Here is a 48,735-nt window from a genome sequence, read left to right as displayed (position 1 = left end):
CTGGCCGCGCCCGTGGCCCGCCTGCTCAAAAAAATGCAGGCGGCAGGTACCACAGGTCTGGCCGAATACGCCCGGCCCTCCCTGCGCGATGGTTTTGACGGCTGCTTCGCGTTCTCCCCGGCGCACCGGCTTTTGGCCACCGTTGCCTGCGCGGCGCGTGAGCGCCGGCGCAAGCGTGACACCAGCATCGGGGTGTCAGGACCGCGCGACTTGACCGTGCGTGCATCGCCGTTCGTCCGCGCGAATGATCACGCTGCAACGACACACGCCCATCGCATTCCGCTACCGACGTCCATGACGACCGCGATACGTCCCCTCCGACGCAACGGAACGGTCGGGACTCTAATGCTGATTTTGCGAAATCGGCAAGTGGATTATTTTTCAGCGGAGGGCTGGACAGGATTTTCACGCGCGATCTGATTTGCCCGTCGGGCAGCCATAGCGCCGTCGCACTCCGCGGCGCCGACCGGCCGGGTGCCGCGCCGTTTTCGGAGCTTAACCCTCATGGTGAGGAGGCGCGAAGCGCCGTCTCGAACCATGAGGCCCACGATGAGGCCGCATACTCACCGCCTTGATCGCGCCTGCGATGCGTCACAGCGAAGGCCGTCATTGATCCAGATCAAACGCCCTCGAAAACACACCCCAGATCCGGATCAAATCCTTGATGTTCCTCGATTTGATCCAGATCAAACGGCCGCACGCCTACCGCAGCATGGCCCAGACACGTCCATATTGGCCGTCAAAAAGCGCCACATCTCGCCGTCAGATTCTGCGGCACAGCATGCGCTGATGACGCGAACTAACAGGCACGGCGGACCAACACGTCCGGCCCGAAATCGTCACACCAGCGCGCCCGTACAGAGAAACCAGCGTCCTGGAAAGCAATGCGAAACAACAGCGCTCAACGTTCGGCTCAACACGATTATGCTTCCCACCAACGACAGACCCGGCCACTCGCCCACGTGGCCGTGAACGTGGCACCGGCCCGGTATCAGCCGGCCGCACAGCCCGGCAGCCGCAGCACCGGACGCGGCGAGCGGCGGTTCTGGCTGACGATGCAGACAGTGATGCTGGCCGTCGGCGTGCTGCTGGTGAACCTGCTGCTGTTCTTTCCTGCGCTCGGCATCGCGCTGATGTGGAATCTTCTGATTCCCGTCGCGCCCGCCTTGGTGACGATCTCACCGGGCCTGTGGCGCAACATCTGTCCGATGGCGACATTCCATCTGCTGCCGAACAAGATGGGCATCTCGCAGAACATCAGGATGCCGGAATGGGGCGCGGCGACGCTGGCGGTGATCAGCGTGACGCTTCTCTTCATCGTGGTACCGATGCGGCGCATCGGGCTCAATGTCGATGGCCCGCTGACGGCGGTCATGCTGCTGTCGGCCGCGGTCATGGCGTTCGCGATGGGCTCGGTGTTCGAGATGCGCTCGGGCTGGTGCACCTCGCTGTGCCCGATCCATCCGGTCGAGCGGCTCTACGGCACCAACCCGGCGCTGACCTTCAAGAATGCCCGCTGCAACATCTGCGAGGCCTGCAGCAATCCGTGCCCCGACTCCACGCCGGAGCTGACGCCGACCGCCGGCGTGCCCACAAAAGTCCAGCAGTTCCTCGGCAACTTCCTGATCGGCAGCTTCCCCGGCTTCGTCTGGGGCTGGTATCAAGTGCCGGATTATCCGCCGCAGCAGGTCGACCAGGCCGCGATCATCACCGCCTATGTGTGGCCGCTGGGCGCCGCGCTCGTCAGCTACGTCGTGTTCAGGGTCGGCGAGCGCATCCTGCGCTACAGGCCCGCCGCCCGCACCCGGATGCATCGCATCTTCGCGGCGGCCGCGATCAGCACCTACTATTGGTATCGCCTGCCCGGCCCGGCGTCATTACTCCCGGACTGGTTTCCGCTGGTCTCGCATCTCATCACGACGCCGTTCTTCTTCTGGTTCCTGGTGCTGCGCTCGCCGAAGGTGAGCTGGCTGAAGCGGCCGGTGATGGCGTCGAACTACTGGTCGAGCCGATTCGAGAGCACGGCCAACAAGAATCTCATCCGCGTGTCGCCCGGCAAGGCGTGAAGCCCCGCGGTCTCGTCCCACCATCGTCACAGCGTATCCGATCGAGGAGTAAACCATGTCGAACTTCAGGACCGTCACCGTCAAAGGCCGCCAGTTCCGCGTCCGCGCGGGTGACGTGCTGCTCGATGGCGCGCTCGCCAACGGCGTCGAGATTCCGTTCGACTGCCGCGCCGGCACCTGCGGCACCTGCATGGTTCACGTCTCGAAGGGGCAGACGGTGTGCGGCGAGACGCATACGCAGGGCATGATCTATGCGTGCCAGGCGCGCGTCGTCTCCGACCTCGACGTCGACGTGGAGGACGTGCCGGAGATCGATATCAGCAAGGCACGGCTGGTCGGCCTGCGCGAGGTCGCGCCAGATATCATGGAGCTGATGATCGCGCCCGAGAAGAGCATCAGCTATCTGCCGGGCCAGTACTTCAAGTTCACCTTCGCCGGCTATCCGGCGCGCGCCTACAGCCCGACCGCCTCGTTCGACGGCCGCATCGGCGGCCGCGTCATCCATCTCAACATCAAGAAGGTCCGTGGCGGCCGCGTCACGCAAGCGCTCGGCAGCGGCATCCGGCCCGGCCATCGGCTGCGCATCCAGGGGCCGTATGGTCACGCGTTCCTGCGTCCGGGCGGCACCGGCCGTCTCGTCCTCGCCGGCAGCGGCACCGGCTTCGCGCCGATCTGGGCGATTGCGGCGATGGCGCTGCGCGAGAACCGCAGCCGGCCGATGGTGATCATCGCCGGCGCCAAGAAGCTGCCGCAGCTCTACATGACGCCGATCCTGGCGCAGCTCGCGCGGCTGCCGAATGTCACGATCATTCCGACCGTGGAGGAAGGCCCGATCAACCATCCGTCGATCCGCACCGGGCGGATCGAGCCGCACATGCCGACGCTGACGTCCTCCGACGTGGTCTATGCCTGCGGCTCGCCGCGCATGGTCACCGCACTTGCCGGCATGGTCGAGAAGGCCGGCGCGACGTTCTATGCCGACCCGTTCGATTCAGCGCCGCCGGAAGCGCCATCCGGCCTGATCGGGCGCATCAAGACGCTCGTGGCGCGACGTCCGCCCGAGCCTGAGCCGGGCCGTGACGGCGGCAGGGGGCGTGACGCGTCGCTCGATCCGTTCGAGCGGGCGTTGTCGCTGGTGCCGAAGGATCCGATCGACGACGATCTCGGCCTGCGCCGGTCGGAGCCACGGCGCAGCCCGGTCGCCGAACGCGACCACGCGCTCTCGCTGGTCCGCGAGCGCGCCGCGCGCGGCGATCCCGCCCAGCTGCAGGAACGCCCGCGCCGCGTCGCCGGCGAAATGGCGTCGGGGCATGTGTGAGGCGAGTGAGGCGGCCGCTCCAATTCCCAACATCGCGCTCGCAAGCATGAAGGGGCGTAGAGCCGGCAGAGCCGTGCAGCCGTCCTTCGAGACGCCCGCCTCCGGCGGGCTCCTCAGGACGAGGGCTGAGTGTGCGGCGCGATCCTCAAGAGCTTCAAACCCTCTCCATGAACACGCTAACAGCGTGTTCATGGTCCCGTATGCAGCGGCTGCTCCGCCACTTGCCCCTCATGGTGAGGAGCGCCGCATCGCGGCGCGTCTCAAACCACGAGGCCCCAAATGCCTCGATGCACACCGGTCGTCACTCCGGGGCGCTCGCGCAAGCGAGCGAGCCCGGAGTCCATAGCCACGAATAGACGTGGTGGAGCACGATCACTGAGAGCCGTCTGACTCACGACGGCTGCGGCGTATGGATTCCGGGCTCGCGCTGCGCGCGCCCCGGAATGACGGCGAGGATGGAGAGGCAGCCCGTCGTCAAATCAGCTTCCGCCGCGCGAGGCTGCGCATCAGGGCGCCGACGCCGAACGTCCACGGCTCGCATTCGTCGCTGTTGCGCATGCGGTTGACGAGGCGGCCGAGCTGCGGAGCTGAAATCGTGACGATGTCGTCGCGCTTGTGGGTGAACCCCTGGCCCGGCGCATCGCGGTCCTTGACCGGTGCGAACATCGTGCCGAGGAACAGCGCGAAGCCGTCGGGGTATTGATGCACGGCGCCGATGGTCTGGGCGACGAGATCGGTCGGATCGCGACTGATCTTGCTAATGGAGGAATGGCCGTCGAGCACGAAGCCGTCGCTGCCGGTCACGTTCAGCGCGACGTCCATCTTCCTGACGTCGTCGAGCGAAAAGCTCTTGTCGAACAGGCGCAGCAGCGGTCCGATCGCGCAGGAGGCGTTGTTGTCCTTGGCCTTGGACAGCAGCAGCGCCGAGCGGCCCTCGAAGTCGCGCAGGTTGACGTCGTTGCCGAGCATCGCGCCGACGATCTGGCCGCGGCTCGACACCGCCAGCACCACCTCCGGCTCCGGGTTGTTCCAGGTCGATTTCGGATGCAGCCCGGCATCCATGCCGGTGCCGACCGACGACATGGTCGGCGCCTTGGTGAAGACCTCGGCGTCGGGGCCGATGCCGACCTCGAGATACTGGCTCCAGGCGTTCTGCTCGATCAGCACCTGCTTGAGGTGCATGGCCTGGTCGGAGCCGGGCTTCAGCTTGGAGAAATCGTCGCCGACGAGACGCACCACCTCTGTCCGGATCGCTTCGGCGGAGGCCGGATTGCCGCGCGCGCGCTCCTCGATGACGCGCTCCAGCATCGAGATCGCGAAGGTGACGCCGGCCGCTTTGAGCACCTGGAGATCAACCGGCGCCAGCAGCCACGGCTTGGCGGGATCACGGCGATCGGGGGGCGTGTTGGCGAGGATGGCGGCGAGGTCGCCGATGCGCTGCCCGCCCATGCCGCGCAGTGCAGCCGCGGGATCGTCGTGCTCGCACAGCGCGCTGACGGTCGGGAAGGCCGAGGTGACATCGTAGACGCCGTCATCGCGCACCGCCACAACGGCCGGACCATCGACGTCGGGCCGCCAGACCCGGCCGACCAGCGTTCCCTGGGTGCCGTCGTCGGGCAGCATGGTCTCGGGCGTCAGATTGATCATGGCGTTCTCCCTGGTGTCTCGTTGAGGCAGCCGTAGCATTGCTGCGAGAACGATCCAAGATGGGAGCGCGCGATCACCAGCTGTAGCGCACCGCGCCCTTGCCCGCGTAGGAGCGGCTGATGGTCGAGAACTCGCCTTCGAAGGTCGCGGCCGCCGACCAGCCGTTGCGCCAGGCGATTTCGGCCGAGGCCGTGGTGAGCGCGAGGTCGCGCGACTGCGCGGCGCCGTTGACGATGAAACTCGTGCCTGGCAGCGCCTGGAAGCTGGCGGTCATGGTGCGATCCGGGTTGAAATTGTGCGCCCAGGCGGCGCGGCCACGCAGCGACAGCACGCCGTCGGCGAGCGCAAACGACCGGTCGACGCGCGCGCCAAGCTCGGCGCGCGCATCCGTCACGGTCTTGCCGGCATAGCTCAGCGCGAAGGTGCCCGCGCCGGAGAGCACCTGCTCGGCATAGGACGGCAGCACGTAAGCCGTCGCCTGCCCGCCGAGATAGGGCGTGATCCCGCCCCATGGCGTGGCGTAGCGGCGGCCAGCCTCGAGGCGAGCGGAATAGGCCGACGCATTGAAGCGGGCGCGGAGCTGGTCGACGCCCGCGACGGCCACGGTGCGGTCGGTGGTCACGTCGTGCCAACCATAGGCGAGCGCGGCGGAGAGATAATCCGGACCGTTGCGATAGCGCGCGAAGGCGCCGGCCTGGAACAGGTCGGAGCGGCCGCTGCCGCCGCCATTGACGCTGAAGCTGGTGCCGCCGCCCGACAGCGCGAAGCCGGCCAGCCAGTTCGGCGACACGATGTAGTCGGCGCCGGCGGCGAAGCCGACCTCGCGGATGGTGGTGTCGTTCGAGCCGAGCGCGGCATTGCCATCGGTGAACGAACCACCCCCAAACGGCGCCGCCCAGGTGCTCCAGCGCTCGTCGAAGCGCCGGGCCAAAGCGGCCTTGACCGGCATGCGCGCGAAGGCATCGCGCGGTGCGGCGCCCTGCCCTGCGTCGGCGAACGTCGCCGCCGGAGCCGATGGGTTCGCACTGCGCCCGGCGACGAAGGGATCGGTCATCAGGCCAAGGAAGATCTTCATCGAGTCGAACATCGCCTGCTGCGAGGCGGTGGCGATCTCGCCGGACGCCTGCGTCAGGCCGGCCGGGGTCAGCGCGCCGAAGGCGAGCGGGATGCCGCCGGTGCGGTTGAAATAGCCGGTCGTGGTGTCCGTGACGTTCTGCTGGTTGGTATTGGTCCCGGACGTGCCGAGCGTCAGGTTCAGATAGACGGTGTTGGCGTCGTAGCTCAGGCTCGAGGAGAAGTTGGCCGGCAGGTTGGTGTTGACCAGCGTGTTGAAGGTGCCGCTGATGCCGCCGGCGGCGTTGACGATCGTGTACTGCTTGTTGACGTAGCTGCCGGGGGCGAACGCCGCCTGCACCGTGGCGCCACCCAGCGTCGCGGTGCCCGTCACGTTGACCCGGTCGGCATTGGCCGGCGACACCTCGACCATGTAGCTCGCGGCAGCCGTGAACACGAGATTGCCCTGCACCGTCAGCAGCCCGATCGAATTGCCGGGCGCCAGCGCGCCGCCATTGACCAGCGTGCTGCCGACGATGCCGTTGCCGCCGAGCGTGCCGCCGGCATTCACGGTCACGCTGCTGCCGGCGATCGAACCGTTGACGGCGAGGATGCCGCCATCGACCGTGGTCGCACCGGTGTAGGTGTTGATGCCGGACAGCATCAGCTTGCCGCTGCCGACCTTGGTCAGCGCGCCCGGTCCGACCGTGCCGCACTCGCACGGGTCGTAGTCGCTGATCACGCCGGAGACCTCGGTCGAGAGATTGTTGCCGCCAACCACCAGCGTGTTGAAGGCGCCGATGTAATAGTTGCCGGATCCCGCCAGGGAGCCGGCGGTGATGCGGCCGTCGCCATTGGCCCCCGTGCTGCCGGAGAAGTCGACCACGCCGGTGCCGTTGGTCACGAACTGCGCGGCGCCGCCGGTCGTATTGTCGAGGAAACGGGTGCGACCACCGGCATTGGTGATGATCGTGGCGGAGCCTGCGGTCGCATGGTCGAAGAACAGGGTGGAAGCGCCGTCGTTGGTGGTGATGGTCGCATTCGCCGCGGTGGAATGGGCGTTGAACTGGATATGCCCGTCCATGTTGTTGGTGATCTCTGCGTTGCCCGCGGACGGCGTGTCGCTGCCGAAGCCCATCCCGAACATCAGGTAGGAATTGCCGCCATTGGTGATGACCGCGTTGGCGGCCGTCGCGGCATTGACGAACGCGACCAGGCTGAACGTATCATTCGTGATCGTCGCATTGCCGGCGCTGGTGTTGGCGTTGAACAGCGTGCGGCCCTGATGGTTGGTGATCACGGCGTTCCCCGCCGTCGCCGTATCGGTGCCTCCGGCGACGCCGAACGCCGTCGTGGCGATCGACTGGTTCACGATCGTCATCGTGCCGGCGGAGCTCGCGCCGAGGAAGTTGGTGGTGCCGCCATCATTGGTGAGCGAGACGATCCCGGACGTATCGGCCCTGACGACGTTGAAGATGCCGAAATTCGACACGTCGCCGATGATGCGGGCGGTGTGGGTGGCGTCGCCGAGCTGCAAGGTCGCGCCGTTGCCGATGAAGGTGCCGCCCGAATAGGAGTTGTTGCCGAGCAGGATGGTGGTGCTGTTGCCGAGCAGCTCGGCGCGCACGCCGGCAACGGTCTCGCCGAGATTGTTGTTGATCGTGATCGTCTGGCCGGAATTGGCGTTGTTGATGAAGCCCCAGCCGGAGCCGGCGACGCCGAAATTCACGTCGGCGCCGCCAATCGAATAGGACTGGGCGTTGCTGAGGAAGATCCAGGAATCCGGATTGATCGGCGCAGTGACCGTGATGGTCGATGCGCCGGTGGCGCCGAACAGCGCCTCCTGGCCGCTCGATGCCGGCGGCGCGCCGGCCGGCGGGCTCTCCCAGTTGGTCGAGAGGTTGTAGTCGGAGGTCGCAGTCGAAGAGCCGGTGCCGCCCCAGGTGTAGTCGGTCTGGGCCTGCGCCGACGTCGTCGGCCCGAGCCCGAAGAGCCCGAGCATGAGCGCCAGCGCGCCCCACACGCCTCGCGCCGTCGGACGCCCCGCCGTTTCGACCCGCCTCTGCACGCAATCCCCCGATCTTGCTCTGCACCCCGTGATGCAATCCAAGACCTAGCAGGCGCGCGGCGCCCGCCGAGATCGACGGCGTCCCTGTTTCTTGTTTGAAATCAGCGCGTTACGCGTTTGATCGCGGTTGTAGCGGGCGCGCAACGCATCCACCCAAAAAGTCGCCCCCCCGCAATGGCCTGGGGGACGTGCGACCGATGGCTCACGGATTCGGCGAGCTCTCGCCGGCGACCTGCAGCAGTTGCGAGCGACGGACGCGCTCGCGATGGGCAGTGTAGAGGCCGCTGGAAACGATGAAGGCGGCGCCGACGATGGTCCAGACGTCCGGCACCTCGCCGAACACCAGGAAGCCGAGGATGCTGACCCACAGCAACTGGGTGTAGGAGAACGGCGCCAGCACCGAGGCGTCGGCATAGCGGAATGCCAGCACGACGATCCACTGCCCCATGGTCGAAGCGACGCCGACTAGCACGCCGAAGGCGATGTCCTGCCAGGACGGCGTGGTCCAGAAGAACGGCACGATCGCGGTGAGCACGCAGACGCCGGCGATCGACGAATAGGTCATGATCGTGATCGCGTGCTCGCGCCCGCTCATCATCCGCGTCATGATCAGGGTGCAGGCCCAGGCGAAGGCCGAGACGATCGGAAACAGCGCGGCAAGATGGAACGCGCCGGTGCCGGGGCGAAGAATCACCAGCACGCCAAACAGGCCAACCGCGGTTGCGACCCAGCGCCGCAGGCCGACCTTCTCGCTGAGGAAGATGATCGACAGCGCGGTGACGAACAGCGGCGCGACGAAGCCGGTGGCGGAGGCCTCGGCGATCGGCAGGTAGCGTAAACCGGTGATGAACATCAGCGACGAGCCGAGCAGCGCGACGCCGCGCAGCAACTGAAACTTGAGCTGCGCGGTGCGCATCGCGAACAGCGGCGAGCCCGGGATCATCGCCGGCACCATGATGAGCGCGAATACGACGAAGCGGATCCAGGTGATCTCGATCGAGGGCAGCGTCTTCGACAGATATTTCGCCGTCACGTCCGAGGTGCCGAGGAACACGGTCGACAGCAGGATCAGCGCAATGCCGCGGAACGGCCGGTCGGCGCGGGCGGGCGCGCGCTTGCGCCGGGCCTGCGGCTTGTCCTGCACGGACGTCGGCACGTCGTCGAGGCGCGCGGCGGCGGCCGCACTCGGGGGCGGGGTCACGGTCGAACTCAAAGGTTGGCAGAAGCGACGATTCGGTGAGTGGCGACAAAACGCCAATCGCGGCCGCGGGACAACCCATGGAAAGCGGGCAGCCGATATGCGCTGGCTACGCGCCGAAGTAGCAAACATCCGTAATTTTCCGTGATGCTGCGCTACAGCATGGGCAGCCCACGCGGCTTCGGCCCGCGCGGAAAGGCGCGATCGATCGCGGCGATCTCGGCCGCGGTGAGCTCGATGTCGCCAGCCGCCGCATTCTGCTCGGCATGCTCGGGCCGTGACGCCTTGGGGATCGCGAACAGCGATGACGCCCGCGTCAGGAAGGCGAGCGCGACCTGGCGCGGCGTCGCGCCGTGCTGCTCCGCGATCCGCTGCAGCACCTCGCCGCCGGCGCTGCGGCGTTCCGGAAAATCGTCATGGCCGAACGGCGAATAGGCGACCACCGCGACGCCGTGCTGGCCGCACCATGGGATGACGGCGTGCTCGATGGCGCGCTCCTGCAGGTGATAGAGCACCTGGTTGCAGGCGATCCTGCCCTCGCCTGCGACCTCCAGCAGCTCATCGAGATCGTCGACGTCGAAATTGCTGACGCCCCAGGCCGCGATCTTGCCGGCCGCCTTGAGCTCCTCGAACGCTGCCACCGTCTCCGCGAGCGGATAGGAGCCGGGCCAGTGCAACAGATAGCAGTCGAGCCGGTCGGTCTTGAGCCGCTTCAGCGAGCGCTCGCAGGCGGTGATGGTGCCACGGCGGGAGGCGTTGCTCGGCAGCACCTTCGACACCAGGAACACGTCGTCGCGCCGGCCGGCGATGGCTTCGGCAATGACGAGCTCGGCATCGCCATACATCTCCGCGGTGTCGATGTGGCTCATGCCGAGATCCAGGCCGCGCCGCAACGTGGCGATGGCGCGGCTGCGGTCGGCGTGGTCGAGATACCAGGTGCCCTGCCCGATCACGGACACACCGGCGCCGCCGGTTCCGAATGTCTTGTGCTTCATGGCGGCGAGCATAGAGGATGGAGCGCGCGACGTCGATTGGCGCTCCCCAGGAACGTCATTCCGGGGCGACGCGTCAGCGTTGAACCCGGAATCTCGAACTTGGTTTGCACCGGCTCGTTTCCGCCATGTCGAGATTCCGGGTTCGGGGCCTTGCGGCCTCGCCCCGGAATGACGGCGGGCTTTGCTAGCTCGCCACCTTCACCGACGCCTCGGCCTGCGCCGGCGTCTGCGCGATCAGCCGCTTCATCTCCGGAATGCACGAGCCGCAATTCGTTCCCGCCTTGAGCTGCGCGCCGATCGCGGCGGGCGTGCGCGCGCCGGCGGCGATCGCATCGCAGATGGTGTCGCGGCCGACGCCGAAGCAGGCGCAGACGATCGGGCCGCCGCCGACGCCGTCGGGCGCGCGGCCGGACAGCAGCATGCGGCGCTGGTCGTCGTCGAGACGATCGGCTGAAAACATCGTCTTCACGACGTTCCAGTCGCCGGCATCATGGCCCGGTCCGACGAAGACGCAGGTCTCGATGCGGTCGCCGCCGAAGGACGCGGCGCGATAGACGCCGCCGCCGACATCCATGTAGTCCGTGACATCGTCGGTGGCGCGCGCCTTGAACCACGCCGGCCAGCGCATGAGGTCGCCGTTGTCGGCGAACAGATAGCCGAAGCCGCCCTGCACCGTCGCCCGCGCCCACCACAGATGGGACGGCAGCGCGAGCTCGGTGCGCGACAGGATGAAGCCGCGGAAGACGTACTCATAGGGACTGATCGCGGCCGGCGTCGCCTTGGCCTCGGGCTGGCCGGAGAACGGATCGGTGTGCGAGGCGACGAGCGCGCCGACGCGGCCATGCGAGGAGTTCGTCGCGTTCCAATGGATCGGCGCGAACAGCATGCCGCGCTGCTGGCGCTCGCTGACCACGACCTTGAGGATGCACCGGCCGTGCTCGGTCGTCACCTTGGCGAAGCCGTCATGCATCAGGCCGTAGCGCAGCGCGTCGTCCGGATGCACCTCGACGAACGGCTCCGGCAGATGCGCTCCGAGACGCGGGCTCAACCCGGTGCGCGTCATGGTGTGCCACTGGTCGCGGATGCGCCCGGTGTTCAGCCGCAGGGGCCGCGCGGCATTGGTCTCGCTGCGCAGCGCCGGCACCTCCGGCGCGACGAAGCGGGCCTTGCGGTCGCCGGTGAAGAAGGCGCCGTCGGCGAAGAAGCGCGGCGCGGGCGGCTTGCCCGCGCGCACCGGCCATTGCACCGGGGCCATTGTGTCGTATTCGTCGTCGCTGAGGCTCGCCAGCGCGCCGATGTCGAAGTCGCGGCTGCCGTCGTTCTCGAACCCCGACAGCGCGGCGTGCTCGCGGAAGATGTCCGCGGCGGAGCCGTAGTCGAAGGCGGAAGCGAAGCCGAGCCGCTTGCCGACCTCGCTGAGGATCCACCAGTCCGGCATGGCCTCGCCGGCCGGCGCCATGAAGGCGCGCTGGCGCGAGATGCGCCGCTCGGAGTTGGTGACCGTGCCCGACTTCTCGCCCCAGGCCTGCGCCGGCAGCAGCACGTGCACGCCAGCATCCACGGTGTCGTTGGAGCGCACGTTCTCGGAGACGACGAGCAGCTCGAGCTTCTTCAGGGCCGACAGCACGAGATCGGCGTCCGGCAGCGACACCGCCGGATTGGTGCCGATCACCCACAGCGCCTTGATCTCGCCGCGCGCGATCGCCTCGAACATCGCGACCGCCTTCAATCCCTCATGGGTGGCGATATCGGGCGCCTTCCAGAAGCGCCTGATACGATCGATGTCCGGCGGCGTGAAGCCCATATGCGCGGCGAGCTGGTTGGCGAGCCCGCCGACCTCGCGGCCGCCCATCGCGTTGGGCTGGCCGGTCAGCGAAAACGGCCCCATACCCGGCTTGCCGATGCGCGCGGTGGCAAGATGGCAGTTGAGGATCGCATTGACCTTGTCGGTGCCCTGAGCCGACTGGTTGACACCCTGCGAGTACAAGGTGACGACCTCTGGCGTGTCGCGGAACAGCTTGAAGAAGGCGGCGACATCGGGCTCGGACAGACCGGTGGCGAGCGCGGTCGCCGCGGTGCTGCCGGCAAGGCTGCGCGCGCGCGCCAGGGTCTCGTCGAAGCCAGACGTATGGCGCGCGATGTAGTCGCCGTCGAGCGCGCCGCTGTCGGCGAGATGCACCAGCAGGCCGGAGAACAGCGCCGCATCCGTGCCGGGCCTCAATCCCAGGAACAGGTCGGCTTCTTCAGCCGTGTCGGTACGGCGCGGATCGATGACCACGAACCTGGCGCCGCGCGTTTGCTTGTTGGCCAGCATGCGCTGGTAGAGCACCGGGTGGCACCAGGCGGCGTTGCTGCCCACGAAGACCAGCAGATCGGCCCGATCGAGATCCTCATAGGTGCCGGGGACGGTGTCGGCGCCGAAGGCGCGGCGGTGGCCGGCGACCGACGACGCCATGCACAGCCGCGAATTGGTGTCGACATTGGCCGAGCCGAGAAAACCCTTCATCAGCTTGTTGGCGACGTAGTAGTCCTCGGTCAGCATCTGGCCCGAGAGATAGAACGCCACGGCGTCCTCGCCGTCGCGGGCGACGATGTGCTTGAGGCGGGTCGCGACGTGATCGAGCGCATCGCTCCACGCCACCCGCTCCATGCCGCCCTTGCAGCGGATCATCGGATAGAGCAGCCGGCTCTCGAGCCCGAGCGTCTCGCCGAGCGCCGAGCCTTTGGAGCAGAGCCGGCCGAGATTGGCCGGATGCGACGGATCGCCGGAGATCGCCGCGCCGCCGCTGCCGTCGGGCGTGGCGAGCACGCCGCAGCCGACGCCGCAATACGGACAGGCGGTGCGCACCGTGCGCAACTTGGGATCAACAGTCGTCATCGTGCGAGGCCCCCTCTCTCACGCTGCCCGTGGCCGCGCCGCGGCGCGGCCGAACATCATCTCGGTCCGGATCGCCGCGACCGGCTCGCGGCTGCGGATCAGGTCGCGATACCACAGAGCATCCCTGGTCTCCCCGATCAGCACGGCGCCGGTGAGGCGCCCGTCGGCGATGACGAGCTTCTTGTAGATGCCGCGCCTGGCATCGTTGAGCACGATCGTCTCGCTGCCCTCGACACCAACGAAATCGCCGGCCGAGAACACCGACACCCCCGACACTTTCAGATTGGTCGAGACGACGCTGCCGCCATAGGCCGCCTTGCGTCCGGCCAGATGCTGCGCCAGCACCCGCGCCTGCTCGTAGGCCGGTTCGACCAGCCCGTAACAGGTGCCGCGGTGCTCGGCGCATTCGCCGAGCGCGAAGATGCCAGGCGCCGAGGTCTGCATCGCATCGTCGACGACGATGCCGCGGTTGACGGCGAGCCCCGCTTCCTTTGCCAAGGTCACATTCGGCCGGATGCCGGCGGCGAAGATCACCGCGTCCGCGGCGAGGCGGCGCCCGTCGGCCAGCTCGACCTCTTCGACCCGGCCGTTGCCGTGGATGGAAGCGGTGCTGGCATTGAGCAGAACCTCGATGCCCTTGCGCGCCACCAGCGACTTGAGCAGCGCGGCGGCCGGCGCATCGAGCTGCCGCTCCATCAGCCGGTCCATCAGATGCAGCAGCGTCACCTTGGCGCCGGCGCGCGCCAGGCCATAGGCCGCTTCCAGCCCGAGCAGCCCGCCGCCGACGACCACGACGCGGCCCTTCTTGGCCGCCAGCGCCAGAAGCACGTCGGTGTCGCGGCTGTCGCGGAACGTGTGCACGCCCGGCAGATCGGCGCCCGGCACCGGCAGCCGCAGCGGCAGCGAGCCGGTAGCGAGGACCAGGCGCGAGAACGCCACGTTCTCATCGTTCTCGATCTGCAGCTCGCGGCGGCCGACATCGATGCCGGTCACGCGCGCACCGTATTTCAACGTCACGCCGCGCTCGCGCCACCAGGATGCCGGCTTGAGCTCGATCTCGTGGGACGCGGCCTCGCCGGCCAGCACCGACGACAGCAGCACGCGGTTGTAGGCCAGCCGCGGCTCCTCGCCGATGACGGCGATCGCGTAGCGGCCGAGCACGGTCTGCGACAATTCCTCCGCCAGCTTTGCAGCGGCCATGCCGTTGCCGACGATGACGAGCGGTTCACTCAAAGCGCCTACTCCGCCGCCTGCGCCTTGCCATAGGCTTCCGCGATCATGTAGCCGGACAGCGTGCCATAGGCCGCGGTCCAGGCGGCGGCGACCTCGGGCGTCCAGCCGTCGCCGAGTCCCTTCTCCAGCGTCCACAGCAGCGCGGCGCCGACCACCGGATAGTGCTCCGGCCTGGCGCCGTAATCGACGTGGCGCTTGGCGAGCGCGCTTGCCGCCGGCAGGATCGCAGGCAGGTTGGTCAATCCATTCACCACGACCGCCAAGGTCGCCATCAGCTTCTTGCGCTGCTCGGTGAGGTCGTCCGGAAACATCGCACGCACCTGCGGCGCGACCTCGAACAGGCGATCGTAGAAGATGGTCGCGGCCTGATCGGAGATCGGCGCGACCTTGGCAAAACTGTCCTGAACCAATGCGATCTGAGACGGCGTCATGGGAAATCCTTCGATGCAGCTATCGGGCCTCGTTGGTCGTCTGAAGGCGGACGGCGGTTCGATCCGGCGTCCGGCAGTCATGCAGCCTGGGTGCCTGAATGCGACGGGACCGCGGGGCCCGGCTCAGGTTTCGAACCGTGTTCATAGGCCTCGAGGAAATCGAGCACCTCGCGCCGGTAGCGGTAATAGTCCGGATGCTCCAGCAAGGCCTTGCGCGTGCGCGGTCGCGGAATGTCGACCTGGAGAATGTGACCTATGCGGGCGTTGGGACCGTTGGTCATCATCACCACGCGATCGGCCAGCAGAATTGCTTCATCGACGTCGTGGGTCACGCACAGAGCCGTCACCTGCGTGCGCTGCCAGACTTCCATCAGGACCTCTTGGAGGTCCCAACGGGTGAGACTGTCGAGCATTCCGAACGGCTCGTCGAGCAACAGCAGCTTCGGAGACAAAGCGAAGGCGCGCGCGATGCCGACGCGCTGTCGCATGCCGTTGGACATCGACGCAGCCGGCGTGTCGAGCGAGTCGCCGAGGCCGACGCGCTCGAGGTAGTAGTCGACGACGTCGTTGCGCTCCTTGGGCGTCGCATGCGGATAGACCCTGTCGACGCCGAGCGCCACGTTCTCACGCGCGGTCAACCACGGAAACAGCGACGGCGACTGAAAGACGACGGCTCGGTCGGGACCGGCCGACGAGACTTCGCGACCATCCAGAATGATGCCGCCGAGCGTGACATCGTTGAGCCCGGCGGTCATCGAGAGCACGGTCGACTTGCCGCATCCCGAATGACCGATCACGGAGATGAATTCTCCCTTGCGCACCTTCAGGTCGAAATTGTCGACCACGGTGAGCGGACCGCTCGGGGTCGGATAGACCTTCGACAGCTGTGAGTATTCCAGGTAGCGGTCGGACTGGTAGGGCGCCGAGCTGATCGCGCGCTGGTAGGCCGGGGGCGGCTTCTCCATCTGGGTGATCGGCACCACATTGGGCAGAGAGCGGCCAGCGGCCTTGTCCGGCGTCCGGCCGGCGGCCGCGTCCATGAGATAACTCGTCACCGCTTGCCTCAGTTGCTTGAAGCGCACGTCCTCGTTAATCGAAGAGCGCTGGCGCGGACGCGGAATGTCGACCTTGAAATTCTGTCCGAGCGTGGACTTCGGCCCCGGCAGCAACGGAATGATGCGGTCGGCAAGCAGAATGGCCTCGTCGACATCATTGGTGATCAGCACGACGGTGCGCTTGTCACGCGACCAGATCTCGACGATCTCGTCCTGAAGTCGCGCCCGGGTCAGCGCATCGAGCGCAGACAGCGGCTCGTCGAGGAGCAGAATTTCCGGTCCGGTGGCGAGCGCGCGGGCGACGGCTACCCGCTGCCGCATGCCCCCTGACAGCTCGGACGGCAGGCGCTGCGCCGCATGCGACAGCCCGACCATTGCGATATACCGGTCAACCCTTGCCGACCGCGCCGCCCTGGTCTCTCCGGCGAACACCTGATCGACGGCGAGCGCGACGTTGCCGCGCACCGTGAGCCATGGCATCAGCGAGTAGGACTGGAATACGACGCCGCGGTCGGGCCCTGGCCCGGAGATCGGCTTGCCTTTGAGTGCGATCTCGCCGGCATCGGGCTGAACCAGCCCCGCAATCGCCGAGATCAGCGTCGATTTTCCGCTGCCGGAAAATCCGACGATGGCAACGAACTCGCCCTCCTCGACCTCGAGATCGAGATTGGACAACACGTCGACCTTGCGATCGCCGCTGCCGTAGCTCTTGCTGACGCCCTTCAACGACAGGAATGACATGACGGCCACCTCAGCGCTGACTCGAGAAGGTGAAGGCGGATTGCAGCGCGTACATCACCCGATCGAGCAGGAAGCCGATGATACCGATGGTCAGCACCGCCACGATGATCCGCGCCAGCGACTGTGACGAGCCGTTCTGGAATTCATCCCATACGAACTTTCCGAGACCCGGGTTCTGCGCCAGCATTTCGGCGGCGATCAGGACCATCCAGCCCACCCCCAGCGAAAGACGCAACCCGGTGAAGATCAGCGGCAGCGAGCTCGGCAGCACCAGTTTCGTGATCGTGCGATGGGTCGGGAGCTGGAGCACACGGCCGACGTTCAGCAGGTCCTTGTCGATGGACGCGACCCCGAGCGCCGTATTGATCAGCGTCGGCCACAGCGAGCAGAGCGTCACGGTGATGGCCGAGATCAACAGCGACTTCGGCAGGTATTCGGTCGGATTGGTGTAGAGAGCGGATACGACCATCGTCACGATCGGTAGCCAGGCCAGCGGGGACACCGGCTTGAATATCTGGATCAGTGGATTGAGCGCACCGTTCACGGTCTTCGAAAGTCCGCAAAAGATGCCGAGCGGAACCGCGATCACCGTAGCGACGACGAAGCCGACGGCAACAGTCAGCAGACTGGTGAGGATCTGATCGAAATAGGTCGGGTTTCCGGCGTAGCTTCGCTGCTTGACCTCATCAGCCCGTCCGTCCGCGATCAGCTTGGCATTGCGTGCCTCCTGCCGTTCGTAGAAGGCGGCCTGCTTGGCGCGTTCGGCCACATGATCGGCGTAGAGATTCTTGGCCTGACCCCAGACTTCGGCTGGCCCCGGAATGGCGCCGAGCGACGTCTTCACGTGGGGCGCGACCCAACCCCACGCAGCAAGGAAGAGGCCGATGCCGAGCAACGGAACGAGCAGCGTCTGCCGGAGCTCCTTCAATTGCGGCTTGATACTGTCGCCGGCCGCCATCCGCGCCAATGGAGCGAGCCAGCCTAGACCGACGATATTCAGATAGCTCGCGGCGGCGTTGATCCGCGCGAAAATTCGCTCCTTGCGCGCGCGCTGCTCCGCGGCGGCGTCGACATCGACGTAATCTCCGACAATAGCCATTGCTCATCTTTCAGAATGCGAGACAGGGACCGGGTGTGGACCGCCAGGACTTGTGGCCCTGCCACCGTTCATCCGCCGATGATCTTGTTGCCTTCGATCTTCTGCTTGCCCTTCAGCCCCACCTTGAGACTGTCGATATAGGCGTTCGGCTGGCGACCATCGTAGGTCACGCCATCGATGAATTCGGCAGTCGGCGCGCGGAAGCCGTCGGTCTGCCAGGGAAAATCCTCCTTCTTCGCCTTGCCGTCCGCGACGAGTTGCTGGGCGGCCGCAAGATAGATGTCGGGCCGATAAACGCTCTTGGCCGTCGCGTGGTACCAGGCATCGTCCTTGGCCTCCGCGATCTGTCCCCAGCGCCGCATCTGGGTGAGATACCAGACGGCGTCGGAGTAATAGGGATAGGTCGCAAAGTAGCGGAAGAAGACGTTGAAATCCGGAATCTGCCGCTTGTCGCCTTTCTCGTACTCGAATGTGCCGGTCATCGAGTTCGCGATCACCGCCTTGTCGGCGCCGACATATTCAGGCTTGGAGAGCATCTCGACGGCTTTGGCGCGGTTGGCGTTGTTGTTCTCGTCCAGCCACATCGCGGCACGGATCAAGGCCTTGGTGAGCGCGAGCGTCGTATTGGGATTCTTCTCGGCGAACGCCGCCGTGATGCCGAACACCTTCTCGGGATTGTCCTTCCAGATCTCGTAGTCCGTGATCACCGGCACGCCGATGCCCTTGAAGACGGCGGCCTGATTCCACGGCTCACCGACGCAATAGCCGTTGATGGTGCCGGCTTCGAGCGTGGCGGGCATCTGCGGCGGCGGCGTGACCGACAGCAGGGCTTCGGCGGCGATGGTGCCGCTCGTATCATCGGCGGAATAATATCCAGGATTAATGCCGCCGGAGGCGAGCCAGTAGCGAAGCTCGTAGTTGTGGGTCGAGACCGGGAACACCATGCCCATCTTGAAGGCCTTGCCGGAAGCCTTGAGCTTCTCGATGGCCGGACGCAGCGTCTCCGCCTTGATGGGATGCACCGGCTTGCCGCTCGCATCCTTCGCCACCTGTGGCTTCATCAGCTCCCAGATCTCGTTGGAGACCGTGATGGCGTTGCCGTTGAGATCCATCGAGAACGGCGTGATGATATGGGCCTTGGTCCCGAAGCCGATCGTCGCCGCGAGCGGCTGGCCGGCAAGCATGTGCGCGCCATCGAGCTCGCCGGTGATGACCCGATCGAGCAGCACCTTCCAATTGGCCTGTGCCTCCAGCGTGACAATCAGCCCCTCGTCCTCGAAATAGCCGTTCTCCTTGGCGACCGCGAGCGGGGCCATGTCGGTGAGCTTGATGAATCCGAACTTGAGCTCGTCCTTTTCAAGCTTGGCCGCACGCGCACGGCTGGAAGTGAGCGCCAGCGCGGCGGCAGTGCCTGCCGCAAGAAACGCACGACGATCCAGCATGGCGCCGCGCTTGGAAGCGAACGCCTGTTCCGGATCAGGACGTCGGGTGAGGTCGGATGAATTCGGCATGAAAGGATGATCCTTTGCGTCGCCGTGACGCCTTGCCGGCCTGCGGACGCAAGCCGACTCCCGGAGAAGGCTCCGGTGAGCTGTCACGCTGCTGATGAATGAGTTTTCGGGAGACGGCGTCGATGGCGTCAAGAGTACTTATTCAATCTTTGTGCCAAGCGCGTTCTGAGCCGGAGCGCAGCAATTTCAGCGGGTTAGGAACAAGCCGTCCGCGCCTGCCTTCGCCAGAAACGCACGTATCTTTTGCGATTCGCTTGCTATATGTGCAATGCACACCGAATGAGCACATGCGATACGGCCGTAAGCAGCCGCCGTCTCAACGCCCGGCACATTCGCTCATGGTCGCGCCGCGCAATCGGCTAAGGCGTTGGATAAATTGACGAACCGGCATTGTGGCCAGAATTGGCACGTGGCTTGCTAACAACTCATTAGTCAACGATGACTGCGGTTCGACGGATTGTTGAGGCTGTTAGCGCCTGACATTCGGGACGGATCTCAATGAACTGCTCCGATCCCAGCAGTCGTCGTGATGCGCCCGCAATTCAGCCTTGCACCGACATTCGACGCCGCTCGCTTCATGTGGTGCCCACCGGGAAACGCGTTCCCAGCGGGCAACGCGAAACCGGCAGTTGTTAAGCACAATCAGAAGGAAGCCTGAATGTCGTATCTCGCGCCCTCGGAATTCGTCACCAAGATGGTGGATGCAGGGGAGTCCAAGATCTTCATGTCGACACGGGATACGGTCATCCGCGCCTATATGGCCGGCGCCATTCTCGCGCTCGCGGCGTGGTTCGCCGTGACAATCAATGTGAACACCGGCCAGCCGATCATCGGCGCGCTGCTGTTTCCCGTCGGCTTCTCGATGCTCTATCTGCTGGGCTTCGACCTTCTGACCGGCGTGTTCGTGCTGTCGCCGCTGGCCTTGATCGACAAGCGTCCGGGCGTGACCATCGCAGGCGTGCTGCGCAACTGGGGACTCGTCTTCATCGGCAATTTCGCCGGCGCGCTGACGGTGGCCTTCATGATGGCGTTCGTGACGACCTTCGGCTTCACGCAGGAGCCGGATAAGGTCGGCGCCGTCATCGGCAATATCGGTGAAGGCCGGACGCTCGGCTACGCGGCGCATGGCGCGGCCGGCATGGCGACGCTGTTCATCCGCGGCATGCTGTGCAACTGGATGGTCTCCACCGGCGTGGTCGGCGCGATGATCTCGACCACCGTGCCAGGCAAGGTGCTGGCGATGTGGATGCCGATCCTGGTCTTCTTCTACATGGTGTTCGAGCATTCGGTGGTGAACATGTTCCTGTTCCCGTCGGGGCTGATGCTCCATGCGAAGTTCTCGATCATGGACTATCTGATCTGGAACGAGATCCCGACCGTGCTCGGCAATCTCGTCGGCGGCCTCTCCTTTACCGGCCTCACGCTCTATGCCACCCATATCAGGACGCAGCCGAAGCGCGATGCCAAGGTCTCCGTTCGCGCAGCCGCCTGATTTCATTTTCCCTTGGGAGCCCGCCCGCGCTAAGGTCGGGCTCCCTCGCCTTCGCCCCACAGCCAAATGCCATTGCGGATCACAATCGGAGCGCATTCCGACAAAGGGCAGAAGCCGGGCAACCAGGACTTCCACGGCGCCCTGATCCCCGATGAGCCTGCGCTCAGCCTGAAAGGCATCGCGGTCGCCATCGCCGATGGCATCAGCAGCAGCGAGGTCAGCCACATCGCGAGCGAGTCCGCGGTCAAGAGCTTCCTAACCGATTATTACTGCACGCCGGATGCCTGGTCGGTGAAGACGTCGGCGCGACGCGTGATCACGGCCGCCAACTCCTGGCTTCATGCCCAGACCAGAGCCAGCCAATACGCCTATGACCGCGACAAAGGTTACGTCTGCACGCTCAGCGCGATCGTGATCAAGGCGGCCACCGCGCATCTCTTCCATGTCGGCGACTGCCGCATCTCACGCCTCGCCGGCCATTCGCTCGAGCAGCTCACCGACGATCATCGCGTCATGATCTCGTCGCAGCAGAGCTATCTGGGGCGCGCGCTCGGGGTCAACCCTCAGGTCGAAATCGACTATCAGGCTGTCAGGATCGAGCGCGGCGACATCTTCGTGCTCGCGACCGACGGCGTTCACGAGCATGTCGGCAAGCGTTTTGTCGCCAACGTGTTGAAAGAGAATTCCCACGACCTCGACCAGGCGGCCCGCATCATCGTCGCCGAGGCGCTGGCGCAGGGCAGCGCGGACAATCTCACGATCCAGATCGTGCGGATCGACGAGCTCGGTGTCGGCGACGCCGCCGAGATTCCGGTCCAGGCCGAGCAGCTGCCGCCGGCGCCGCTGCTGGACGCGCGGATGATCTTCGAGGGCTACCGGATCTTGCGCGAGATCCATTCCAGCAGCCGCAGCCACATCTATCTGGCGGTCGACGTCGAGACGGAGCTCCCCGTCGCCATCAAGGTGCCTTCGATCGACCTGCGCGGCGACCCGGCCTATTTGAAGCGCTTCCTGATGGAAGAGTGGATCGCGCGACGGATCGACAATCCGCACGTGCTGAAGGCCTTCCCATCGACGCGCCGCCGCGATCATCTCTACGTCGTCACCGAATTCGTCGAAGGCCAGACCCTGGCGCAATGGATGATCGACCATCCGAAAGCCGATCTCGATACTGTCAGAGACATCATCGAGCAGATCGCCAACGGACTGCAGGCGCTGCATCGCAAGGAAATGCTGCACCAGGATCTGCGGCCTGCAAACATCATGATCGACCGGACCCGGACGGCGAAGATCATCGATTTCGGATCGGTGCGCGTCAGCGGCGTGGTCGAGGCCGACCCGGCCGCCGACCACGACAGCATCCTCGGCACCCAGCAATATACGGCGCCGGAATATTTTCTCGGCGAGGGCGGCTCCGAATGGTCCGATCAGTTCTCGCTCGGCGTGATCGCCTACCAGATGCTGACAGGCCGGCTGCCCTATGGCGCGCAGATGGCGCGCGCGAGAACCCCGGCACAGTTTCGCAAGGTGCGCTATCAGCCGGCCTCGGGCGATGACCAAACCGTCCCGCTCTGGATCGACGGGGCACTTCGCCGCGCCGTCCATCCGGTCGCTGCCAAACGTTACGAGAGCCTCTCGGAATTCGTCTTCGACCTTCGGCACCCCAATCCGGCCTATGTCGGCGGCGACCGGACGCCGCTGATCGAGCGCAATCCGCTGCTGTTCTGGAAGGCAACGACGGCGCTGCTCGCGATCGCAGTCGTCATCCTGCTCGCGGTTCGCCACGGCGGCTGGTAGGCGAGCCCGGCGCTCGCGCCCCGATCAAGCGGGTTCAGGCGCGATCGCGCCGAGCGGACGCGGCGCCACGCCCGCTCCCGGCTTCATGCGGAAATCATAGGTCATCAAGTGCCATGGCCCGACGGCCAGCTTGCCATCCGGCATCACGGCGTCGGTGCTCCGTTGCACCTGGGCGATGAGGTCGTCCTTGACGCCAAAGACGACGTCACTGTCAAGATATTCGTCGCCGCCGACGAAGACATGGGTGATCAGCGGCTCGTAGCCCTTGGCGTCCACCAGGAAATGCACATGGGCCGGGCGCATCGGATGACGCTTCGTCTCGAGGATCATCCGTCCCACCGGACCGTCGGTCGGGATCGGATAGCTGCAGGGCAGGATGGTGCGGAAGAAGAAGCGACCATCCGCATCCGTGATGAAGCGCGCCCGCGACGACGGACCATCGCTTTCATAGGACGGCCGCTGCGAATCGTAGAAGCCCTCGTCGTCGGCATGCCAGACATCGACCGTGGCGCCCGCCAGCGGGGCACCCGACAGATCGGTCACGCGTCCCTGCACGAACATCTTCTCGCCCTTGAGATCCGCCGAGATGTCGGTGCCGTGGGCCGTCACCTTGTGCTCGCCGACGTAGAACGGACCGAGCACGGTCGTCTCCGTCGCCCCTGCCCGGTCGCGATGATTGATGGCGTCGACCAGCATCGACACGCCGAGCACGTCGGACAGCAGGATGAACTCCTGCCGGCTCGCGGTGCAGGTCTGGCCGGTGCGGGTCAGAAAGTCGATGGCGGCGGCCCACTCGTCGAAAGTGAGCTCCGTCCGGCGCACATAATCGTGCAGCGACTTCACCAATTCCTGCAGCAGGAATTTCGCGCGCGGATCGGGTGTGCGCTCGAAGCTCGCGACGACGGCCTCCGTGAGCTCGACCTCGTTGAATTGTGTCATTGCCAATTCCTCCCGGCGCAAAGGGTACACGACGCATCCCCGGCCCGCCATTGGACGCGGCGCGTTTTTCGGCTATCACCCGAAACAAACGGGATGCGCGGCCGATCCTCGCGCAGGCCGCCGGAAACCGATCATAGCGGAGACGCCGATGCTCGCCCCCACTCCCGCCTCGCCCGAAACCGTCGGCATGTCGCAAGCCGCGCTCGACCGCATCGATGCCCACCTGAAACGGCGCTATGTCGAGGCAGGCCGTTTTCCTGGCACGCAGTTGATGGTCTATCGCCGCGGCAAGGTCGTGCACACGAGCTCGCTCGGCTTTGCCGATGTCGAGCGCAAGGTCCCGGTCAGGGACGACACGATCTACCGCATCTATTCGATGACCAAGCCGATCACCTCGGTCGCCTTCATGATGCTGGTCGAGGAAGGCAAGGTCGCGCTCGACGAGCCCGTCGCCAAATACATTCCGGAGTGGAAGAATCTCGGCGTGTTCGTCGCCGGCACGGCACCGGCCTTCGTCAGCCGGCCCCCGGCGCGGCCGATGCTGATCGTCGACCTGCTGCGCCACACCTCGGGCCTCACTTATGGCTTCCAGCAGCGCTCGAACGTCGATGCCGCCTATCGCGACGCCAAGATCGGCGCGGTCGAAAAGGCCGGCACCCTGCAGTCGATGATCGATGACCTCGCGCGGATTCCGCTCGAGTTCTCGCCGGGCGAGGCCTGGAACTACTCGGTGTCCACCGACGTGGTCGGCTATCTCGTCGGCAAGATCGCCGACCAGCCGTTCGAGCAATTCCTGAAACAGCGCATCTTCGATCGGCTCGGCATGAGCGACACCGACTTCCACGTTCCCGCGGCGAAGGCGCACCGCCTTGCGGCGTGCTACTCGGCCGACGCCGGCGGCGCCTTGTCGTTTCACGCCGCCGATCGCAAGGGCGGCCTGACCTTGCAGGACGACCCGGCGACCAGCACCTTCCTCAACCCGCCCGACTTCATCTCCGGCGGCGGCGGCCTGTGCTCGACCACGGCCGACTATCTGACGTTCTGCCGCGCATTGCTCAATGGCGGCGAGCTCGGCGGCGTCAGGCTGCTCGGGCCGAAGACGCTGAAGCTGATGACCTCGAACCATCTGCCCGGCGGCGTCGACCTGCCGGCGCTGTCGCGCTCGATGTTCGCGGAAGCGGCCTATAACGGCATCGGCTTCGGTCTCGGCTTCTCGGTGACGATGGACCCGGCCAAGACGCTGATCCCCGGCAGCGCCGGCGAATATGCCTGGGGCGGCGCGGCCTCCACCGCGTTCTGGATCGACCCGGCCGAAGAGCTGATCACGATCTTCATGACCCAGGTGCTGCCCTCGAGCGCCTACCCGATCCGCCGCGAGCTGCGCACGATGGTGTACGCGGCCATCACCGAGAGCAACGTTTAGGAGAGGCGCTGTGGCGGCAAAGCCGCTCAGGGAACCGACGATCCCCGCGCATTGCGCTTGGCGCGCTTGCACCGCTCTCCTATGCTGACAACGATGTGAACGGCTGCAACCGCCGGGACCTTGCGGACGCAGCCGCTCCAGCCTGATATGCGCTCGCTGCATACATTCGCCTGCGCCCGACGCATCTCCCCAGCCGACGTCAGTCCCAACGGCAATCAGCAGCGCCAGCTCAAACGGGGCATCCGTGCCAAAACTCTCCCTGCCGATCCGGCTTGCTCTTCTGGTCGCAGGGACCACGCTGCCGCTCATCCTGTTCGCAGGCGGGATCGTCTTGCACAACTACATGCAGGACCGCAGCGACGCCCGCCAGCGCGTGCTGGAGACGGTGCGCAGCATCCGCCTGACGCTCGATGCCGAAATGCAGCGCATGACCGGCGGCGTCCAGGTGCTGGCGCTGACCGATGCGCTGACCACCGGCGATTTCGAACGCTTCCGGCCGATCGCGATGGGCTTCCTCGAGCAGTACGGCAAGAACGGCACGATCGTGGTCGCCGACCGCGAGGGACGCCAATTGTTCTCGTCGGCGACGCCGGATACGGCTCACCTGCCGCCGCGCAACAACCGCGAGATCACCCGCCGCGTGTTCGAGACCAGGCAGCCGCAATATTCCGACCTGTTCTACGGCGTCGTGAAGAAGAGCCTGATCGTCACCGTCGAGGTTCCCGTCTTTCGCGACGGCGAGGTCGTCTATGACATCTCGTTCAGCCCGCCGATCGAGATGTTCCAGACCATCCTGGAAAAGCAGCGGCCGAACCCGGACTGGACCCTGTCGCTGCTCGACCGCCAGGCGACCGTCTTCGCACGCGTGCCGAATCCGACGAAGACGATCGGCAAGCAGGCCTCGCCCTCGGTCTTCGATCGCATGCGCAGCGAGCAGGAGGCGACGCTGTCGAGCGTATCGCTCGAGGGTGTGCCGCTGCTGTCGAGCTTCACCCATTCCACCCTGACCGGATGGACCATCGGCGCCGGCATCGCCGAGGATTCGCTGGTGGCGCCGCTGTGGCGCAACCTCGCCGTTACCAGCCTGCTCGGCGGCATCATGCTGGCGATCGGCCTGGCCTTCGCGGTGCGGATGGCGACGACGATCGCGCGCGCAGAGATGCTGCACGATCTGCTGATCGAGGAGCTCAATCACCGGGTCAAGAACACGCTGGCGATCCTGCAGGCGATCGCGGTGCAGACCTTCCGCAGCGCCAGCCGCCATGAGCGCGAGAAGTTCGAGGGCCGGCTCGGCGCGCTCGCGGAGGCGCATAATCTGCTCAGCAAGGAGAAATGGCAGGGCTCCGAGCTGCAGGACGTGATCGAGCGCGTGCTCAAGCCCTACCGCCTCAACACGCCCGACCGCATCAGGATCTCCGGCCCGAAGGTGGCGCTGTCGCCGCGGCTCGCGGTCGTGCTGTCGATGATCGTGCACGAGATCGCAACCAACGCCGCCAAATATGGCGCGCTCTCGAACGACACCGGCACGGTCGATCTGTCCTGGGAGCTGACGAGCGCGGCCGACGCCGCGAAGAAGCTGCCGGCACGGCTGCGGCTGGTGTGGCAGGAGACCGGCGGCCCGGTGGTCTCGGCGCCGATCCAGCGCGGCTTCGGCTCCCGCCTGATCGAGCGCAGCGCGCGCGATCAGCTCGGCGGCGAGGCCACGGTCGACTTCCTGCCGCCGGGCGTGGTCTACACCATCACCTGCAAGCTCGACGATTGAGCCGCGTCAGCCGAACCTCTGCAGCGCCGGGAACGTCTCGAGCAGCCAGATGCTGAAGGTCGAGACCGCGCCGGTGAGAAAGCCGATGCCGGTGGCGATCATCAGCACGCCCATCGCGCGCTCGATGTTCACGAGATGGCCACGCATGCGCATGAACAGCGCCGAGAACTGCTCGATCATGAACGCCGCGACCAGGAACGGAATGCCGAGGCCGGCGGAATAGACGGCAAGGAGCCCGGCGCCCTTGGCGACCGTCGTCTCCGCGGCTGCGATCGAGAGGATCGCAGCCAGGATCGGCCCGATGCACGGCGTCCAGCCGAAGGCGAAGGCGAGCCCCATGACATAGGCGCCCCACAGGCCGACCGGCTTGGGGATCGGCAGCCGCCCTTCGCGCATCAGGAACGCGATCCGGGTCAGGCCGAGGAAGTGCAGGCCCATCACGATGATGACGATGCCGGCGAGAATGGACAACTGCTCCGACCAGGCCCGGATCAGGCCGCCGATCAGCGAGGCGCTCGCCCCCAGCATGACGAACACGGTGGAGAAGCCCAGCACGAACAGTGCGGCCGAGATCATCACCGCGCGGCGCGACGCGGCCGGAGGCTCCTCGCTCTCGATGTGCTCGATCGTGGCGCCGGTGAGATAGACCAGATACGGAGGAACCAGCGGCAGCACGCAGGGCGAAAGAAAACTGACCAGGCCAGCAATGAACGCGGCCGGAATCGATACGTTCTGGATCATGCGAGTCCCGCGATACGCCCCTCCAGGCGCAAGCCGGGGCACGACGCTTCTTGCCGCCGATACGGGGAATACGCAACAGACGTGCCGAAGTTACGGCGCTCAACGATGATCACCGCCTGCAGGCCTTCGCTAGGATTGAGCCCGACGTCCCCGGATCAGAGCCTCGTCGGCAAAGTCCCGCCCGGATGCGGCACGTCCACCCGTTCCAACCGGCTCGTCCGCGAGCCGCGCGCGCATCACCGCGGGATCACGACATATCACAAATGCGCTAAATGCACCTTTGTGCACACATCGAACTGTGCTATTTCACCACTCGAAGCAAAGGCTGCCTGCGCTGACCCGGCTGCAGCTTCGGATCGCGCAGCTTGTCGGGATTGTCAGCTTGAACCATCTCATCGCAGAGCGATCTCAGATCGTCCTCGCTCAGACGGTTCAGCTTCATACGCAGGTCGAGGATGGCAACCGAGACCAAATGTGCCGATTCGCGATTGCCCGTCGCCGCGAGCGTGGCGCGGCACTGCTCCAGGGATGCAAGCACTGCAAGCATTTGTTCGTCTGAATTGGCCACAGGCGTCGTTTCCGTTCTAGCGTGCGACGAGATGGAGCCGAGCAACTCCCGACTCGCGGATGGCTTCCAAATACGTCATGTCGTAGCTCCCCTGCGCTTTGCCCATGCGGCTCATCCGAGCCGCGCGCCCACCCCCTGGGACGGCACGACGACGTCCTGGCATGGCGCATGGTGAAGACACATCACCGCTCCCCGGCATTCGATGAGTTAGCGCCACGATCCGTTCATCAAGATAGCATGACAACGGACCATCTTCGAATACCATTTCATTGCAGTCGAGGCAAAAACCGTCGATCTTAGGTTCGACTCGCGCTAAGCGTGTCTCTGTCCTACATGATGTGTCAGACCGCGCGTCTGCTGGCGGTAAGACCATGCTGCAGAGAACTGAACGTGGCAGACTCATCGACCCTCGATCGCTCAACCAAATCATGGCACGAACGTGCCCTGCCCGTAATTTATCGGAATCACTCTAGCAGGCGGAGAGAGCTTGTATGCGCGTTGCGGCGGAACGGGGCGTTCCTCAGAAGGAACGCCAGGACCTAGCCGAGACCCCTGCGACGCTGGCGCCAGGGGAGCACGGCGACTCGTCTGCTGCGGCAGGATCGAGCATTGAACTGAGCCGAGAGAGTGGCGGCGCCAAGGGCGCAACGGCGAGCAAGCCGGCAAAAACTGCGACGGGCCGGGCCGCCCCGGCCAAGTCGACCGTGAGCAAATCGGCGCTGGCAAGCCTCACCGACTGGGATGCAGCGCGGATCTTCCTCGAGGTTGTCAGGGCCGGCAGCTTCCGCTCCGCGGCAGAGCGGCTGACGCTCTCGATCAATGCCGTACGGCGACGCATCGATGATTTCGAGCGGCAGATCGGCGCGACGCTGTTCACACGCGACGTCCACGGCGCTCGGCTGACCGACGAAGGCGCACTGGTGGTCTCTGCCGTCGAACGCATGGAGGCCGCGTCATTCGAGCTGCTGCGCGCGGGCGATGGTCTCGCCGGCGCTGCGTCGGGCGAGGTCCGGGTCGCGGTGACCGAGGGGCTCGGCACGTTCTGGCTGGCGCCGCGGCTGGTCGAATTTCAGCAGAGCTTTCCCAACGTCATGGTCGACCTCTATTGCGCGATGCGCTCGGCCGACGTGTCACGCCACGAGGCCGACGTGGCCATCCATCTCTCCCGGCCGGCGGCGCTCGACGTCAAGCTGGTCCGGCTCGGCCGCATGCACCTGATGTGCTTTGCGAGCGAGAAATATTTGGAGATATTTGGCATCCCAAAGACGATTGACGATCTCGTCAAACATCGCTTGGTTCTGCAGGTGGCGGACGAAGCCGCCGCCAACGCCGCCTTCGCCACCATCTTTCCCGGTTTCGAGCAGCGGGACCTGATCGCGATGACCACCAATGTCTCGAGCGCCAATTACTGGGCCGTGGCGCACGGCGCCGGCATCGGGGTCTTCCCAACCTATGCGAGTGCCCTGGGCGGGAAGATCATACCACTTGAGGTTGACCTCAAGTGGTCCTACGACATCTGGCTGTCCTACCATGCCACCACCGGACGCATCCCTAGGGTGCGTCACATGATCGACTGGCTGGTCGAGGCCTTTAACCCTGGCAAATACCCGTGGTTTAAAGACGAATTCATTCATCCACAGCAACTTAAAACAGTATATATGGGTGAACCCCTGACCCATCTATTCGGGGGCTTTCCGATGGAAGGACGGTAAAATCAGTATGAACAAATCAGCGGCAAAGAAAATGAAGCAGCGCAGTGCGGGCAAGCCCGACATCGAGCTCGGCAAGCGGATTCGCCTCCGGCGTGTGGAGCAGAAGATCTCGCAGGCTGAACTCGGCGAGAAGCTCGGCGTGAGCTTCCAGCAGGTCCAGAAGTACGAGAAGGGCGTCAACCGGGTCGGCGCTGCGCGTCTGCAGCAGATCGCCACCGCGCTCGACGTGCCCGTGACGTTCTTCTACGACGGCGACAGCAAGGCGCGCGAGGTCGAGAGCCTCCTGTTCCTGGACTCAGCCTTCAGCCTGCGGTTGCTGCGCGCCTACAGCAAGATCAAGGACCAGACCGTACAACGTCAGCTGGTATCCTTGATGGAATCGATCGCAGCGAACGAAGAATAGGCAAGGCTGTCTGATCCGTCAGACAGATCTGCCCGTGATGGATATGGACCATCTTCGCTCGAGGGCGCAACTTGGGGGCGCCAGGCTTTGCCAGCTCGGGCGAGTTCACTGCCTCGGCTCGAGGCCGAGTGATCGGCGCGGCCGGCACACCGGCCCTTCTCGTCCGCCCAGCGATCGCTGCGCGGTCTGAGGCTTCGTCGCCCTTGTATTCTCGTGCTCTCTGCCGTCATAGGAAGTGGCGGCATGGCGGCGTTTCGGTCCCGTCGGCCGACGCTGATCATGAACGCTGCGCGTCCTCTCCTGGGCCACCCGTGCACAGGTCGAGAGCATCGGCTCCGACGTCCTCTTGCCTGCCCATCGTGGCCTGAACTCACATTGACGCCGTCACCGGCGCGGTGAACGATGTCGGCCGCCTTGCCCTCCCTGCCGACGGACCCTCATGCCGACCATCTCCGAGCTCCCCACCACCTTCGCCGAGGGCAAGATCCTCATGACCAGAGCGGGCGACGGCGTCGGCATCATCACCTTCAACAACCCGGATAAGCGCAATGCGATGTCGCTGGAGATGTGGGAGGGGCTCGGCCAGGCCCTGGTCGCGCTGCGCGACGATGACGCGATCCGGGTCGTGGTGCTGACCGGCGCCGGCGGCAAGGCCTTCGTGTCCGGCGCCGACATCAGCCAGTTCGAGCAGAGCCGCCACAACGCCGCGGCCTCGGAGGCCTATGCCGAGCGCAGCGCCGCCCAGCGGGCGCTGCTCGCCGGCTACCCTAAGCCGACGATCGCCTGCGTCAGCGGCTTCTGCCTCGGCGGCGGCCTGCAGATCGCGATGCTGACCGACATGCGCTTTGCCGCCGCGGACAGCCAGTTCGGCATCCCCGCCGCCAGGCTCGGCATCGCCTATGGCTATGACGGCCTGCGCAACCTGGTGTCACTGGTCGGCCCGTCGCAGGCGCGGCTGCTGCTCTATACGGGCCTGCGGATCGATGCCGCGGAGGCGCTGCGCATCGGCCTCATCGATCGGATGATCCCCAACGACGAGCTGCTGCCGGCGACGCTGGAGATCGCCCGCACCATCGCCGGCAATGCGCCGCTGGCGGTCAAGGCCGCCAAGATCACCATCGCCGAAGTGCTGAAGGACGAAAGCCGGCGCGACATGGAAGCCATCAAGCGGATCGGCGACGCCTGCATGGATTCGGAGGATTTCCGCGAGGGCCGCCGCGCCTTCATGGAGAAGCGCAAGCCGGCCTTCAAGGGACGCTAGAGCGCCTCCAGCACCGCCTTGGTCACGTCGATCGTGCCGGCCTTGCCGCCGAACTCGAACGGCTTGAGGCCGGAGGCATAGACCCGGTCGACGGCCAGCTCGATCCGCTGCGCCGCTTCGGCTGCGCCCTCGATGCCATGCGTGTCCGCCAGCCAGTCCAGCATCATCGCGGCCGAGAGGATCATCGCGGTCGGATTGGCCTTGCCCTGCCCCATGATGTCGGGCGCGGTTCCGTGGCAGGGCTGGAACACGGCGTGGCGGTCGCCGATGTCGGCCGACGGCGCCATGCCCATGCCGCCGACGAGACCGGCGGCGAGATCGGACAGGATGTCGCCGAACATGTTCTCGGTGACCAGGACGTCGAAATCCCACGGGCGCTTCACCAGCATGAGCGCGCAGGCATCGATGTAGAGGCGGTCCGTCTTCACGTCCGGATGAAGTTGAGCGACCTCGTCGAAGATCTTGCGAAAGTAGGCGAAGGCCTTGAAGACGTTGGCCTTGTCGACGCAGGCCAAAGTTCCCGAGCGGCCGCGCGCGCGGCGCCGGGCGGCGAGCTTGAAGGAGAAGTTGAACAGCCGCTCGGATGTCTTGCGGGTAATGACAAGGGTCTCGCGCGCCTCCTCATATGTCACCACACCTTTGCCCATCGAGGCGAACAGGCCTTCGGTGGACTCGCGGATGACGACGAAGTCGATCCCGTGCTCGGCGGCACCAACGATCGGACTCGGCACGCCCGGGATCAGCCGCGCCGGCCGCACGCCAGCATAGAGGTCGAAATGGAAGCGCAGCTCGATCTGCGGCGCGATCTCGGTGTTGTCGGGATAGCGCACCGAGGGCAGCCCGCAGGCGCCGAGCAGGATCGCGTCCGCCTCTTCGCACAGCCGGATCGTCGAGTCGGCGATCGAGACGCCGGTTGCGAGATAGTTGTTGGCGCCAGCCTGGGCCTCGGTGAAGCGGAACGACAGGCCGGCCTTGGCCTCGACCTTGCGCAGCACCTCGAGCGCGGGCGCCATGACTTCAGGACCGATGCCGTCGCCGGGGAGGACTGCGATGTGGAGTGAATTGGTCGAGGGCATGGGCGACGCTTTCGAGGACGACATCAATGAGCCGTCATGCCCGGGCTTGACCCGGGCATCCACGACTTTCTAACGCCGCGGCGCCAAAGACGTGGATGGCCGGGTCAAGCCCGGCCATGACGAGCGGACGGAGTTGCGATTTACGGCGTCAGCACCGCACGGCCGACCAGCTGACCCTTTTGCAGATCGTGCAAGGCATCGTTGGCCTTGGACAACGGCATCGGCGTCACCGGGATCGGGGCGATGTGCTTGGCGCGGACGAGATCGAGCAGCTCCTTGGTCTCGCGGAGATTACCGACATAGCTGCCCTGGATGGTGACCGCCTTGATCGGAATGAGTGGCAGCGCCCACGGCGCGCCGCCGCCGAACAGGCCGACGATGACGAGCTTGCCGCCCTTGGTCAGGCAATCGAAGCCGAGCTGCGCGGTGGCAGCATTGCCGACCAGGTCGATGACGGCGCGGATCGGCTCGCCTGCGGCCTTGTTCAGTTGCTCCAGCGCATCCGGCGCCTTGCCGTCGACCGCCGCCAGCGCCCCGGCCGCCAGCGCCGCCTCGCGCTTGCGCGCGTCGATGTCGACCACGATCGCGCCCTTGCCGCCCATGGCCTTCAACAGCGACAGCGCCATCAGCCCGAGGCCGCCGGCGCCGAAGATCACGATCGGCGTGTCGAAGTCCTTCTCGACCTTCTTGAGCGCGCTGTAGGTCGTGACGCCCGAGCAGGCGTAGGGCGCGGTCGTCACCGGATCGAGGCCCTTGAGGTCGATCAGGTGGCGCGGATGCGGCACGGTCATGTGGTCCGCATAGCCGCCGTCGCAATAGACGCCGAGCGAGGCCGGCTTCAGGCACATGTTCTCGTCACCGGCGAGACAGGTGGCGCACTTGCCGCAGCCGATCCAGGGATAGACCAGCACGACGTCGCCGGCCTTCAGCCCGCCCTTCTCCGCCTCGGTAACCTCCGGCCCGAACGCCACGATCTCACCGGCGCTCTCATGGCCCATGGTCCGCGGCAGCGACACGCCGCGATCCTTGAGCGAGAGCGGCTTGCGGCCGTGGCCGAGATCATAGCCGCCCTCCCAGATGTGCAGATCGCTGTGGCAGACGCCGGCTGCCTTCACCTTGATCAGCACCTGCTTGCCGAACGGCTGCGGCGTCGGCTCGTCGACCTCGGTCAGCGGCGCATTGAAATCGGTGACCTTGAAGCTCTTCATGCTTTCACTCCCGTCATCCGGTGCGGCCAGGACCGGACGGCGCATCGACGGGACGAGCGGCGCGGCTGCGCGCGGCAACGGCGCCTTTCGACCTCCTCCCGGCATGAGCGCGTCCGGCTGGTCCGGACTGTTCTTGCGATGTCGCGACATTGGCTGGAAACGCGTGGAGCGGCAAGGCTGCGCGCAGCATGTGCGGTCATGGCAGCCCTGCAGCGTTTTGCCTCAGCGAGCTCAAGGTTTTGCAGCGTCGCTGACGCCAGCCTCGCGCAGGATGTCCTCGGTGTGCTCTCCGAGGCTCGCGGCCCGGGGGCCGGCCGCAACTTTCGCCTCCGACATCCGGAACGGCAGGTTGACGACCTTGAAGTTGCCGGCTGCATCCTCCACATCGGCCAGCGCGCCGCGATGCGCGATCTGCGGATCAGCCAGCGCATCGGCCACGCTGCGGTAGGCCGAGCTGGGTACGCCGCCCGCGTTCAAGGCCTCCAGGCATTGGGCGACGTCGAGCCGGCGCGACCAGGCTTCGACGCCATCCATCAGCGCCCCCCAGTTTGCCCGCCGGTCGGAATATTTTGCGAATCTGGGATCATCGACCCAGTCCGGATGGCCGATCACGGTCATCAGGTTCTGGAAGGTCTTCTCGCTGGCGATGGCGATCATCACATAGCCGTCGCGACACTCCGCCGGGCCGAAGGTCGGCCGCGACGGCTGCGCGACGGGAAATTGCGACCATTGGATCTCGTTGAGCGTCAAGCTCAGCATCGATTCCAGCATCGAGCAGTCGATGTGCTGGCCGCGCCCGCTGCGCTCGCGCTGATACAGAGCGGAGGCGATGGCGCCGAACGCGTAGGTCCCGGTGACGACGTCGGCATGATAGATGCCGCAATAATCGGGCCGGCTGCGCCCCGGCTGGTAGGCGAGATGCGCCATGTCGTAGCCCGAAGCCGCATGGATCACCGGGGCATAGGCCGGGAGTTCCGCCGATGGGCCGGTCTGGCCGTAACCCGAGATCGAGCAGTAGATCAGCCGCGGGTTCAGCGCGCTCAAGGCCGCGTAGTCGAGCCCGAGCCGCTGCATCACGCCCGGGCGGAAGTTCTCGACCAGGATATCGGCCTCGGCGACCAGCCGACACACCGCGGCGACACCGTCGCGCGACTTGAGGTCGAGCACGACGCTCTTCTTGCCGACGTTGAGCTGACCGAAAGCGGTAGAGCAGCCATGACGCATCGGAGGCCGGGTGCGCATGGTTTCACCTTCGGCTGACTCGATCTTGATCACCTCCGCTCCCATATCGGCAAGCATGCGGGCACAGTGCGGGCCGGCGATGGTGGTCGAGAAGTCGAGGACGCGCAGTCCCTCGAAACATCCTGTCAAACGGCTCTCATCGTTTCCCACTAGACTCACCCTGGCAGCTCCCTGGTTTGAACTCTTCTCGCTTGGCACCGAGGCCGAAGCTCCGCTTTGCGGTCGCTGATTCACGAAGCGTAAGCCATCGATCGTCGTGCAGGTCGTTTCTAGATCGAACCATTCGATGTCGAAAGCGTTTGGCCTTTCGCCGCAATGCGGCAACGCTTTTCTTCATGACTGAATTTGGACCTTTTCTTGCATAGGACGAACATGGGGCTTGATCGAGGACATCTCTTGCGGGTTCTGTTCGTTACGACCGAAATGGACGATTTCGTCCGGGTGGGCGGACTGGCTGCCGTTTCGGCGGCGCTTCCCCGGGCACTGCGCTCACATACCGACGTCAGGATCATGCTGCCCGGCTACCGGGACGTGGTCGAGCAACTCACTTACATCGAGATCGTCGGCCACTGCGCGCCTCTGGCAGAGATGCCCGCCTGCGCACTGGGACGGTCGTCGACCCGCGACGGCCTGCCGGTCTACGTCCTGCTCTGCGACGAGCTTTATGACCGGCCGGGCAACCCCTACGGCGACGAGAACGGAGATGACTGGGCGGACAACGACATCCGCTTCGGCCGGCTCGCGGCCGCCGCCGCCGAGCTCGCGGCGGGCACGCTGGACAAGAACTGGGCAGCCGATCTGGTCCACGCCAATGATTGGCAGGCGGCATTGGTGCCGGCCTATCTGGCGTGGCGCGGGGTCGACGTGCCGTCGATCCTGACCATCCACAACCTCGCCTATCAGGGCCTGTTCCCGCGGGAGTCGCTGCGCCGGATCGGCGCTCCGGAATCCTCGTTCCACATCGACGGGCTGGAGTTCTACGACAAGCTGTCCTTTCTCAAGGGCGGACTGGTCTATGCGTCGCATCTCACCACGGTCAGCTCGACCTATGCCCAGGAGATCACGACGCCCGAGCTCGGCTGCGGGCTGGAGGGCCTGCTCCGGCAGCGTTCCAATGCCCATGAGCTGACCGGCATTCTCAACGGCATCGACGAGAGCTGGGATCCCCGCTACTGCCAGCAGCTGGCGCAGCCCTTCGCCGCGGGCGACTGGAAGGGCAAGAAGGCCAACGCCGACTACGTCCGCAAGCAGTTCGGCCTCGCCGTGTCGCGTGGTCCGATGTTCGGCATCGTCGCGCGCCTCGTGCATCAGAAGGGCATCGACCTGGTGCTGGAAGCCGCCGATGAGATCGTCGGCGCCGGGGGCCAGATCGTGGTCACCGGCACCGGCGAGCCGGCCATCGAGCGCGCGCTGATGGAGGCCCACCGCCGCCGGCCGGACGCGATCGGGGTCGCCATCGGATTCAACGATGCGCAGGCGCGGCGCATCTTCGCCGGCAGCGACTTCACCCTGATGCCGTCGCGCTTCGAGCCCTGCGGCCTGAGCCAGATGTATGCCCAGCGCTTCGGCTCGCTGCCGATCGGGCACCAGACCGGCGGCCTCGCCGAGACCATCACAGATGGCGAGACCGGATTCCTGTTCGAGAAGCCGTCAGCGGAATCCTTCCTCGGCGGGGTGAAGCGCGCGTTTTCGGCGTTCACCAGCACCGAACGGCTGAACGAGATGCGGCTTTCGGCGATGGCCCGCTCGTTCAGTTGGGACCTGTCGGCAGCCTGCTACAATGCGCTGTACCGGAAGATGCTGGCGTCTTAAGCCGAGACCGGCTGTCGTAGCCCGCATGAGCGGAGCGACATGCGGGATGATTTCAACGTTCGGAGCAGACCCCGGATATCGCTGCGCTCATCCGGGCTACGGCCAAATAACAAAAGCCCGGACATCGTCCGGGCTTTTTCTTGGGCGCTTGAAAGGTTGGCTTCTTACGCCGCGCGGACCGCTTCCAGGAAGCTGCCGACCTCTCGCTTGAGGCGGTTGGAATCTCCAGCCAGTGACTTGGCCGACGACAGCACCTCGGCGGAGGCCGAGCCGGTCTGCGAGGCGCCACGCTGCACGTCCGTGATGTTGGACGAGACCTGCTGGGTGCCGTGGGCGGCCTGCTGCACGTTGCGCGAGATTTCCTGCGTTGCCGCGCCCTGCTCTTCGACCGCCGCCGCGATCGCGGCACCGATCTCGGCGAGCCGCTCGATCGTCGAGCTGATCGCCTGGATCGAAGTCACCGATTCCTGCGTCGCGGCCTGCACGCCTGAGATCTGCTGTGAGATCTCCTCGGTCGCCTTCGCCGTCTGTTCGGCGAGCGCCTTCACCTCGGTCGCAACCACCGCGAAACCGCGGCCGGCATCGCCGGCCCGCGCCGCCTCGATGGTGGCGTTGAGTGCAAGGAGATTGGTCTGTCCGGCAATGCTGTTGATGAGCTCGACGACGTCGCCGATGCGGGCTGCGGCCTGCGACAAATCGGCGACGCGCCCATTGGTCTGGCGCACCTGCTGCACGGCGTCGCCGGCCATGCGCGCCGACGCCTGGACCTGACGGCTGATCTCGGTCACAGACGAGGACAGCTCCTCGGTGGCGGAGGCGACCGACTGGACGTTGGCGGACGCTTCCTCCGACGCAGCCGCCACCACCGTGCTGAGCTCCTGCGATCGGTTCGCCGTGTTGGTCAGCGTATCCGCCGAGGTTTCGAGCCCCGAGGCCGCCGACGACACGGTGTTGACGATGTCGGCAATCGTCAACTCGAAGTTGCGCGTCAGCGCATCCAGCCGCCGGGCCCGATCGATCTGCGCCTGCGCGTCGCGCTGCGCGGCCTCGTCCGAATCCTTCTTGGCGATCAGGGCGTCCTTGAAGATCTTGAGCGCGCGCGCCATCGCGCCGATCTCGTCCTGGCGGGACTCGTTCGGAATGTCGGCGCTCAGCTCGCCATTGGCGAGGCGCAGGGTCACGCCGGTCAGCCCGACCAGCGGGCCGATGACGCCACGGACGACGCCGAGCACCACCGCCACCGACACCAGCGCGACAACGAGCAGGATTCCGAGAGCGGTGAACAGGCGCAGCCGCGCGGCCTCGATCGACTGATCGATGGCCTGGTGCGCCGACGTCAGCGCCGCATCGCGCAGCACGATCACATTGTTCAGCATCGGCGTGGTCCAGCGGCCCCACTCCTCGGGGGTGACCGGCGAAGGTTGACCGTCGCGCGCCGCGGTGACGATCTGACGATAACGGCGCTCGCCGTCGCCCATCAGCGTCGAGCGGACATGTTCGAGCGCAGAGCTGACGTCCGGATTGTCGCGCACGCTGCGGGCCGCGAGCTCCATCTGCTGCCACAACAGGGTCACCTGCCCGCTCTGTTCGGTGACCTCGGCGAGGCGTGCCGGCGTCCAGTTCAGGCTCTGGATGAAGAAGCGAAGAACCGCGGAGCGCGCACCATTCACCGTCCGCATCGATTGCGACAGTTGCGCCAGTTGGCCCGACGGCAGCAGGTTCTCGACGTCGCCACCGACGCGCGACAGCTCGATTGCGGTCGCGTCGATCGCGGCATTCAATGACTCGGCGGCGCGGCCGAGGCCGTCGATCGTTGCCGCCTGGATGTTGGCCGGACGCTGCGCAAAGGGCAGCCCCACGGCACCGCGAGCCGCCGACCGGATACCGCGAAGGGTCTGCTCGGCGGCGTCGATGCTGCTGGTCGCCAACCCCGCCGCCTTGGCGGATGACTTGGCCTGGTTGAGCAGATCGTCGGTGCTCGCGATGGTCTTGTCGAGCTTGGCAGCATCGTCGGCCGAAGCGGGCGCCGGAGCAGCCAGCAGATTCCAGATATTCCGTTCGAGCGGGATCTGGGCGTTCACCTTCATCGCCAGCTCGAAAGCGTCAAGGACGCGTCGCGCCTGCTCGCGCTTGACTAGATCTCCCCACCCGCTCCATGCGAGCACGAATGCAAAGGCCATGGCGAAGAAACCGGTCAGCAGATTGCCGGCCAAGATCTTCCATTTGAGACTGATCGCCCCGGTCTCCGGCTTGATCGTCTCATTGTGCAGCACCGCGCGCTCGGACATTGCCTATTCCCAATCAAATACCGTTGCCCGGCCGGTCGCGCGCGTATCGGCTGATGCGCGCTTGCGCAGCGGCCCTTCGGCGACGTTCCCGCACGGTCGGCAGACAAGATTGCGGCGACCGCCGCGCCACAATGATTAAGAACGAATGACGACTAATCCCTTAAAACAAGTTGATCCATGCGGTATCGGAATGCCGAAATGCTGCACCATTAGGATCGGGTCAGCGCATTGGCCTGCTACTCGGCTGCCGCTGCAAGCTTGATCGAGGGATCGTGCAACACCACGCCGGCGAGCGGATCGTGCTCGCCCGACCAGGGCATGCGCTCCAGGACCGACTGCGTGTGCTGATAGCCCGCAGTCCAGCGTGCGATGATGCCCCGCTCGGTGAAATCGATATCCTTGGTATGGCTCTCGCGATCAAGCTGCGGAGCCAGCAGCCGGACGACATGCATCCGCGTCTGGCAGCCGTGACTGATGAGATCGCGGACCGCCGGATCGTTGCGGGTCGACTCGGGCAAATGGACCGCAAGCTGATTGATGATATGGCGCAGCCGATGCGTCTGCTGCTGGCGCGCGATATGGCTGGAGATCCGGCTCGAATACTGCACGTCTTTGTGGCGGTTGAACACCTCCGCCATGGTCGTCGGCTCGGCACCTTCGGGATTCCACAGATGCACGGCGAAGATCAGCGAGTCCTTTCGCGGATTGTCGTCGAACACGACTTCGGTCGGCGTGTTCGACAGGATGCCGCCGTCCCAATACAGTTCGCCATCGATGCGAACTGCCGGAAACGCGGGAGGCAGCGCGCCCGATGCCAGGATATGGCGGACATCGAGCACGTCGTCGCGACTGTCGAAATAGCGCATCCGGCTCGTCCTGACGTGCGCCGCCCCGACGGTGAGGCGTAGACCGCCATTGTTGAGACGATCGAAGTCGACGAGTTCCTGCAGCGTTTCCTGCAGCGGAGCGGTCGAGTAGTAGCCGGCCTGCTCGGCACCGAGCGGATAGGCCTCCCCGGCATGCGCCAGGGCGTTGGGACGGAAGAAGCCCGGAATCCCATGCGTCACGGTCGTCCAATAGGACAGCCGCTCGTTGAAATCCGGAAAGGCCGTGCGCACCGACCAGGCTGGCCGCCGGTGCATCCGCTTCCAGAACTCCCGCAGCCGCGTCATGCGCTCCTGCACCGGACTGCCCGCGATCAGGGCCGCATTGATGGCGCCGATCGAGGTGCCGATCACCCAGTCCGGCTCCAGGCCGGCCTCGTGCAGCGCCTGGTAGACGCCCGCCTGGTATGAACCGAGCGCACCACCGCCCTGCAGCACGAGAACCACCTGCCCAGGCAGCCTGCCACGATCGATCATCGCGTGCATCGTGTCGTCGACCTCGGCCATGTCTCCCTCCTGATACATTGTCCTGTTCGCAGTTCTCACGTCGCTGTTACATCGCCCGACCGTCAATGTGCGGTCCAACCACCATCGACCGGCAGGGCGACACCGGTGATCGATGCGGCGGCATCGCTGGCGAGAAAGACGGCGAGCGCGCCGATCTCCTCCACCGTTGCAAAGCGCTTGTTCGGCTGTTGCGCGAGCAGGACATCGCGGATGACCTGATCGCGGGAGATGCCGTGCGCCTTCGCCTGTCCGTCGATCTGCGCCTCGACCAGCGGCGTGTAGACGTAGCCTGGACAGATCGCATTGCAGGTGATGCCGATCTCGGCCGCCTCCAGCGCCGCGACCTTGGTGAGGCCAATTATGCCGTGCTTGGCAGCAACATAGGCCGATTTGAACGGAGAAGCGACGAGGCCATGCGCCGAGGCGATGTTGATGATGCGGCCGAAGCCATTCCGCCGCATCGACGGGAGCGCCAGCCGCATCGTGTGGAACGCCGACGAGAGGTTGATCGCGACGATGGCATTCCACTTGTCGACCGGAAACTCCTCCAATGGCGCGACATGCTGAATGCCGGCATTATTGACCAGTACGTCGATACGGTCGAACTCATGCAAGGTGTCGTTGATCATTTGCTCGATTGCCGCGGGCTGCATCATGTCGGCGGCGGCATAGCCGGTCCGCACACCGAACTCGGCTGCGATGTCCGACCGCATCCGTTCGATGTCCTCCGGCGCGCCAAAGCCGTTCAGCACCACATGTGCCCCCGCGCCGGCGAGCGCCCGCGCGATGCCGAGGCCGATACCGCTGGTCGAGCCCGTGATCACCGCCACCTTGCCGGACAACGGACGTAACGAGCGCGGGGTCGTCATCGTATCTGCAGCCATGGCTGTTCCTTCATCCGTTTCGAAGATTGCTCGAGGCGAGAACAAACTGCCGGGCTGCCGCGACGAATGGAAATGCCGTTTGGCTCGCCCCACGATACGGTTTCGCTATCGCGATCGTTGATGCGATGCGCGGTCTGCTAGGATATTGCATCCGGGACGTCGGCCCGGTCGAACGGAGCTCTCCCATGGAAATGCATCAGGTTCGGTATTTTCTTGCCGTTGCCCGGCTGCTGCACTTCACGCGCGCGGCCGAGGAATGCAACGTGACGCAGCCGTCGCTGACCCGTGCGATCAAGCAGCTCGAAGCCGAGCTCGGCGGCGATTTGTTCCGGCGTGAGCGGCCGGCCGCACAACTCACCGAGCTCGGCCAGCGCATGCATCCACTGCTGAAGCAATGCTACGAGGCTGCCGTCGGCGCGCGAACCCTGGCCTCGTCCTTCAAGAGCGGAGAGCTCGGCACGCTCCGGATCGCGCTCGCCGACTCGGTCGACCTTGCGCTGCTGATCCCGCTGCTCGATCAGCTGCAGCGCCAGTTCAACCAGCTCGAGCTCAGGTTTCTGCGCGGCAGCAGCCGCATGATCGCAGAGCATCTGAAGAACGGCGAAGCAGAGCTCGGCATCGCCTCGGAGATCGACGAGACCTGGGATCGGCTGGATGTCTGGCCTCTCTTCACGGAGGACTTCGCGCTCGCCGTGAGCAGCCGGCACCGGCTGGCGGGGCAGGACGCGATCACGATCGATGATCTCAGTGGCGACGCGCTGCTCTGCCGCAACTACTGCGAACATGCGGACAGGTTGCGCACGCTGCTCCGCGAGCGCGGCGTCGACCTCGGACGAACTCATGACGTCCACTCCGAACGCGACCTGATCGCGCTGATGGAAGCCGGAGTCGGCATCGGTGTGGTGCCGCAAACGACCGCGCTGCCGGAGACCCTGCATCGGGCCACCGTCGACGGACTCGACGTGCGGCGCACCGTGCATCTCTACGGCGTTGCCGGACGTGAACGCACGGCGGTTGCCTCGACCGTGATGCGCATGCTGCGCGGCAGGAACTGGCAGGAATGGCTCGGTCAGCTGTCCTGAGCTGCGGCCTGGCGAAGCGCTTCGACCAGATCGTCGATCTCCATCCGCTTGCGGAAATCAGGATCGACGAAGCGCGCCTTCACGAGGCCGTCACGCCCGACCACGAAGGCAGCCGGGATGGGCAACACCCAGCCGTCATTGCCGTGGAAGCTCGCCAGGTCCTGGTGCGCCAGCAGTTGCTGGATCTCACGACCAAGCCAGATCGCGAGGTTGAGCGACAAAGCATAGCCGTTGTCGAGATCCGTCAACACCGGGAAGGTGGCGCCGGCGTCCGACTTGAACTGCTGCGTGAACGCCTGGAGCTCCGGCATGATCGCGACGATCGCGCCGCCCGCGGCGTCGATGCGCGCCTGCGCCTTGATCACCGCGCGAACGTTGAGCCGGCAATAGGGACACCAATGGCCGCGGAAGAACATCACGGCGACCGGCCCCCGGACGAGGCAGGATTGCAGGCTCACCAGCCGGCCAGCCTCATCGGGCAAGACGAATGGCGGCATCGGCTCACCGGGCCGCGGCGCCGTCTCGCCGCCACCGTTTTCTCCGAGCCGCGCGACCAGGCGGTCGACGGCGGACGCATAGGCCGGAAAGATCTCGCGACCCGCAGCGGCATAGGCCTCGAGTTGCTGCCGCAAGGTGCCCTGCATTTCCCTGCATTGCAGGAAGGCCTGTCTGAGCCGCTCGGCATCCGCGGGTGAAAGCACTGTCATGAGCTGCTCCGGCGCGTTCGGGACCCCAACCATGATAGTTTCCCGGGCAAGCCGACCACAAGGGCGGCCTGCCCGGCCGCCGCGCTCAGGGCCGGTAGAAATTGCCGGTGGGATCGAGCATGCCGGACGCGGAATAGAGCTGCCCGTCGCTCATGAAGAAGACGGTGTTGTTCGGCACCTTCCTGGCGTGGCGCATCATGGCCCGATGATTGGCGTCGCCGGTAGCCATCGTCATCATGCTGGTCTTGCCGGCGCTGTAGACATAGGCCATGCCGGGCGCGAGATCGAGGCCGCCTTGCGCAATGGCTGCGGTGGCAGAGACCGCGACCACGGCCGCGGCAATCAAGGTCTTGGACAGGCGGGTCATGGATATCTCCTCCTCATGAATGCTGTCGCCCGTCATCGGGCATCCGCATTACAAGCGCGGCCTCTCCTGCTTGAGAAATGCCGTTGTCCAATCGCGAGGATAGCGCCCGCCTATCGATAGCGGCGGTCTATCGGCTCCAGAGAAAGGATGCATTTCCATCACGTGCTCTGCTCCCCGATGGTGCGCCCTGCGATGCCCGCTCGGCGCGGGCCGCTGTTCCATCAGAGGAGACAATGACATGTTGATGCAGATCGCAGCTACACGCGCGCGCCGCCTGAACGCTGCCTTCGTCCTGGCCCTTGCTACGACGGTGATCGCGGCGCCCGGCGCCCGCGCCGGCGAGTGTCCGGCCGACAAGATCAAGGCCGGCGTGCGCGAGAAGGCCGACGTCAAGGCGGTCGGCGTGTCCGACGTCACCCTTGGCGCGATCGATCTCGCCAAGCAGCCCGCCAATCTCAAGGACCGCGAGCTGCGCTTCCGCAGGCTGACCATCGCGCCCGGCGGCATCGTGCCGTGGCACAGCCACGACGATCGCCCGGCGCTGATCTTCGTTCAGCAGGGCGAGATCGTCGAATATGCCAGCAACTGCGCCGAGCCGATCCTGCACAAGGCCGGCGATCTGAGAGCCGAGGTGTTCGGCACGTCGCATTGGTGGAAGAACGACGGCAAGGAGACAGTCATCCTCTACGTCGGCGACGTTCGCAAGGATCCGCACGATCACAACATGTAGATCGCGTACCTCTGCCACCCGCCTTCGGATCGCCCCCTTCCAGGCCGGCGATCCGGATGCGGCCGCGTTGCGCTGTCGAGCCGAGGAGATGGCCATGACGGATATGTCCGCACGGTTACCGATTGGAGCCGGCCATGTGAATGCACGAACGGCGGCGCGGCGCGCGGTCCTGGTCGGCCTGCTCGCCTTTTTCAGCCTCGTCGACCTGTTCGCGGCGCAGGCGATGCTGCCGGTCCTCACGCGCTACTATCAGGTCAGCGCGGCCGAGATGGGGCTCGCCGTCAACGCCTGCACGCTGGGAATGGCGATCGCGAGCCTGGTCATCGGCCTGCTCAGCCCGCTGATCGATCGCCGGATCGGCATCGTTGCCAGCCTTGCCCTGCTCGCCGGCTTCACCGCACTGCTCGGCAGCGCGCCGGACCTCTCCATCTTCGCAGGCTTGCGCATCCTGCAGGGCCTTTGCATGGCCTCGGCGTTCGCCCTCACCCTGGCCTATCTCGGCGAGCAGTGCAGCGCCGGCGAAGCCGGCAGCGCCTTCGCGGCCTATATCACCGGCAACGTCGCCAGCAATCTGGTGGGGCGGCTGCTCTCGGCCGGTCTGACCGGGGCCCTCGGCCTCAAGCCGACCTTCTACGTCTTCGCCGCGCTCAATGTCTGCGGCGCCCTGCTCGCCGCATTCGCGGTCGGAGGCACGGCCATGCGTGCGGAGGGAGCGATGCGGCTGCGCGGCGGGGCCATCGCCGATCACCTGCGCGACCGCCGCCTGCGCGCGGCCTTCGGCGTCGGCTTCTGCGTCCTGTTCGCCTTCATCGGCGCCTTCACCTTCGTGAACTTCGTGCTGGTGCGGCCGCCGCTGTCACTCGGCATGATGGAGGTCGGACTGGTGTATTTCGTCTTCCTGCCGTCGATCGCCACCACGCTGCTGGCGGGCCGGATGGTCGCAAGGATTGGCACACAGGGCGCGATCGGGGGCGCACTCACGACCGCAGGCCTCGGCCTCGTCCTGATGCTGTCGTCACGGCTCGGGGCGGTGCTGGCCGGCATGGTGCTGGTCGGCGCCGGCACGTTCTTCGCCCAGGCGGTGACCACAGGCTTCGTCGGAAAGGCCGCCACGCACGATCAGGGTGTCGCCAGCGGACTCTACCTCGCCAGCTATTTCGCCGGCGGCATCGTCGGCACGGCCGTGCTCGGGCAGTTGTTCGACCGGTTCGGCTGGACGGCCTGCGTCGCAGGCATCGCCGCCGCGCTGGGGATCGCGGGATACCTGGCGCGCTGGTTGACGCCGCCGGACGCTCAGGACCGGCTCGGCGCCGGCTCGGGCTGAGACGGCGGGGCCTGCTCATCGTCGTCGGCGATGGCGCGCCAGGCCGCCCCTTCGAGATCCTCATACTGGCCGCTCTTCAGCGACCAGAGAAAGCCGACCAGGCCGGCCAGGCCGAGCGCCAGAGCGAGCGGGACGAGAATGATCATCACTTCCATGACGCGGCCTCCCCGGCCACCTTGCGGGCACGTAGCGCATTCAGCATGACGATGATCGAGGAGCCGGACATCGCGGCTGCCGCGATCAGCGGGGTGACGACGCCGCTGATCGCAAGCGGCACCGCCAGGACGTTGTAGCCGACTGCGAGCCATAGATTCTGCCGCATCAGATGCAGCGCCTTGCGCGCGTAGTCGATCGCGGCCAGCACCGGCGCCAGGGGACGACCGAGGAAGACGAGATCGGCGGTGGCCTGGCTCAGATGCGCGGCCGAGATCGGCGACATCGAGACGTGCGCGGCGGCGAGCGACGGCGCGTCGTTCATGCCGTCGCCGACCATCATGACCTTGACGCCCGCGCGCTTCAGCTCCTCGATAACAGCGATCTTGTCGGCCGGCGTGACGCCCGCGCGCCACGCGCTGATGCCGAGCGCCTTGGCGGCCGCGGCCACCGCCGCCTCGCGATCGCCCGAGAGGATCTCGACCTTGATGCCGCGCCGCTGCAGGCCGGCGACGATCTTGGCGGCGTCAGGGCGCAGGCCCTGGCGCACCGAGAACAGGTACCTGCTATCGCCGCGGCTGAACGCCACCACCGAGGCCTCAGGATCGACGCCCTTGGTCTGCGCAACCAGCGCCTCGGCGCCACAGAAGGCCGGACGTCCCAGCCTGATCTCGACGCCGTCGACGACGGCGCGGACACCCTGGCCCGGCTCCTCGACCGCGCCCATCAGAGGCGACCGCGCATTGGCGGCCTGGGCCACCGCCGCGGCCACCGGATGATGGCTCGACAGCGCGAGCTGGCCGGCCAGCGCGAACACATCTGCAGGAATGTCGGCGGCGTTGACGACCTCGAGCTCCGGCAGCGTCAAGGTGCCGGTCTTGTCGAAGATGACGTGATCGGCCTCGGCGAGGCGCTCGATCGCATCGCCCGCATTGAGCAGCACGCCGGACTTGAACATCGCGCCCGACGCCACCGTCTGCACGGTGGGAATCGCAAGCCCGAGGGCGCAGGGACAGGTGATGATCAGCACGGCAATGCCGGTGACGATGGCATCGTGCCAGCTCGCGCCCATCAGCACCCAGCCGAGCACGGTGAGCGCCGCTGTCGCGTGCACGACCGGCGCATAGAGCCGCGAGGCGCGGTCGGCGAGGCGCATGTAGCGCGAGCGCGCCTGCAGCGCGTTGTCGAGCAGGCGCGTGATCTCGGCGAGCAAGGTGCCCTCGGCGGCGGCGGAAACCCGGACACGCAGCGTGCCGGAAATGTTGAGCGAACCGGCATAGACGGCGGTCCCCTGCTCGGCAGGTACGTACAGCGTCTCGCCGGTGATCAGGCTCTGGTCGATCTCGGAGCGGCCCTCGACCACGACACCGTCGACGGCGCAGCGCTCGCCGGGCCGCAGCAGCACTAGATCGCCGGCGCGGACGGCGGCGACCGGCACCTCCGAAATCTCGTCGGGACCGATGAACTTGGTCGCGGTCTCCGCCTTCAGCGCGGCGAGATTGCCGGCGACCGCGCGGGTCCTCCGCCGCATGCTCTGGTCGAGATAGCGGCCGACCAGCAGAAAGGTCAGCAGCATGATCGCGGCGTCGAAATAGGCGTGCTCGGCGTGATGAAACGTCTCGACGATCGACATGCCCAAGGCCAGGATCACGCCGATGCAGATCGGCACATCCATGTTGACGTTGCCGGTCTTCAAGGCGCGCCAAGCCGAGCGGAAAAACGGCTGGCCGGCATAGGCCGCGGCCGGCAGCGCGATCACGGCCGACAGCCAGTGGAAGAAGTCGCGCTGCTCGGGCAGCATGTCGCTGCCGTTGCCCGACCACACCGGGATCGACAGCATCATCACGTTCATGGTCGCGAACGCGGCGACGCCGAGACAGCGCAGCAGGAAGCGCGATTCCTCCGCCTCGGTGGCCTCGGCGCTAGCCTTCTCGAACGGATAGGCCTTGTAGCCGAGCTCGGCGAGGCGGTCGATGAACCTGGCTGGATCGAGGGTGCCCTGCTTCCATTCCAGCGCGACGCGGCGGTCGGTGAGATTGACGCGCGCAAGCGTCACGTCGGGCAGCGCGGAGAGGCCGCGCTCGATCTTGGCCATGCAGCCGGCGCAGCTGACACCCTCGACCGCGAGGTCGATGTGCTTCAGGCCGGCGCCGAGATCCTTGACGTAATGGGAGAAGTCACGCGTCACATGCATGATCGGACGTCCTTCAGTTCAGCAGCACGCGGTTCTTCGACAGGAACAGGCGGCGGCCGCTGGAATCGCCTTCGAGCACGAGGTCCCACTGGCCCGGCGCGATCGCCTCCGCGGTGCCTCGATAGATGCCGCCGCCGATCTCGGCCAGCGCGACCTCCTGGTCGGCGCGCTTGTCGGCCGGACGCTCGAGCCGGCCCTGGAAGGTCAGGCCAGACAGCGGATTGCCGCTCGCATCGCGTGCGTTGACCTGCACCACCGCCGCGCCGCCTGCGCCGCGCTCGATATGCGCCTCGACCTGCCAGCGCCGCGCCTCCTGGGCGCGCGCCGCCGCGATCTCGTTCTCGTAGCCGAGGCTGGCGCTGTAGGCGCTGTCGACCTCGGTGCCTGGCAGGGTCGAGATCGCCGCCGTCATCATGTAGACGTTGACGCCGATCACCGTCCCGAAGAAGGCGAGAAGCATCGCGAGCACCATGCCTCCGGTCAGCTGGAAGGAAGGATTGGAACGGCTGGCCATTGACGGGCTCCCTTGCTCTACGGGCTGACGAAATTGTCGGTGGCGGAGGCGACGACGCCGAGACCGATATCCGTCACATGGAACTTCACCGGAATCGACTTCTCGGGATTGCTCTCTTCGGGCGCGGTCACCAGCAGGCGCAGCTCCTCGGTCTGGTCGCGTCCGATCACGATCATCGGCCGGTCCGGGGTCACGGAATCGGCGCCGACGACGTGGACGGCGGCGTTGGCCGGCCCTTCGATGTCGATGGCGATGACGCGATCGAAGCCGTGCTTGTTGAGGACGCGCACCGTATAGGCATTGCGGATCGAGCCGTCGGACAGCTTGATCGCGATCGGGTTGCGATCGTGCAGCACGTTGACCTCGAGCAGC

39 protein-coding genes (1 of these 39 only partly in view) are annotated in these 48,735 nt (G+C 66.0%); 14 read left to right on the top strand and 25 right to left on the bottom strand.

Annotation, left to right across the window (positions count from 1 at the left end; genetic code table 11):
- The 3 genes from QX128_RS27540 to QX128_RS27530 form a co-directional block, all read left to right on the top strand.
- Window positions 1–420 (top strand): hypothetical protein (locus QX128_RS27540; protein WP_316239047.1); only part of this gene is annotated, 420 nt, incomplete at its 5' end.
- Between the two features lie 542 nt (window positions 421–962).
- Window positions 963–2,066, top strand: coding sequence for a ferredoxin (locus tag QX128_RS27535; protein WP_316218384.1), 1,104 nt, complete (start codon window positions 963–965; stop codon window positions 2,064–2,066).
- A gap of 55 nt (window positions 2,067–2,121) precedes the next feature.
- Window positions 2,122–3,384, top strand: coding sequence for a 2Fe-2S iron-sulfur cluster-binding protein (locus QX128_RS27530; RefSeq protein ID WP_316239046.1), 1,263 nt, complete (start codon window positions 2,122–2,124; stop codon window positions 3,382–3,384).
- 474 nt (window positions 3,385–3,858) lie between these two features.
- Here the strand turns inward: QX128_RS27530 and QX128_RS27525 are convergent, their stop codons facing one another.
- From QX128_RS27525 to QX128_RS27480, 10 genes are all read right to left on the bottom strand, one after another.
- The gene (locus QX128_RS27525; protein ID WP_315802528.1) at window positions 3,859–5,031 is read right to left on the bottom strand and encodes a fumarylacetoacetate hydrolase family protein; all 1,173 of its coding nucleotides are present in this window, start codon (window positions 5,029–5,031) and stop codon (window positions 3,859–3,861) included.
- Between the two features lie 73 nt (window positions 5,032–5,104).
- Window positions 5,105–8,086 carry an autotransporter domain-containing protein gene (locus tag QX128_RS27520; protein ID WP_316239045.1) on the bottom strand — a complete coding sequence of 994 codons (2,982 nt, stop codon included), beginning with the start codon at window positions 8,084–8,086 and terminating at the stop codon, window positions 5,105–5,107.
- A gap of 268 nt (window positions 8,087–8,354) precedes the next feature.
- Window positions 8,355–9,308, bottom strand: coding sequence for a DMT family transporter (locus tag QX128_RS27515; RefSeq protein WP_316239052.1), 954 nt, complete (start codon window positions 9,306–9,308; stop codon window positions 8,355–8,357).
- A gap of 197 nt (window positions 9,309–9,505) precedes the next feature.
- Window positions 9,506–10,345 (bottom strand): aldo/keto reductase, encoded by an 840-nt coding sequence (locus tag QX128_RS27510; protein WP_316239044.1) that lies wholly within the window; start codon window positions 10,343–10,345, stop codon window positions 9,506–9,508.
- Window positions 10,346–10,529: 184 nt separating this feature from the next.
- Window positions 10,530–13,223 carry a molybdopterin-dependent oxidoreductase gene (locus QX128_RS27505; protein ID WP_316239043.1) on the bottom strand — a complete coding sequence of 898 codons (2,694 nt, stop codon included), beginning with the start codon at window positions 13,221–13,223 and terminating at the stop codon, window positions 10,530–10,532.
- An 18-nt stretch (window positions 13,224–13,241) separates the two neighbouring features.
- Window positions 13,242–14,456 carry an NAD(P)/FAD-dependent oxidoreductase gene (locus QX128_RS27500; protein WP_410053187.1) on the bottom strand — a complete coding sequence of 405 codons (1,215 nt, stop codon included), beginning with the start codon at window positions 14,454–14,456 and terminating at the stop codon, window positions 13,242–13,244.
- 5 nt (window positions 14,457–14,461) lie between these two features.
- Window positions 14,462–14,887, bottom strand: a complete 426-nt coding sequence (locus QX128_RS27495) for a globin family protein (protein WP_316239042.1) — start codon at window positions 14,885–14,887, stop codon at window positions 14,462–14,464.
- 77 nt (window positions 14,888–14,964) lie between these two features.
- The gene (locus QX128_RS27490) at window positions 14,965–16,683 is read right to left on the bottom strand and encodes a nitrate ABC transporter ATP-binding protein (RefSeq protein ID WP_316239041.1); all 1,719 of its coding nucleotides are present in this window, start codon (window positions 16,681–16,683) and stop codon (window positions 14,965–14,967) included.
- 10 nt (window positions 16,684–16,693) lie between these two features.
- The gene (locus QX128_RS27485) at window positions 16,694–17,782 is read right to left on the bottom strand and encodes an ABC transporter permease (protein ID WP_316239040.1); all 1,089 of its coding nucleotides are present in this window, start codon (window positions 17,780–17,782) and stop codon (window positions 16,694–16,696) included.
- Window positions 17,783–17,850: 68 nt separating this feature from the next.
- On the bottom strand, window positions 17,851–19,224 hold the full coding sequence (locus QX128_RS27480) for a CmpA/NrtA family ABC transporter substrate-binding protein (protein WP_316239050.1): 1,374 nt from the start codon (window positions 19,222–19,224) through the stop codon (window positions 17,851–17,853).
- A gap of 727 nt (window positions 19,225–19,951) precedes the next feature.
- Between QX128_RS27480 and QX128_RS27475 the strand changes: the two genes are divergently transcribed.
- Window positions 19,952–20,785 carry a formate/nitrite transporter family protein gene (locus QX128_RS27475; protein WP_316239039.1) on the top strand — a complete coding sequence of 278 codons (834 nt, stop codon included), beginning with the start codon at window positions 19,952–19,954 and terminating at the stop codon, window positions 20,783–20,785.
- A gap of 66 nt (window positions 20,786–20,851) precedes the next feature.
- Window positions 20,852–22,582, top strand: a complete 1,731-nt coding sequence (locus tag QX128_RS27470) for a bifunctional protein-serine/threonine kinase/phosphatase (protein ID WP_316239038.1) — start codon at window positions 20,852–20,854, stop codon at window positions 22,580–22,582.
- 24 nt (window positions 22,583–22,606) lie between these two features.
- On the opposite strand, the gene QX128_RS27465 is transcribed toward QX128_RS27470, so the two are convergent.
- A complete protein-coding gene (locus QX128_RS27465) occupies window positions 22,607–23,521 on the bottom strand; it encodes an intradiol ring-cleavage dioxygenase (RefSeq protein ID WP_316239037.1) in 915 nt (304 codons plus the stop codon).
- Between the two features lie 148 nt (window positions 23,522–23,669).
- Between QX128_RS27465 and QX128_RS27460 the strand changes: the two genes are divergently transcribed.
- Complete coding sequence (locus QX128_RS27460) at window positions 23,670–24,944, top strand: serine hydrolase domain-containing protein (protein WP_316239036.1); 1,275 nt, start codon at window positions 23,670–23,672, stop codon at window positions 24,942–24,944.
- A 244-nt stretch (window positions 24,945–25,188) separates the two neighbouring features.
- Window positions 25,189–26,706: an HWE histidine kinase domain-containing protein gene (locus QX128_RS27455; protein ID WP_315802517.1), complete on the top strand. Its 1,518-nt coding sequence runs from the start codon at window positions 25,189–25,191 to the stop codon at window positions 26,704–26,706.
- A 6-nt stretch (window positions 26,707–26,712) separates the two neighbouring features.
- Here QX128_RS27455 and QX128_RS27450 read toward each other — a convergent pair whose 3' ends face one another.
- Window positions 26,713–27,447 (bottom strand): cytochrome c biogenesis CcdA family protein, encoded by a 735-nt coding sequence (locus QX128_RS27450; protein WP_315802516.1) that lies wholly within the window; start codon window positions 27,445–27,447, stop codon window positions 26,713–26,715.
- A 301-nt stretch (window positions 27,448–27,748) separates the two neighbouring features.
- Entirely contained in the window at window positions 27,749–27,994 is a 246-nt protein-coding gene (locus QX128_RS27445; RefSeq protein WP_315802553.1) for a hypothetical protein, read from the bottom strand.
- 512 nt (window positions 27,995–28,506) lie between these two features.
- On the opposite strand from QX128_RS27445, the gene QX128_RS27440 reads away from it, so the two are divergent.
- The 3 genes from QX128_RS27440 (at window position 28,507) to QX128_RS27430 (ending at window position 31,391) form a co-directional block, all read left to right on the top strand.
- On the top strand, window positions 28,507–29,727 hold the full coding sequence (locus QX128_RS27440) for a LysR family transcriptional regulator (RefSeq protein ID WP_315802515.1): 1,221 nt from the start codon (window positions 28,507–28,509) through the stop codon (window positions 29,725–29,727).
- A gap of 7 nt (window positions 29,728–29,734) precedes the next feature.
- Entirely contained in the window at window positions 29,735–30,130 is a 396-nt protein-coding gene (locus QX128_RS27435; RefSeq protein WP_015668220.1) for a helix-turn-helix domain-containing protein, read from the top strand.
- A 439-nt stretch (window positions 30,131–30,569) separates the two neighbouring features.
- On the top strand, window positions 30,570–31,391 hold the full coding sequence (locus QX128_RS27430; protein ID WP_316239035.1) for an enoyl-CoA hydratase: 822 nt from the start codon (window positions 30,570–30,572) through the stop codon (window positions 31,389–31,391).
- Here the strand turns inward: QX128_RS27430 and QX128_RS27425 are convergent.
- From QX128_RS27425 to QX128_RS27415, 3 genes are all read right to left on the bottom strand, one after another.
- Window positions 31,388–32,467 carry an isocitrate/isopropylmalate dehydrogenase family protein gene (locus tag QX128_RS27425; RefSeq protein WP_316239034.1) on the bottom strand — a complete coding sequence of 360 codons (1,080 nt, stop codon included), beginning with the start codon at window positions 32,465–32,467 and terminating at the stop codon, window positions 31,388–31,390. The two genes, QX128_RS27430 and QX128_RS27425, sit on opposite strands and share 4 nt — an antisense overlap.
- A 140-nt stretch (window positions 32,468–32,607) precedes the next feature.
- Window positions 32,608–33,675 (bottom strand): alcohol dehydrogenase, encoded by a 1,068-nt coding sequence (locus QX128_RS27420; protein WP_315802512.1) that lies wholly within the window; start codon window positions 33,673–33,675, stop codon window positions 32,608–32,610.
- Between the two features lie 231 nt (window positions 33,676–33,906).
- Entirely contained in the window at window positions 33,907–34,974 is a 1,068-nt protein-coding gene (locus tag QX128_RS27415) for a CaiB/BaiF CoA transferase family protein (protein WP_410053189.1), read from the bottom strand.
- Window positions 34,975–35,313: 339 nt separating this feature from the next.
- Here QX128_RS27415 and glgA point away from each other — a divergent pair, with 339 nt between their 5' ends.
- Window positions 35,314–36,729 carry a glycogen synthase GlgA gene (gene glgA, locus QX128_RS27410; protein WP_316239033.1) on the top strand — a complete coding sequence of 472 codons (1,416 nt, stop codon included), beginning with the start codon at window positions 35,314–35,316 and terminating at the stop codon, window positions 36,727–36,729.
- Between the two features lie 164 nt (window positions 36,730–36,893).
- Here the strand turns inward: glgA and QX128_RS27405 are convergent, their stop codons facing one another.
- The 3 genes from QX128_RS27405 to QX128_RS27395 all read right to left on the bottom strand — a co-directional run bounded on the left by QX128_RS27405 (window position 36,894) and on the right by QX128_RS27395 (window position 41,292).
- On the bottom strand, window positions 36,894–39,017 hold the full coding sequence (locus tag QX128_RS27405) for a HAMP domain-containing methyl-accepting chemotaxis protein (RefSeq protein WP_316239032.1): 2,124 nt from the start codon (window positions 39,015–39,017) through the stop codon (window positions 36,894–36,896).
- Window positions 39,018–39,253: 236 nt separating this feature from the next.
- Window positions 39,254–40,408, bottom strand: coding sequence for a patatin-like phospholipase family protein (locus QX128_RS27400; RefSeq protein WP_316239031.1), 1,155 nt, complete (start codon window positions 40,406–40,408; stop codon window positions 39,254–39,256).
- A 62-nt stretch (window positions 40,409–40,470) separates the two neighbouring features.
- The gene (locus tag QX128_RS27395) at window positions 40,471–41,292 is read right to left on the bottom strand and encodes a 3-hydroxybutyrate dehydrogenase (protein ID WP_316239030.1); all 822 of its coding nucleotides are present in this window, start codon (window positions 41,290–41,292) and stop codon (window positions 40,471–40,473) included.
- A gap of 185 nt (window positions 41,293–41,477) precedes the next feature.
- On the opposite strand from QX128_RS27395, the gene QX128_RS27390 reads away from it, so the two are divergent.
- Window positions 41,478–42,374: a LysR family transcriptional regulator gene (locus tag QX128_RS27390; protein ID WP_315802507.1), complete on the top strand. Its 897-nt coding sequence runs from the start codon at window positions 41,478–41,480 to the stop codon at window positions 42,372–42,374.
- Here QX128_RS27390 and QX128_RS27385 read toward each other — a convergent pair.
- Both QX128_RS27385 and QX128_RS27380 read right to left on the bottom strand, forming a co-directional pair.
- Window positions 42,362–43,081: a peroxiredoxin-like family protein gene (locus tag QX128_RS27385; protein WP_316239029.1), complete on the bottom strand. Its 720-nt coding sequence runs from the start codon at window positions 43,079–43,081 to the stop codon at window positions 42,362–42,364. The genes QX128_RS27390 and QX128_RS27385 overlap by 13 nt on opposite strands.
- 85 nt (window positions 43,082–43,166) lie before the next feature.
- Window positions 43,167–43,448, bottom strand: a complete 282-nt coding sequence (locus QX128_RS27380) for a hypothetical protein (protein ID WP_316183496.1) — start codon at window positions 43,446–43,448, stop codon at window positions 43,167–43,169.
- A 238-nt stretch (window positions 43,449–43,686) separates the two neighbouring features.
- Here QX128_RS27380 and QX128_RS27375 point away from each other — a divergent pair, with 238 nt between their 5' ends.
- Complete coding sequence (locus QX128_RS27375) at window positions 43,687–44,178, top strand: cupin domain-containing protein (RefSeq protein WP_316239028.1); 492 nt, start codon at window positions 43,687–43,689, stop codon at window positions 44,176–44,178.
- 94 nt (window positions 44,179–44,272) lie between these two features.
- Entirely contained in the window at window positions 44,273–45,502 is a 1,230-nt protein-coding gene (locus tag QX128_RS27370) for an MFS transporter (protein WP_316239027.1), read from the top strand.
- On the opposite strand, the gene ccoS is transcribed toward QX128_RS27370, so the two are convergent.
- The 4 genes in view from ccoS to ccoG are tightly spaced (at most 17 nt apart) and all read right to left on the bottom strand, a layout consistent with a single transcriptional unit that may run on beyond the window.
- Complete coding sequence (ccoS, locus tag QX128_RS27365; protein ID WP_315802502.1) at window positions 45,472–45,657, bottom strand: cbb3-type cytochrome oxidase assembly protein CcoS; 186 nt, start codon at window positions 45,655–45,657, stop codon at window positions 45,472–45,474. The two genes, QX128_RS27370 and ccoS, sit on opposite strands and share 31 nt — an antisense overlap.
- On the bottom strand, window positions 45,648–47,849 hold the full coding sequence (locus QX128_RS27360) for a cation-translocating P-type ATPase (RefSeq protein ID WP_316218367.1): 2,202 nt from the start codon (window positions 47,847–47,849) through the stop codon (window positions 45,648–45,650). Before QX128_RS27360 ends, ccoS begins: the two co-directional genes overlap by 10 nt.
- A 13-nt stretch (window positions 47,850–47,862) precedes the next feature.
- Complete coding sequence (locus QX128_RS27355) at window positions 47,863–48,363, bottom strand: FixH family protein (protein ID WP_316218366.1); 501 nt, start codon at window positions 48,361–48,363, stop codon at window positions 47,863–47,865.
- A gap of 17 nt (window positions 48,364–48,380) precedes the next feature.
- Window positions 48,381–48,735, bottom strand: the final stretch of a protein-coding gene (gene ccoG / locus QX128_RS27350; RefSeq protein ID WP_316183543.1) for a cytochrome c oxidase accessory protein CcoG. Its footprint extends 1,127 nt past the window's final position; the window shows 355 of its 1,482 coding nt (coding positions 1,128–1,482); its start codon lies beyond the right edge, outside the window — the gene reads right to left on this strand; it ends in the stop codon at window positions 48,381–48,383.

This window comes from Bradyrhizobium sp. SZCCHNR1015 (assembly GCF_032489875.1).
Classification (GTDB): domain Bacteria; phylum Pseudomonadota; class Alphaproteobacteria; order Rhizobiales; family Xanthobacteraceae; genus Bradyrhizobium.
This window is presented reverse-complemented; position numbering and strand designations above follow the sequence as displayed.

Bases quoted from the DNA above. Each gene is read 5' to 3' on its own strand.
- QX128_RS27520 (WP_316239045.1), bottom strand. From the start codon at position 8,086: ATGCTCGGGCTCTTCGGGCTCGGGCCGACGACGTCGGCGCAGGCCCAG.
- QX128_RS27490 (WP_316239041.1), bottom strand. From the start codon at position 16,683: ATGTCATTCCTGTCGTTGAAGGGCGTCAGCAAGAGCTACGGCAGCGGC.
- QX128_RS27420 (WP_315802512.1), bottom strand. From the start codon at position 33,675: ATGAAGAGCTTCAAGGTCACCGATTTCAATGCGCCGCTGACCGAGGTC.
- ccoS (WP_315802502.1), bottom strand. From the start codon at position 45,657: ATGGAAGTGATGATCATTCTCGTCCCGCTCGCTCTGGCGCTCGGCCTG.
- QX128_RS27375 (WP_316239028.1), top strand. From the start codon at position 43,687: ATGTTGATGCAGATCGCAGCTACACGCGCGCGCCGCCTGAACGCTGCC.
- QX128_RS27395 (WP_316239030.1), bottom strand. From the start codon at position 41,292: ATGGCTGCAGATACGATGACGACCCCGCGCTCGTTACGTCCGTTGTCC.
- QX128_RS27435 (WP_015668220.1), top strand. From the start codon at position 29,735: ATGAACAAATCAGCGGCAAAGAAAATGAAGCAGCGCAGTGCGGGCAAG.
- QX128_RS27440 (WP_315802515.1), top strand. From the start codon at position 28,507: ATGCGCGTTGCGGCGGAACGGGGCGTTCCTCAGAAGGAACGCCAGGAC.
- QX128_RS27445 (WP_315802553.1), bottom strand. From the start codon at position 27,994: ATGCTTGCAGTGCTTGCATCCCTGGAGCAGTGCCGCGCCACGCTCGCG.
- QX128_RS27355 (WP_316218366.1), bottom strand. From the start codon at position 48,363: ATGGCCAGCCGTTCCAATCCTTCCTTCCAGCTGACCGGAGGCATGGTG.
- QX128_RS27360 (WP_316218367.1), bottom strand. From the start codon at position 47,849: ATGCATGTGACGCGTGACTTCTCCCATTACGTCAAGGATCTCGGCGCC.
- QX128_RS27470 (WP_316239038.1), top strand. From the start codon at position 20,852: ATGCCATTGCGGATCACAATCGGAGCGCATTCCGACAAAGGGCAGAAG.
- QX128_RS27480 (WP_316239050.1), bottom strand. From the start codon at position 19,224: ATGCTGGATCGTCGTGCGTTTCTTGCGGCAGGCACTGCCGCCGCGCTG.
- QX128_RS27495 (WP_316239042.1), bottom strand. From the start codon at position 14,887: ATGACGCCGTCTCAGATCGCATTGGTTCAGGACAGTTTTGCCAAGGTC.
- QX128_RS27400 (WP_316239031.1), bottom strand. From the start codon at position 40,408: ATGGCCGAGGTCGACGACACGATGCACGCGATGATCGATCGTGGCAGG.
- QX128_RS27425 (WP_316239034.1), bottom strand. From the start codon at position 32,467: ATGCCCTCGACCAATTCACTCCACATCGCAGTCCTCCCCGGCGACGGC.
- QX128_RS27465 (WP_316239037.1), bottom strand. From the start codon at position 23,521: ATGACACAATTCAACGAGGTCGAGCTCACGGAGGCCGTCGTCGCGAGC.
- QX128_RS27450 (WP_315802516.1), bottom strand. From the start codon at position 27,447: ATGATCCAGAACGTATCGATTCCGGCCGCGTTCATTGCTGGCCTGGTC.
- QX128_RS27510 (WP_316239044.1), bottom strand. From the start codon at position 10,345: ATGAAGCACAAGACATTCGGAACCGGCGGCGCCGGTGTGTCCGTGATC.
- QX128_RS27385 (WP_316239029.1), bottom strand. From the start codon at position 43,081: ATGACAGTGCTTTCACCCGCGGATGCCGAGCGGCTCAGACAGGCCTTC.
- QX128_RS27530 (WP_316239046.1), top strand. From the start codon at position 2,122: ATGTCGAACTTCAGGACCGTCACCGTCAAAGGCCGCCAGTTCCGCGTC.
- QX128_RS27390 (WP_315802507.1), top strand. From the start codon at position 41,478: ATGGAAATGCATCAGGTTCGGTATTTTCTTGCCGTTGCCCGGCTGCTG.
- QX128_RS27475 (WP_316239039.1), top strand. From the start codon at position 19,952: ATGTCGTATCTCGCGCCCTCGGAATTCGTCACCAAGATGGTGGATGCA.
- QX128_RS27525 (WP_315802528.1), bottom strand. From the start codon at position 5,031: ATGATCAATCTGACGCCCGAGACCATGCTGCCCGACGACGGCACCCAG.
- QX128_RS27370 (WP_316239027.1), top strand. From the start codon at position 44,273: ATGACGGATATGTCCGCACGGTTACCGATTGGAGCCGGCCATGTGAAT.
- QX128_RS27415 (WP_410053189.1), bottom strand. From the start codon at position 34,974: ATGCTTGCCGATATGGGAGCGGAGGTGATCAAGATCGAGTCAGCCGAA.
- QX128_RS27405 (WP_316239032.1), bottom strand. From the start codon at position 39,017: ATGTCCGAGCGCGCGGTGCTGCACAATGAGACGATCAAGCCGGAGACC.
- QX128_RS27485 (WP_316239040.1), bottom strand. From the start codon at position 17,782: ATGGCTATTGTCGGAGATTACGTCGATGTCGACGCCGCCGCGGAGCAG.
- QX128_RS27380 (WP_316183496.1), bottom strand. From the start codon at position 43,448: ATGACCCGCCTGTCCAAGACCTTGATTGCCGCGGCCGTGGTCGCGGTC.
- QX128_RS27460 (WP_316239036.1), top strand. From the start codon at position 23,670: ATGCTCGCCCCCACTCCCGCCTCGCCCGAAACCGTCGGCATGTCGCAA.
- QX128_RS27430 (WP_316239035.1), top strand. From the start codon at position 30,570: ATGCCGACCATCTCCGAGCTCCCCACCACCTTCGCCGAGGGCAAGATC.
- QX128_RS27505 (WP_316239043.1), bottom strand. From the start codon at position 13,223: ATGACGACTGTTGATCCCAAGTTGCGCACGGTGCGCACCGCCTGTCCG.